Raw genomic sequence first — 57,671 nt, 5'->3', positions numbered from 1 at the left:
GCCGCTTCGGCGGCCTCGGGCAGGTCGGTGGCCAGTCCGTCGGCAACGCGTTTGGCCAGATCCTCATCCACATTGCGCAGGCGAGACAGCACCCGGCTGCGCACATGGTCCAGCCCCACCTTGGAGAGTTCGAAGACGATGGCGCTGGCCAGATGCGCCTGCTCGATGGGCGTTTGCGAGCGGTAGAACAGCCGGGCATGGCTGTAGTGATCGGCAAATAGATCGGGCCGGATGCGGATGCGCGTATCGCCCTCATTCTCGCCCAGATTGCGCGGGAAGGAGGTGAAGCCGGTGGCCGGGCATTCGCGCGGGCCGCCCGCCTCGCCGGCTTCGGCCAGACTGTTGGGCTCGTAATTGGCGCGGCCCGTGGGGACCTGCGTCTGCATCATCCCGTCGCGCTGGAAGTTGTGGAAGGGGCATTTGGGGGCGTTGACCGGGATCTGGTGGAAATTGGCCGTGCCCAGCCGCGACTTCTGCGTGTCGAGATAGGAGAACAGCCGCCCCTGCAGCAGCGGATCGGCGGTGAAGTCGATGCCGGGCACGATGTTGGCGGGGCAGAAGGCCACCTGCTCGGTTTCGGCGAAGAAATTGTCCGGATTGCGGTTGAGCGTCATGCGCCCGATGATCCGCACCGGCACCACCTCCTCGGGGATCAGCTTGGTGGCATCGAGCACATCATAGGCCTGTTCCATCGCCCAATCTTCCTCGAAGATCTGCACGCCCAGATCCCAGGCGGGGAAATCGCCGCTGTCGATGGCTTCATAGAGGTCGCGGCGATGGTAATCGGGATCGGCGCCGGCGATCTTCACCGCCTCGTCCCAGCAGGTGGACTGCATGCCCTGCACCGGCTTCCAGTGGAACTTCACCAGCTTGCTTTCGCCCGTGGCATTGACCAGCCGGAAGGTGTGAACGCCAAAGCCCTCGATAAAGCGCAGCGAACGCGGGATCGCCCGGTCGGACATCGCCCACATGATCATATGCAGGGTTTCGGGCATCAGGCCCACGAAATCCCAGAAGGTGTCATGCGCGCTGGCGGCTTGCGGGTAACCCCGGTCGGCCTCCATCTTCACGGCATGGACCAGATCGGGGAATTTCATCGCGTCCTGAATGAAGAAGACCGGGATGTTGTTGCCGACGAGATCCCAATTGCCTTCCTCGGTGTAGAACTTCACCGCGAAGCCGCGCACGTCGCGCGGGGTGTCGACGCTGCCCGCGCCGCCCGCCACGGTGGAGAAGCGGGTGAAGACCGGCGTCTGCTTGCCCTTTTCGGCGAAGAGCCCGGCGCTGGTCAGTTCGGGGATGGGGTCGGTGCATTCGAAGACGCCATGCGCGCCCGAACCGCGCGCATGGACGATGCGTTCGGGAATGCGTTCATGGTCGAAATGGAAGATCTTTTCGCGCAGCACAAAGTCTTCCAGCAGCACGGGCCCGCGCGGGCCCGCTTTCAGGCTGTTCTGATTGTCGCTGACGCGGATGCCCTGATTGGTGGTGAGATGGGCTTCGGCCTGATCGTGAGCGCCCTTGGGCGGAACGGTCTGGTGGGTTTCACCCCCCGCGCCGATCTTGGTGTCGAAGGCGGGCTGGGCAGGCTTCTTGGGCATGATGGGCATCCCTGTGATCTGGCGTAAAGAGCGCTGACGTTGCAGCAATTGCGGCATGTCCTGTCCAAGCGCCGGGGCCAGCCGGTGTTCCCCCATCAGGGCCAGCGGAGCGCTCCATGCGCCATGCCGTGATCGCCGGGGTTGAGGCGGGCGCGAGGATGGCCCATCTCCTGCCCATCCCCCGCAGCAGGATGCAGCATGACCCAGGCCTATCCCACGCCCGATGATCGCAAACGTGCCGCTGCGCAGGCCGCTGTCGCACTGATCAAGCCCGGCATGCTGGTGGGGCTGGGCACCGGCAGCACGGCGGCCCATGCGGTGGAAGCCTTGGGCCGGGCGGTGGCGGACGGACTCGATGTCCGCGCCGTGGCCACCTCGCGCGCCACGGCGACCCATGCCGCGCGGCTGGGCATTGCGGTGCTGCGGCCCCATACGGTGTCGCGGATCGATCTGTGCATCGATGGCGTGGACGAGATCGATCCATCCTTCCTTGCCATCAAGGGCGCGGGCGGGGCGATGCTGCGCGAAAAGATCGTGGCGGGCATGGCCACGCGAATGATCGCCATCGCCGATGACAGCAAGGCGGTGGCGCGGCTGGGCGGCCATCCCGTGCCGGTGGAGGTGCTGCCCCTGGCGCAGGCCTTCGTGGCGCGGGCCGTGCAGGATCTGGGCGGCGATCCCGTGCCGCGCATCGATGGAGCGGGCGCTCTGGTGAAGACCGATCAGGACAACATCATTCTAGACGCCCGCTTCACCGGCGATCAGGACTGGCGGGCGATCGCCGCGCGGATGGACGCCATCCCCGGCCTGTTGGGCCACGGCCTGTTTCTGGACGAAGTGCATACGCTGTGCCTCGGCGGCGCCGATGGCGCAGTGCTGACGGAACGACCTTAATCCTGATCCTTCGCGCCGCGTGACGGGCGGTGGTTGCGGCCCTTCGTCATCGGGTCCGGCTTGGCGGGTTTCTTCCAGCCGGGCGGCGGTGTCATGCGCTGCTGGCTGGTGCCCAGACCCATCGCGCCGGGTTGCTGGCGGGTGAGGCCCGAGGTGTCGGCCTGCCGCGCCTCATCCGCGCTGGCGCCGCCGCGCATCAGATTGATCTGGTCGCGACAGCGCTTGGCTTCCTCGAAATCGAGGGCCGCGGCGGCGGCCTCCATGCGGGCCTGCAAGGTTTCGATGGTGTCGGTCATCATGATCCAACGTTCGGGGCTGGTTGCGGTGCCGAAAGAGATCGCGCCGAGCCGTGCCTTTGTCCATCAAATAAAGGCGTTGAGCTTGCTGCATTGCGGCGAAAATGCGAGTCGAAGGCGCGAATTGGACCGTTTGGGCACACCCCGCCCTGCCTGATGCACAGTTCGTCCATCTCTTTCCCCATGGGATCGATGAACGGTTTAAGCGCCTGCCCACACCGCTTGATGCCGCATTCGGCGTCGCTTCATTCACGGTCGAGTGTTCGGCCCTCTCCGCCATGTGTCTCGCGCCTTTTGCGCGGGCTTTCGGCGGAGCCGGAGATATGCATGTCCGCCATCCACGCGCCTGGCGCGTCGACACGTCACGCCCAAAATGCGTCCAGGCACCATAAACGACGCGCGCATTTCGGCTGGTTCAAAAGCAGCGACCAGCTCAAGCTTCATGAAGTCACCCTTGTCGATCGCGCCACCCTCAACCGCGCGGCGGGCGCTGCGGCGCTGGGCAATGCGATGGAATGGTTCGATTTCGGCGTTTACGGCTATCTGGCCGTCACGCTGGGCAAGGTGTTCTTCCCCTCCAGCAGCCCGTCGATCCAGCTGATCGCCACCATGGGCGCCTTCACCGCCGCCTTTGTCGCCCGCCCGCTCGGCGGTTTTGTCTTCGGGCCGCTGGGCGACCGCTATGGCCGACACAAGATTCTGGCGCTCACCATGGTGATGATGGCGCTGGGCACCTTCGCCATCGGCCTGATCCCCTCTTATGCGCGGATCGGCGTGGCGGCGCCTGTGCTGCTGCTGGTGGCGCGGCTGGTGCAGGGCTTTTCCACCGGCGGCGAATATGGCGGCGCGGCAACCTTCGTGGCCGAATATTCCACCGACCGCCGCCGCGGCCTGATGGGCAGCTGGCTGGAATTCGGCACGCTGGGCGGCTTCATCCTTGGCGCGGCCATGGTGGCGGGGCTGCAAATGATGCTCAGCCCCGAAGACATGCTGTCCTGGGGCTGGCGCATTCCCTTTCTGATCGCCGGGCCGCTGGGTCTGCTGGGGCTCTATATGCGCCTCAAGCTGGAGGAAACCCCGGCGTTTCAGGCCTATAGCGAGGAAGCCGACAAGCGCGAGCTGGAACGCCCCCGCCTGCGCGAGCTGTTCACCACCCATTGGCCCCAGCTGGTCAAATGCATGGGCCTGGTGCTGGTCTTCAACGTCACCGACTATATGCTGCTCACCTATATGCCCAATTATCTCAGCGTCACGCTGGGCTATGCCGAGAGCAAGGGGCTGCTGCTGATCGTGCTGGTGATGCTGGTGCTGATGCCGCTCAACATTCTGGGCGGGCTCTTCAGCGACCGTCTGGGCCGCCGCCCGATGGTGATCGGCGCCTGCGCGGCGATCCTGTTGCTGGCCATTCCCTGCATGCATCTGATCGCATCGGGCAACGATGCCCTGATCTTTCTGGGGCTGATGGTGCTGGGTCTGGCGCTGGTGTGCTTCACCAGCACCATGCCCTCCACACTGCCCGCGCTGTTCTACACGCCGGTGCGTTACAGCGCGCTGTCGATCGCCTTCAACATCTCGGTGACGCTGTTCGGCGGCACCACGCCGCTGGTCACGGCATGGCTGGTGGAGCGGACCGGCGATCCGATGATGCCCGCCTATTACATGATGGGCGCAGCGCTGATCGGTCTGGTCACGATGCTGACGGTGCGGGAAACCGCCGGTCTGCCGCTGCGCGGATCGCCGCCTGCGGTGGAAACCCGCGCCGAGGCGCTGGCGCTGGTGATCGGCGACGATCCGGTGACGGTGGATGAGGAATTGCCGGACCCGGTGCTGTCTTCCCTTCCGGCCGTTGAACCGGTTCCGGAGCCCCGGCGCGATGCGCTCGCTCCGCTCTGCCCCTGATCTGAAATACCGGCCCTGCAGACAATGCGGGGCCGGTTTTCTATGAGTTTCCGGGTATCAGCATCAGATGCATATCATGGCGCGCCATGGCCAGATCGTCATGAGCCTGCGCCACGATGGCATGGCGCTCTGGCGCGGGGATGGCGCAATGGGCGATGCCATAGATCATCGCCCAGAGAGCGAGAGACAGCGGTAAGGCAAAGATCACACCGCGCATGAGCAGACCTCCATTCATGGCTGCCTTCTAACCCCCCGATCTGAACAGGGGGTGACGGGCCATATTGTTCCCGCCCGATTGTTCCTGCGTCAGGCCCGATCCTGCACATCAATCAAATCTTGACATCGATGTCAATTTCGCGGAGCCATCCGGCGACCCGTTCCCCATAAGAATAAGGATGCCTTTGATGTCGTCTCGCGCGCTGCCCGAAAACCTTGCCCGTTCCACCATGCTGACCCGCCGCGATATGGCCCGCGCGCTGGGCGTTGCCGGGGCGGCGGGGCTGGCGCTGGATGGGCCTGCTGCTTTCGCCGCCGCCGCGCCCCAGAGCTTCCCTGAGGGTTTCCGCTGGGGCTGCGCCACGGCCAGCTATCAGATCGAGGGCGCGGTGAAGGAAGACGGGCGCGGCCCCAGCATCTGGGACACCTTCAGCCACACGCCCGGCAAGATCGCCGAGGGCGCGACGGGCGATGTCGCCTGTGACAGCTATCACCGGCTGGCCGAGGATGTCGCGCTGCTCAAAGGTCTGGGCGTCTCGACCTATCGCATGTCCATCGCCTGGTCGCGCATCTTTCCGGAAGGGAAGGGCACGCTCAACCAGCGCGGGCTGGATTACTACAACCGCGTGGTCGACGCGCTGCTGGCTTCGGGGATCACCCCTTACGTCACGCTGTTCCACTGGGATCTGCCTCAGGCGCTGCCCGGCGGCTGGCAGAACCGCGACACCGCCCATGCCTATGCCGATTACGCCGCCGTGATGGCCAGGGCGCTGGGCGACCGGGTGAAGAACTTCATGACGGTGAATGAGCTGCGCTGCTTCACCGATCTGGGCCATCAGGACGGCATCCATGCGCCGGGGCTGAAGCTGCCCGCAAAGGCGGTGAATCAGGTGCGCCACCATGGCATTCTGGCGCATGGTCTGGGCGTGCAGGCGGTGCGCGCCCATGCGCCGAAAGACGTGCAGGTAGGGCTGGCCGACAACACCGTCTTCCACGTGCCCGTCATGGAAACCCCCGAGCATATCGAGGCCGCCAAGCGTGCCACGCGGGAGCGCAACGCCATGTTCCTCACCGCGATCATGGAAGGACGCTATCTCGATTCCTATCTGGCCGAGACCGGGGCGGATGCGCCCAGGGTGCAGGCGGGCGATATGGCGGCCATCGGCAGCCCGCTCGATTTTCTGGCGATCAATGTCTACGCCCCGGAATGGGCCCGCGCTGCCGACAATGCCAAGGGTTACGAGGTGATCCCGCATATCGCCTCCTCGCCGCGCATGGCCTCGCCCTGGCTGGTGGTGGGGCCGGAGGTCGCCTATTGGGGCGTGCGTCAGGTCAGCGAGATGTGGAAGCCCAAGGCGATCTACATTTCGGAAAACGGCGCATCGGCGGATGATCCGGTGCATGAAGGCCGCGTGGATGACGTGGACCGCATCATGTATCTGCGCAACTATCTGGGCCAGTTCCGCCGCGCGGCGAATGAGGGCTATCCGCTCAAGGGTTATTTCCTGTGGAGCCTGATGGACAATTTCGAATGGGCCGATGGCTACACCAAGCGCTTCGGCATCCATTACGTCGATTTCGCCACCCAGAAGCGCACCCCCAAGCTGAGCGCGGCATGGTATCGCGAGGTCATCAGGCGCAACGCTCTGGTGTAAATGCCGCGTGGGGCTGGCGGGGTCAGACCTTCGCCAGCCCCAGCGACAAGGCGCTGAGCACAACCATCGGCGCCAGCACGCCAAGCAACAGGGCGAAATGCCCGCCGCTCGCCAGAGACACCGCCAGCGCCGGGCCGACCAGCGAGGGCACGGTGTTGGAGAGATTCTGCAGCCCCATATCCCGCCCGCGATGGCGCGGCGAGGGCAGGGCCTGCACCAGCAGCGCGGCATGCATCGCCAGAAACACATGGGTGCCCACCGCGAACAGCCCATAGCCCAGCGCCGCGCCCTGCCAGCCATCCGCCAGACGCATCGCCAGCAGACCGGCGGCAGCGGCCAGCACCGCGATCTGGGCCAGCAAACGGCGGCGCGACTGCCGGCGCGCCCAATGCCCGGCCACCACCGCCAGCGGCACCGACAGCGTTGTGGCGATGGCGCTCAGCAGGCTGACCTGCTGCACCAGCGCGGGGGCGGGCATGCCATGGGTCACATCCTCGAAGTAATAGATGAGGTAATAGGAAAGGACGTTCATTGCCGTCTGCGGCAGAAAGCGCGCCATCCACAGCCAGACCTGTTGTTGGAAGGGCTGTTGCGCATGCTCTGCTTGTGGGGCGGCGGGCAGCAATCTTGCCTGCGTGGCCAGCAGCGGCAGCACCATGCCGGTGATCAGCACGGTCAGCGCCAGATAGGCCAGCGCCTCGCTGTGCTGTTCGAGTGCCACCAGCGCCGCGCTCAGCCCCATCGAGACCGGCTGGGCCACGGTGGTCAGCCCTCCGGCCAGACCTTTTTGCGCATCGGGCACTTCATCGGCCAGCATCGCCAGCAGCGGGGCCAGCACCACATTGATCGCCGCCTGCACCGCGCAGACCGCCAGCAGCAGCTCCGTCGCCCCCTGCGCGCGCCACACCCAGCCATAGGCCAGCACCGTGCCCACCAGCCCGATGCCGATCCAGCCGCGACGGCTGCGCCCTGCGGCAAGGCTGCGGTCGCTCAGCCAGCCCGCCGCGATGTTCGACAGGCTGGCCACCACCGCGCCCGCCACCAGCACGGTGGAGAGCGCCTCGATGCGGCCCTGATGCGCCATGGCCTCGATCCGCTCGGGCAGCAGAAAGCCGAGCAGCGGCATATAGCTGAGGACGCCCCCGGCATAGGCCAGCGCGAAAGCCAGCAGGAAGCGCAGCTGGCGGGGCTGGGGCGTCGCCTCGGCAGGAATCACGGCGTGGCGGCGCTCTGGCGCTGCACCAGCGCGAAGGGCAGTTGCAGACGTGGCGCTGGCTTGCCCCCATCCTTGCCCGCATCGCGGCGGTATTTGGGATCGACCAGCATGTCCACCGCGCTGGCCACCATATCGCTGACCGGCTGGCGCATGGTGGTGATCGGCGGCCATGAGAAGCGCGCGGCGGGCGCATCGTCGAAGCCGACGATGGAGAGGTCGGCGGGCGCCTCCAGCCCATGCTTGCGCGCGGCGGAGACCGCGCCCAGCGCCATGTCGTCATTGGCGCAGAACAGGGCGGTGGGCAGGGGGCCCTTGCGTGAGAGCAGCTCGTCGGCGGCGGCAAAGCCGGTCTGGAAGGTGAACATGCCGGGCAGCACCCAGTCCGGGTTCACGGTCAGGCCCGCCTCGGCCATGGCGGTCTTGAAACCGGCATAGCGGCGGGCGGCGGCGGCGTGGGTGGGGATGCCTTCCACAAAGCCGATGTCGCGGTGGCCCAGTTCGATCAGATGGCGGGTCATCTCATGGGCGGCGGCGTATTCGTCGATCTCCACCAGCGCGGAACGGTCCATGTCCTGTCCCGGCGAGATGCGCACATAGGCCATGCCCATTTCCTCGATCCGGGCCAGCAGCGGCTCGAAGGTGCAGAGCGGCGGGGGCAGGATCACCCCGTCCAGCCGCAGCCCGGCCACGCTGTCCACCACCTGCTCGGCGGCGCCCTCGATATGCGGGTCGATGGGTTCGATCACCAGGTGATAGCCCAGTTCGCGGCAGCGGCGCAGCGCGCCCAGCTGGATATCCGTGGCATAGCCCGACCAGTAGGGGTCGTAGATGAACAGGCCGATCAGATAGGAGCGCGCGCTGGAAAGCCCGCGCGCGAACATGTTGGGCTTGTAATTCAGCTCCTCGATCACCCGCAGCACGGTTTCGCGCAATTGCGGGCGCACATGTGTTTCATTGTTGAGCACGCGCGAGACCGTCTTGGGCGAGACCCCGGCGCGCTCAGCCACATCCTTGATGGTAACGATCACGATAGACCCGATGCTTTCCTATGAGCCGTTTCTGGCGCCCGCCCGTGCCCATTATAGGGCAGGCGCGGCCAGATTAGGCGCTTTGTGGCGCGGTGCAAGCGGTGTGGCAGCTTTGCATCGCTTTGCGGCGAATGTTTGACATCGATGTCGGAAACGTATGCGCCGATGTTGACATCGATGTCAAATCGAGACAGATCGCCGGTCAGACATGCCAACGGGCATGGAACAGGGAGATGATACATGGTACGGCATATGCTTGCCGCAAGCACGGCGCTTGCGGCTGTTGTGGCTTTCACGCCCGCTCTGCACGCCCAGACTGCTCCGGCCACCCAGACTGCCAATGACGGCACGCAGGTCGCCGAAATCGTGGTGACCGCCACCAAGCGCGAAACCAGCCTGTCCAAGACGCCGATCGCCATTTCGGCCTTCAGCCAGGATCTGCTCAACAAGCAGCAGGTCAAGGATGTGACCGGCCTGGCCCAGTATGTGCCCAGCCTGCACTTCGCCCAGCAGGGCGACCAGGGCGCCATCCTGCTGACCATGCGCGGCATCGGCAACGACAGCGCCTACACCGAAGTGGCCGACCCCGAAGTCGCCATCTATGTCGATGGCATCTACAGCCCGCGCGCCCAGGGCGCCTCGGCGCTGATGTACGACATGGAGCGCGTTGAAGTGCTGCGCGGCCCGCAGGGCACGCTGTTCGGCCGCAACGCCACCGTCGGCGCGGTCAGCCTCGTCACCGCCAAGCCCAAGTTCGACAAGCTTTCGGCCGAGGTCGAGGTGGTGGGCGGCGCCTACAACCGCTTCGGCATCCGCGGCATGCTGAACATCCCCGTCACCGACAATTTCGCGCTGCGCGCGGCCTTCATCACCGATCGTCATGACGGCTACATCGCCTATCAGCCCGCGCCCACCGGCCCCGGCATCAACCCCTCGGCCTATGTCACCAGCGGCAAGCGCTATTACGCCGGCGACCAGAAGTCGGCCCGCCTGAGCGCGCGCTGGGAACTGCCCAAGTTCCACTGGGATCTGACCGCCGAATACTACAAGGACGATGGTTCGCCGATCCTGTCGCTGCTGCAGACGCCGCGCCCCGGCACCTCCTTCTGGTCGGCCCAGATCGACACCGCGCCCGAGACCAACCGCTACTCGGTGGGCATCCGCTCGAACATGGGCTATGATCTGACCGATCACATCGGCCTGACCTACATCGCGGGCTGGTCGCGCGTGGGCGGCACGGCGGATTCCGACGCCGATGCCGGCGCCTTCCCGCCCACCGGCCCCACGGCCCCCGTCGATGCCTTCGGCGAGAACCGCACCGCCTTCTCGCGCTATGACTTCTGGAGCCATGAAGTTCAGCTCAAGTCGACCGGCAAGAACGCGATCGACTGGATTCTGGGCGGCTATTACAGCCATGAGGTCAACAAGATCCGCTTCGACATCGACCAGCGCAACGGCTATCGTGACGGCACCTTCAACTGGGCCGGCACCTTCATCCAGGCCGATCGCTCGATCGACTCCGCCGCCGCCTTCGGTCAGGCCATCTGGCACGCGACGGACAAGATCAACTTCACCGGCGGTCTGCGCTTCACCCATGACCAGAAGCGCGACGTCGGTGGCCGCAACGTGACCTTCAGCGGCTGCCCCTCGACGCTGACCGGCGCTCAGGCCGCTGCCTGCGCCGCGGCCATTCCCAACATTCCGGGCATCTTCAACCTTGACCTCAACGGCGCGGGCAATGCGCAGGATGTGGTCAACCAGCTGAACGCCCAGACCGCGCAGTATGGCAACCTCTGGGGCATCTCGAACAACGACACCCATGGTTCGTGGAACAAGCTGACCTGGCTGGCCCGCGCCGACGCGCAGGTGACCGACAGCACGCTGGCCTATGCCAGCGTGAGCACCGGCTTCAAGTCGGGCAACATCGAGGACGGCGGCCTGCTCGCCGGTCCCGAGACGCTGACCAACTATGAAATCGGTTCGAAGTCGCGCTTCTTCGGTGGCCGCGCCACGCTGAACCTTGCCGCCTATTACAGCAAGTTCACCGGCTATCAGGTCAATCAGGCGATCACCACGCGCGATGCCAATGGCAACATCGTGGGCAGCCAGATCGTCACCACCAACGCCAAGGGCGCCAAGTCCTACGGCTTCGAAGCGGAACTGACGGCCAACATCACCCGCAACGACCGCCTGAACCTGGCGGCCACGGTGCAGAAGACCAAGCTGGACGACCTGATCACCGTCGACAACCGCATCTACAACAACACGCCCGCCAACCTTGAGAACCTCAAGGGCAACGAGCTGCCGCATGCGCCGCGTTTCTCCGCAACCGCGACCTATGAGCATGATGTTGTGATGGACAATGGCGGCAAGCTGACGCCCCGCTTCACCCTGCACTATGAGACCCGCAGCTGGTTGAGCTACTTCAACGGCGACGTTGCCAGCCGCTATGCCGCCGCCAATCAGGCGGGCAAGGGTCTGCTGGGCACCGGCTTCGATCAGCAGAAGGCTTTCGCCAAGATCGACATGGGTCTGGCCTACACCATGCCCGGCGGCAAATATATGGTCGAGGCCTTCGTCCAGAACCTGACCGACCACCACATCCGCACCAGCGGCGGCGTGTCGGGCCCGACGAACAACCTGCCGCCGGTCTATCTGTCGAACTACGAGCCGCCGCGCACCTGGGGCGTTCGCCTGCGCGGCAGCTTCTAACCTGCTGTTTCATCCGGAGCGCGCCCAGCAACTCCGGATGACACGCACAGCCACCGCCGTTCTGATCCCCCCCGTCGGCGGTGGCTGTGCCCTTTCTCCGGCCCAGATCTGGGCCGGAGAGCTTTTTCTTCCAAAATCTTCCCATGAGGCCTGACCATGCGCCTGCCCGCGATCACTTTCGCCTCCATCGCGCTGGCCGCTTTGGCCATTGCCCTGCCTGCTGGCGCCACCCCGGTTGCCGCAAAGGCCGTTGCGACCAAACCCGCTTCCACCGCGAAGACCAACCCCATCTGGCAGGACCGCAAGCTGGACGCGCAAGCCCGCGCCACCGCTCTGCTGGCCGCCATGACTCAGGCTGAAAAGCTTCAGCTGGTCCGCACCTATTTTCCGCCCTTCACCATGGGCAAGCCGGGCATGCCGACGGACATGATCCCCTCGGCGGGCTATATGCCGGGCATCCCGCATCTGGGCATCCCGACCCTGCGTGAGAGCGACGCCAGCCTCGGCGTCGCCAACCAGGTCGAGCAGCGCAAGGGCGACGTCGCCACGGCGCTGCCCTCCAGCCTTGCCACCGCCGCCAGCTTCGACGCTGATGTCGCCTATGCCGGTGGCCGCATGGCCGGGGCCGAGGCGCGCGCAAAGACCTTCAACGTGCTGCTGGCCGGCGGCGTCAACCTGACGCGCGATCCGTGGGGTGGCCGCGATTTCGAATATCTGGGCGAAGACCCGGTGCTGGCGGGCAATCTTGCCGGGGCCAGCATCGCGGGCGTGCAGAGCAACCACATCATCTCCACCGTCAAGCATTTCGCGCTCAACGCGCAGGAGACGGGGCGGATGATCGCGGATTCGCATCTCGACTGGACCGCGCTTCACGAAAGCGATCTGCTGGCCTTCAACATCGCCATTGCGCGCGGCAAGCCCGCCTCGGTGATGTGCGCCTACAATCTGGTCAACACCGAGCATGCCTGCGAAAGCCATGAGCTGCTGACGACCGTGCTGCGCGGCGACTGGCACTATCAGGGCTTCGTCATGTCCGACTGGGGCGCGGTGCATTCGACGGTGAAGGCCGCCATGTCCGGCCTCGACCAGCAGTCGGGCGAGGAGCTGGACAAGGAAATCTACTTCGGCGAACCGCTGAAGGCTGCGCTGGCCAAGGGCGACGTGCCCGCCAGCCAGTTGGACGCCATGGCGCGCAATGTGCTGACCGGCATCTTCGCCAGCGGCCTCTATGACAATCCCACGCCGGTGACGGCGCAGCCCATCGATTACACCGCTCACGCCGATGTGGCGCAGAAGGCGGCGGAAGAGGGCATCGTGCTGCTCAAGAACGCGGGCGTGCTGCCGCTGGCGGCCAGCGTCAAGAAGATCGTGCTGATCGGCGGCCATGCCGATGTCGGCGTGCTATCGGGCGGCGGGTCGTCGCAGGTGCGTTCGGTCGGCGGTGTGCCGGTGGAAATTCCGCTGAAGGGTGGCCCGGCTGCCGGCTTTGCACGCACGACGTGGCACAATTCCTCGCCGCTGCAGGCGCTGCGCGCGCTGCTGCCCTCGGCGCAGATCACCTATGTCGATGGCAGCGATCCGGCTGCGGCGGCACAGGCTGCTGGGCAGGCCGATCTGGCGCTGGTCTTCGCCACCCAGTGGCGCACCGAGGCCGAGGATATTCTCGACCTCAAGCTGCCCGACAATCAGGATGCCCTGATCGCCGGTGTGGCGCAGGCCCAGCCCAAAACCGTGGTGGTGGTGGAAAGCGGCGGCCCGGTGCTGATGCCCTGGCTGGGCAAGGTGGGCGCGGTGCTGGCCGCCTGGTATCCGGGCCAGCGCGGCGGCGAGGCGATCGCCAATATCCTGCTGGGCAAGGTCAACCCCTCGGGCCATCTGCCGATCACCTTCCCGGCCAGCGAGGGACAAGCCCCGCGTCCCGCGCCCATCGGTCTGGAGATCGTGAAGGCGGATGACGCCGCCTCCAACGCCGGTTCGGCGGGCGGGCAGGCCAAGAGCTTCGTGGTGGATTACCGCGAGGGCGCCGATGTCGGCTATCGCTGGTACGCCAAGCAGGGCCTGAAACCCCTGTTCCCCTTCGGTTACGGCCTGAGCTACACGCAATTCGCCTTTGGTGGCTTTGCCGTGACGCAGGGCGCGAAGGGGCCGATGGTCAGCCTCGATGTCACCAACAAGGGGCAGGTGGCTGGCGCCGCCGTGCCACAGGTCTATGCCACGTTGCCGGGCGGCGGCACTGCGCGTCTGGTAGCCTATGGCCGCGTGCAGCTGGCGCCGGGCGAGACGCGCCATCTGACCCTGCCGGTCGAGATCCATGCGCTGGCCCATTGGCAGGCGGCCGCGCGCAACTGGCGCATCGAGGCGGGCGACTATCGCCTGACTCTGGGCGCTCAGGCCGGTGACGAGCAGGCCGCCAAGACCCTGCATTTGACGCAGGCCACGCTTCCCGCCGCTGTGCGGTAAAGCGCGGGCGGCGCGTAAACAGGCTCCGGGGCGGCATCCCTCCGCCGCTCCGGAGTTTTTTTTGGCCTGCGGATACATCCCCCCCAGGGGGATAGGATTCCCGTCATGATGCTGCTAGGCAGCCGGCATGACGAATCTGACCGAGCTTCTGCAACAGGGCGCCACGCATAGCTGGCTGTTCATTCCCACCGCCATCCTGCTGGGCGCGCTCCACGGGCTGGAGCCCGGCCATTCCAAGACGATGATGGCCGCCTTTATCATCGCCGTGCGCGGCACGGTGCGGCAGGCGGTGCTGCTGGGCCTGGCGGCGACGTTGTCGCATACGCTGGTGGTCTGGCTGGTGGCGCTGGGCGGCATGTGGCTGCTGGGCGGGCTGAACGCGCAAAGCACCGAGCCTTATTTCCAGCTCGCCTCAGGCCTGATGATCGCGGCGATGGCGCTGTGGATGCTGTGGCGCATCCGCCGCGAGCAGCATGGCCATCATCACCACGATCATGAGCATGATCACCATCATCACCATGGGCGCAGCCACGGCCATCACCACCATGATCACGAACATCACGATCATCATCACGCCCCGGCCATGACCGCGGATGAAGAACACGGCCTCGAACTCGTCACCGGCCATCACGCCGATGCCCATGAACGCGCCCATGCCGAGGACATTCGCCGCCGCTTCGCCAGCCGCAATGTCACCACCGGCCAGATCGTGATCTTCGGCCTGACCGGAGGCCTCGTGCCATGCCCCGGCGCGATCACCGTGCTGCTGCTGTGCCTGCAACTCAAGCGGCTGGTGCTGGGCGCGGTGCTGGTGCTGGGTTTCAGCGTCGGACTTGCGCTCACCATGGTCAGCTCGGGGGTGATCGCCGCCCTCAGCATCAAACATATCGCACGCCGCTGGGACGGCTTCGGCGATCTGGTGCGCCGCGCGCCCTATGCCTCGGGCCTGCTGATTCTGGTTGTCGGCCTCTATGTCGCGGTGCATGGCTGGCTCGATATCCCCCGCTGACGAGAGCAACCATGAGCCACGCCTCCAACCCCGATCTGCTGAACCGGCTGAAGCGTGCTCAGGGCCATCTCGCCAAGATCATCGAAATGGTCAGCGAAGGGCGCGACGGCCTGCAGATCGCGCAGCAGATGCAGGCGGTGGTCTCGGCGCTGGACAAGACCAAGACGCTGCTGGTCACCGACCATATCGAGCACCATCTGGAAGATCTGGTCGGCCCGCTGCCTCGTGCCACGCGTGACGAACTGGCCAAGCTGGGTGAGCTGGCGCGGTATCTCTAAAGGGGGTTTGAAGGAGACAATGCGAGGGCCATCGCCCTCGCGCTCCCTTTACTGTCCACGTCGCGCATCGGGTTCGGCCTTGCGCCCAGATTGCCGCGCCGCAGGCAGAAATGATGTTTTCATGCCTGCGGCGCTTTACGCTGCGCAGGTGGAGAGGCCGGGCGCTCCATTTCGGCGCCACCGCCATCTCGTCGGAAGACGTTCCGGGAGCGCGAGGGGATAATCCCCTCGCATCTTCCCTTTTTTCTTACTTCAACGCGAACTCTTCCAGGGGAAGTCCAACTGCTTCAACCCCAGCAGGTCCGGAGCTGAACGCATCGCCTCGGCGATCTGGGCGTTACAGGCGAAGCTGACGTTGAGCTGGTCGTGGCGGCCCATCTCGAACCATTCCACGATCACGCCGCTGTCACTCCCCGCCGGAGCGGTGCAGGCGGCAAGCTGACGGCCCTGCGGTCGATAGGCGGCCAGCCTGGCGGAGAAAGCGGCGGCGCGCTCCGGGGTCACGCGGGCGGTATAGCGGCGATAGCGCCAGTCGGTGTTGCTGCCCGTGAAGTGGCCGCGCTCGATCAGCACCTTGCCGCCGGGCGAGACGGAGATTTTCAGCGACTCGCAGGCGCCGCATTGCGTGCCGGGCGTGCTGGCGAAGGTGACGATGGCACTGGCGCTGCCGGGCGCGGCCTCTGCCACGGGAGCGGCGGGAGGCGGTGGCGGCGCAGGCGTGCGATCGACGGTCGGAGCGTTTTGCGGAATGGGTTCGCGCACCGGGGCAGCGGGTTCGGGCGCGGTCTTCTCGGCGTTGCGCGCAGCCCTCTTGTCCTGAGCGTCCTGAGCGCGCTGGGCCTTGGCCTCGGCTGCGGCTTGAGCCTTGCGGTCGCGCGCCTCGGCCTTGCGCGCGGCGGCGTCTGCCTTGCTGGTGTCGGGGGCAGGGGCAGGGGCGGGTTCCGGAGCCGGTGCGACCGGAGCGGGCGCAGGCGCTGGCGCCACAGCAGCGGGCGGGGGAGGAGGCGGTGTCGGCGCAGGCTCGGCCCGGCGCGGCGGCGGCGCTGGCGCCGGTTCCGGCGCGGGGGTAGGCGCAGGCCTTGTCACGGGCCGGACCGCGCTGTCGTCTTGTCCCCGCGCGCGTTCGGCGCCCTCGCGGAAATGGGCGCAGCCGCCGGTGACGGAAAGAGCCATCAGGCACAGGGCCAGGCTCATCGAGCGATGGGGGGGCGTAAAGCGTTTCACGAACCCTGCTATGCCCGGCCCCGCGCCGCCGTGCAATCGCCAGAGCAGTGCCAAATCGCTGATATGCGTCTTTCTCCGGCACCCGAAGGTTCCATCCGTCCGCCGCGCTTTCCGTGCAGTACAACGAGCCGTTCAGGTTATAATTCGGATTTTCCGTTCGGCAGGCGATGGCGGCGATAGCGCCGTTTCCGCCCGGGAAACGGGGGTTTCATCGATCGGCCGGCGCCAACTTTTCCAAGTTTTTCAGCTGGAATCGTGGTTGAAGCATAAATGTCACAGTTGCGCGCCGCTTGATGTCAGGGGGGAACCGCTGCCCTCCGATAGGCTTCATCCCCATGACGGTCCCGATGGCCCGGCTCACCAATTCAGTGATGAAGTGGTGCTTTTGGAGCAAGGCATGAAACAGGTTTGAGGTTTGGCGGATGCGCCTGCCGGAAAGACTGGTCGCTGACAGGACCGCTCTCTTTCCACCCCGACAAGACACCAGATGATCTGGGTAATTCGCAGGATGCCGGACTCGGTCCGGCGTTATTGGAGTTGTGCATATGAAAAAATTCGCTCTTCTGGCGGCTGCATGCGTCAGCCTCGTGCCCGCTGCCGCTTTCGCGCAGGACAGCGCCCCCGCTTCTGCTTCGGAGACGCCCCCGGCCGCTGCGCCCGATGACAGCGGCCCCAAGTCGCCCGACGGCTCCAAGGCTTTCGGCATCGAGCCCTATGTCGGCGTGCTGGGCGGTTATGAAAGCTTTGATCATCGCAGCCAGTTCGGTGCCTCGCCCAACCATGGCACGCTCAATGGCGCGCTGATCAGCGGCGTGGTGGGTGTCAACGTGCCGCTTGGGCCGGTCTTCGTCGGCGTGGAAGGCAATGGCACCAAGGGCTTCAACGACATCAACTGGGAATATGGCGTGAAGGGCCGCATCGGCGCGCGTGCCGGTGACAGCGGGCTGATCTATGTCTCGGGCGGTTATGAGTGGATCAACCCCCACAACAACCGTGGTTTCGCCGATCACAGCAATTGGGTCTATGGCGTGGGTGTCGAAGTCGGCCCCAAGGACATCGGCCTGAAAGGTGCCACCGGCCGCGCCGGGCCGCGCCTGCGCCTTCAGCTTGATACGGTGGACTTCCACAGCCTGCGCCCGATGGGCGGTGTGATCTTCCACTTCTGATCCCCCCAACTGAAAGGCGGTCCGGTTCTGCTGCCGGGCCGCCTCTCTTTTTGGGGGCTACAGGCTGGACGCCTTGAAGGTGTCGCACTGGCCCGGATCGCCGGTCTCCAGCCCCTTGCGCAGCCAGCGCATCCGCTGCTCCGAGGAACCATGGGTGAAGGCCGCCTCCACCGGGGTGCGCCCCGCCGCCTTCAGCAGCACATCGTCGCCGATCTGATGCGCGGCGTTGAGCCCGCTTTCCATATCGCCCGCCTCCATCCGGTCCTTGTTGCGCGCGGCCCAGACGCCCGCATAGCAATCGGCCTGCAGCTCCAGCCGCACCGAGAGCGGATTGGCCTGATCGGGATTGGCCTGCTGCAGGCGGTTCACCTTGCTTGAGGTGCCCAGCAACTGCTGCACATGGTGGCCATATTCATGGGCGATCACGTAATCGCGCGCGAACTGGCCACCTGCGCCCAGCTTCTGCTCCATCTCGCGGTAGAAATCGGTATCGAGATAGATGCCCTGATCCGCCGGGCAGTAAAACGGCCCCATCGCGCTCTGCGCCGCGCCGCAGCCCGAGGAGCCGCGCTGCGCATAGAACACCAGCCTTGGCTTGTCGAAGCTGTGGTTGCGCGCGGTGAACAGCGTGCGCCATGTCTTGTTGAGCGAGGAGAGCGCATTGCAGCTTTCCTTGCTGAAGGCGTCCACCGTGCAGCTGCTGGCGGCGTCCTTCCCGCTTTCCACCGGAGCGCGCTGCGGGGCGGGGGCGTAGGCTTGCTGTCCCCCCTGTTGTCCGGCGCCGCTCACCAGCCCCAGCACGCTGAGCGGATTGATCCCCAGCGCCCAGGCGCCCACCATCAGCAGGGCAATCGTGCCAAGGCCAAGGCCTCCGCCGCCCAATTGGAAGCCCTGTCCGGAAAAGCCTCCGAAGCCGCCAAAGCCGCCGCCCTTGCCGCGCTGATCCTCGACATCCACATCGTTCGGGTCGAAATCGTCGAGGCGCATGTGTTCAGATCCTGCAATCGGGAGGAAGGATGGTTTTGGGAAGAAGGGGAGGGATAGGCAAGTAAGAAGGAAAGAAAATGCGAGGGGATTATCCCCTCGCGCTCCCATGACGTCTCCCGACGAAACCGCAGCGGTTCGCTATCGTTCCGTCCATCCTGTCCGTCAGGTCTTGCGGTGGTGTCTGCGGCCCCGGACATCGCGCAGGGTTGTCCCTTGCGGCACCGGGCGGCCCATGAATTTGGGCAGGGCAATCCGCTGCGACAGATAGATGCCATTATGGCCCGAACACAGGCAGGCCACAAAGCACGCCACCGCGATTGGCACCATATGTGTCGCGCCGAACAGCTCCAGCCCCATGATCGTGCAGGCCAGCGGCGTGTTGGCCGCTCCCGCGAACACCGCCACAAAGCCCAACCCCGCGAACAGATCCACCGGCGCCCCCATCGCCACGCCCAGAGCATTGCCAAGCGCCGCGCCGATGAAGAACAGCGGCGTCACCTCGCCGCCCTTGTAACCGCATGACAATGTGACCACCGTGAAGAGCATCTTGAACGCCCAATCCCACGGGTTGGCGGGGGCGGCAAAGAAGCCGGCAATCGTCGGCATGGCCGGATCGGGCGACCACACGCCCAGCCCCAGAAAGGCTCTTGTGCCCACGGCATAGGTCAGGCCGATCACCGCCAGCCCACCCACGATGCTGCGCAGCGCGGGATGCGGAATCACCTTCTTCAGCCAGCCGCCCAAGGCATGATTGGCCTCGGCGAAAGCCAGCCCGGCCAGCCCGAAAGCAACCCCGGCCAGCCCCGCCTTGCCCACCAGCAGTGGATCGAGCGGCGCCGCGCCATTGGGCCATGCCATAAAGGGAATGCGATAGGCGGTGTGCTGAATGCCCCACAGCCCGCAGGCCCAATCGCCCACCAGCGCCGCGATCATGCACGGGATCAGCGCGGCCATTTCGATCCGCCCCACCGCCAGCACCTCCAGCGCGAAGACGGCGCCCGCCAGCGGCGTGCCGAACACGGCGCCGAACCCCGCCGCGATGCCCGCCATCAGCATCAGCCGCAGCCCCCGCGCATTCAGCCGCGCCAGCCGCGCCGCCGTGCTGGCCAGCGACCCGCCCAACTGCACTGCCGTGCCTTCACGCCCCGCCGAGCCGCCGAACAGATGGGTGATCACCGTGCCCGCGAAGATCAGCGGCGCCATGCGCAGAGGCACGCCTGTGCCGGGCTCATGGATCTGATCGATCAGCAGATTGTTCCCTGCCTCCACGCTCTGGCCCAGCCAGCGATAGAGCAGGCTGACCGCCGCGCCGCCCAAAGGAAGCAAAAACAGCAACCACGGATGCGCAAAACGCATGTGGGTGACGGCGTCGAGGCTCCACAGAAAAGCGGCGCACAGCGATCCGACCGCCGCCGCCATGGCGACGAGCACCAGCAGCAGGCGCAAGGCTTGCAGGGCGCGATGCAGGCCAATCCGGGCCAGAGCGTGGAACAGCTGGTGAAAGGTCGCGCGCATGAGTCCTCCTTGTTGCCGAACGGCGAAAGGTAGGAATCATCAGCTCGCCAAAGGGTGGTTCGACGAGCGGTTCGGCGTCATGCCCGGCGGAAATCCATCGCCGTGGAGCGGCACATGCCTCACCAGTCGTTCGGCGTCAAGGTTGCAGGCCGGGCGAAAGGATGCGCTTTTTATGTTGCGGCGCAATAAATGCTTGTCGGACTCGGGGGCATCGACTAAGGGGCGATCCCGCTCGGAAATCAATGTCAATTGGTATTTTGTGCAGAGTTGCAATTTTTCATGCAACAGCAACAAATGGGCAGCGCCGCTTGCGCGAAAGATCGCCGACATTTCAAATCGCATGAGCGGTGGAAAGTGACATTTTCAGGACGAAATGTCTAAAATTGACACACAAATGACCCAGCGATGGAAATTTTATTTCAACTTTGTGAAATAACGCAAGGCATGCGAGTGTGACTGCCCTGTCAGGCACTGTGTTAATCGCGCAACATGAACGGGATCAACCAACTGACAGTGATGTAAGTCGCTGGCGTAAGCCTATTAGAGTAAGCCATAAAGCTGTCACGGACCTGAACGGACTCGGATTTCGATCCGGCATGCTGGGCACATGCCAAAGATCGTGATCATTCAACGATGTGCGGGAAGGGTTAACAGGGGGCGGGAAGAGACTTGGGACTCTATCCACTTCATGAGGTGACAATGAATACTCGCATGAATCATGCGCTTAAGACGGGCGTCGCTACGCTCGTTCTGGGCACTGCGCTGATCGCCACTTCGGCTTTCGCACAAAACGCTGCTCCGGCGGCACAGGGCGCTTCGGCTGACAAGCCCGCTGAGGACACCGGCCCGACCATCGTGGTCACCGGCTCCATCACCAAGAACCCCGCGGCCGCCACGGCATCGCCGCTGGTGGTGCTTTCGGCCGAGACCCTGACCTCGCGCGGCATCAACACCGTCTCGGGCGCTCTGCAGAGCATCGCCGCCAACAACGCCGGCACGCTGCCGAGCAGCTGGTCGAGCCATGGCTTCGCCACCGGCGCCAGCGCTCCGTCGCTGCGTGGTCTGAACAACGGCTACACGCTGACCACCTTCGATGGTCTGCGCAGCGCCCTGTTCCCGATGGCTGACGACGGCGTGCGCAACTTCGTCGACCTCAACACCATTCCGGACTCGATCGTCGATCGCGTGGACGTGCTGCAGGACGGCGCCTCCTCGACCTATGGCGCTGACGCCGTGGCCGGTGTGGTCAACGTGATCGTCAAGAAGCAGATCGTCGGTCTGCACGTCAACGCTTCGGGCGGCATCGCCCAGCGCGGCTATGGCGCCGAAGGCCGCTTCGACGCGACCTGGGGCAAGGGCCGCCTGGAAGAAGACGGCTACAACTTCTACGTCAACGGCGAGTATCAGCATAACGCCGCCGTTTACATGAACCAGCGCGGCGGCAAGTGGGGCACTGCCGATCAGAGCAACATCTGCGACGCGGTCGGTTCGTGCCTGAAGAATGGCGTCATCAACGGCATTCAGGGCAATGGCGCCTACACCGCTTTCGACGCGGCCAAGAGCGCGACCACGGTCGGCTTCGCTCGCGCCTATGACATCAGCGGCACGACCGCAGCCACGGCCGCGAACAGCGCCAGCCGCTGGTCGCAGATTTCGCCCGCGACCGGTTGCCAGGGCCTGACCGCCAAGGCGCTGACCCCCACCCAGCAGGGCACCATCAGCCCCAGCACGGTGTGCCAGCAGGATCTCACCAAGCAATACGGCATGTATTCGCCCGAGATCACCCGTATCGGCGCCAACGCGCGTCTGACGGCGAACCTGACCGACCGTATCCAGGTCTATGGCATGTTCAACTTCGCTGAAGCCAAGACCTTCAGCTCGGGCAATCCGCGTAACTTCAGCTCCAAGACCGCATCGGGCACCACCGATCTGGGCACGCTGCTGCTGCCGGTTTATGTCTGCCCCACCGGCGTGGGCAACAAGAACCCCTCGCTGACGGGTTGCAATGCCGGCAACGGCACGCTCAACCCCAACAACCCCTATGCCGCCAACGGCCAGTATGCTCAGGTTTCGGGTCTCTATGACCGCCCGATCGAGAGCTACACCGACGCCAAGACCTACCGCTTCTCGGGCGGTATCTCGGGCGACTTCGGCAAGGGCTGGAACTTCGACCTCGAAGGCACCACCTCGTGGGTCAACATGGACCTGACGCAGCTCAACTACATCAACGCCCAGCACCTGTTGAACCTGATCGCGACAGGCGGCTACAACTTCGGTGACCAGAGCCAGAACACCCAGGCCGCGCGCGACTATCTGGCGCCCGCCGTCCACACGGTGAACCGCTCGAAGCTGACGCAGTTCCAGGGCACCATCAACCGCGACTTCTTCAAGCTGCCCGGCGGCGACCTGAACATCGCCGTGGGTGCGGCCTATCGCTTCGAAAGCCTGAACCAGCCCAGCGCCAACCCCGATGACGCCTATTATGGCATCAACGCGGTCAGCACCGCCGGTTCGCGTCGCGTCTATTCGGGCTTCTACGAAGTCACCGCGCCGATCCTCTCGAGCCTGAAGCTGAAGGCCGACGGTCGCTATGACAGCTATTCGAGCGGTCAGAGCAACTTCTCGCCCAAGTTCGAGGCGCAGTTCCAGCCGATCAAGGAGCTGAAGTTCCGCGGCACCTTCTCGAAGGGCTTCCGCATCCCGAGCTTCAACCAGTCGAACGGTCTGCCCACCACGGGTTATTCGACCAAGACGATCACCTGCTCGAACCCGATCTACACCGCCTTCTGCGCGGCGCATGCCAGCGCTCCCACCTACTTCAACGGTGTGGGCACGGATCCCAACGACCCGACCAAGGGCACGGGCACCTATTCGCTGGGCGTGACCGCGGTGGGCAACCCCAATCTGCGTCCCGAGAAGTCGACCTCCTTCACGGTGGGCACGGTCTTCACGCCGAACCGTCACCTGACCCTGACGGCCGACTTCTGGCACACCAAGATCACCGACATCATCGTGTCGGTGAGCGACCCGACGCCGGCGCTGACCCAGTATTTCACCAACAATGGCGTGGTGAACATTCCGGGCATCTCGGTCACCCAGAACAGTGCTGACGCGCAGAACCCCAATGCTCTGCCGCTGATCCGCACCATCGTGGCCTCCTACACCAACGCCGACTCCGAAGTCGCTTCGGGCATCGACGTGAGTGCTTCGGCGCGTTACGATCTGGGCCATGGCGTGCGCTTCACCAGCCAGTTCAACGGTTCGTGGCTGACGAAGCTGGCGCTGACCTCGGGCGGGACCGAGTTCCGTTACGACGGCACGCTGGGTCCGTGTGAAACCACCTCCTGCTCGGGTGCTCCGCACTTCCGCGCGGTGTGGGCGAACACCTTCGACTTCGGCCCTGAGCAGAAGTACAGCCTGACGCTGACCGGCAACTACACCAGCGGCTATTCGGAGACCGCCACCGACGACGGTGACACCTACAAGGTCTGCGAAGTGGGCGCCGGTGACGTGGTGGGTTACAGCGGCACCAACAACCCGGTGATCTGCAACACGCACCCCACCTTCACGATCGATCTGCACACGCAGGCCAAGGTCAACAAGAACTTCCTCATCTATATGGATGTGAAGAATCTGCTCGACTCTGGTCCGGTCTACGATCCGGCTGCTGGTTATCAGCTGTATCAGTTCAACCCGGCCTGGGGTGACTCGAACTACATCGGTCGCTTCTTCCGCGTCGGCGCGAAGATCGACTTCTAAATCTCGGCCCACAAGGCTTGAGCTTTTGACAAAGGGAGGGGCGGTCCGATGGGCCGCCCCTCTTTTATGCGTCTGGCAGGGGCTTGTTGATGTGTGTGGGGTAGGGATGGCGCCCATGCAGGACGATCACGCCAGACGCATCTGGGCCACCATGCCTCCGGGCCTCAAACGCCTGTCGCGCCCGCCGGTGCGGGTTCTGGGCGTCACCCTGTTCCACGCGCGTGTGCCCGATGCCACGGCTCTGGCCTTTCTGATGGGCCATTACTGGGATGCCGAGAATGAGGTCTGGCGCTGGGATGGCCGGCTCAAGCCGGACACGTTCGACAGGCTGCGCGGCGGCCATCTGCCGATGGCGGGCCGCATCGCCGAGATGGTGAGGAGCAGGGCGCTGCCCTGATGGCATTAATGTCGGCAGGCACAAAAAAGCCCCCGGGGATGACCCGGGGGCTTTTTCTGAAACCTGCCCCGCGCCTGCCTGAGCCAACGCGAGGGAAGGGGGATCAGCCGTTGACACGGCTCCGGCTGGCGAAGACGCCGAATGCCGCGATGATCGCATAGCACAGGGCGGGCAGGGCCAGCGCCATCGGCAGGCTGTGGGTGACATCGGCGAACTTGCCGGTCAGCGGCGGGATGATCGCGCCGCCCACGATGGCCACGTTGATGATGCCCGAACCGTCGGCGGCGGCTTCGCCAAGGCCTTCGCAGGCGAGGCTGAAGATCGTAGGGAACATGATCGAGTTCATCAGGCCGATCAGCAGCAGGCTCCACGCCGCGACCGGGCCGCTGGTGTTGGCCGAGATCACGATCAGCAGGATCGAACCCACCGCGTTGCAGGCCAGCACCTTGGCGGGGCTCACCATGCGCAGCACGGCCGAGCCGGCGAAACGGCCCACCAGCGCGCCGCCCCAGTACCAGGGGATGTAGGTGGCCGCCGCTGCGGCGGTCACGCCCAATACGGTGGGCAGCTGGAAATAGTTGACGATCAGCGAGCCGACCGAGACTTCCGCGCCCACATAGAGGAAGATGCAGGCCGCGCCGAAAGCGAAGCGCGGCTGGCCCAGCAGCTTGAGCCCGTCAAGGAAGCTGCTGTGGGCGTGATGCTCGTTCTTCAGGGCGTTGCGGTTGCCCCAGACCACCAGCGCCACCACCGCCAGCGCGATGGCAAGGCCGATGTAGGTGTGCACCACCGTCTGCGTCTCGGCGATGCGATAGAGGTCGAGCGCCTCGCCGCTCAGATCCTCGGCCTTTACCTTGGCCAGCTGGCCCAGGATCAGCGCGCCGCCCACCAGCGGAAACAGCACCGTGCCCAGCGAGTTGAAGGCCTGCGCGAAGGTCAGGCGGCTCGATGCCGTTTTGGCCGGGCCCAGCAGCGAGATCAGCGGGTTGGTGACGATCTGCACCATCACCACGCCGCCCGCCAGCACGAAGAGCGCGGCCAGAAACAGGCCATAGGTGGCATGCTGCGAGGCCGGGATGAACAGCAGGCAGCCCGCCGTCATGGTCAGCAGGCCGACCACCGCGCCGCGCATATAGCCGATGCGCTTGACCAGCGCCGCGCCGGGCAGGCCGATGATGGCATAGGCGGCGAAGAAGGCCGTCTGCACGAACATCGCCTGCATGTAATCGAGCGTGAAGAGTTCCTTCAGCTTGGGGATGATCACATCGTTGAGGCTGGTGATGCCGCCGAAGATGAAGAACAGGCCCATCACGAACAGGCGCAGCTGAGGCGCATTGACGTTGCCGCTGTCCTCATCGCTGACGGAAGGATCGGTGCTGGACGATGCATTGGGCATCAGGGCCACGGGGTTACTCCTCTCTGCCCGGCGGGCGCGGGGCCACCGGGGATCATGCTGCTCGCCATGGTCTCGTCCATGGTCGGTTTCGCCGATCACATCGCCCGTTTGCCGGAGGATGGCCAGAGCTTTCTTGGCTAAGGTGCCCTTATTGCGTCAGGAATAGGTCTGCAGGTAGCGCAATCAGGCGGCGACACCGGCCTGTGGCGCGGCCTGATCCGACGTGTTGGCGGCCAACGACCGTGGCGCGCTGGTCAAGGGCTTGGGATAGCCGAAGAGATAGCCCTGGCCCTCGTCGCAGCCTTCGCGGCGCAGCAGTTCGAGCTGCTCTTCGGTTTCCACACCCTCGCACAGCACGGGGATGTCCAGGCTGCGGCCCAGCGCCAGCACGGTGCGCATGATCGCGGCGCCCTGCGGGCTGGCGGCGGCGCTGTGCAGCAGCGACTTGTCGATCTTCAGCTTGTCGAAGGGGAAGGCGTGCAGCGTTTCGAGCGAGGCATAGCCCGTGCCGAAATCATCCATGGCGATGGCGATGCCCAGCGCCTTGATCTGGCGCAGCACATGCAGCGCGCGGGTCTTGTCCGCGATGATGGCGCTTTCGGTGATTTCCAGCTCCAGCCGGTGGGCGGGCAGGCCGGTGTCGATCAGGATCTGGGCGATGCGCTGCGCCAGATCGGGCTGCTGCAGTTGCACGGGCGAGACATTGACCGCCACCTTGATGTCGCTGGCCCAGCGCGCGGCGTCGCGCGCGGCGCGGCGCAGCACCCATTCGCCGATGGCGAAGATGGCGCCGGTTTCCTCGGCCACGGGGATGAACTCCAGCGGCGGCACCATGCCGCGCAGCGGATGGCGCCAGCGCACCAGCGCCTCATAGCCGGTCAGCGCGCCGGTCCCGATGGCATGCTGGGGCTGGTAGAACAGGCAAAGCTCATCATGCGCCAGCGCATTGTGCAGATCGCCCGCGATGCGGCGGCGGGTGCGGGCATGCTCGTCCATGCCCTGTTCGTAATAGCAGATCGCCTCGCCACGGCTGGTCTTGGCGCGCTGCATCGCCAGATCGGCATTGTTGAGCAGCGCTTCGCGGTCACGCCCGTCCTCGGGGAAGATGGCGACGCCAAAGCTGGCGCGCAAAGGCATATCCGATTCACTGTCGCGGAAACAGGCGGAGAGCCGCTCGACGAAATCGGCCAGTTCGGCCTCGCTGGCGTAGAGGCGCGCGGCGGCGAAATCGTCACCGCCCAGCCGCGCGACGATCTCGCCCTCGCGGCAGGCGGCGGACAGGCGCCGCGCGGCCTCGATGATGGCGCGGTCCCCGGCGGCATGGCCAAGCCGGTCGTTGATTTCCTTGAAGCGGTCCAGATCCAGCGCCACCACCGCGACATGCCGGCCATGGCGCGCGGCATGCGGCATCTCGCGCGCGCACCATTCGTTGAAACGGGCGCGGTTGGGCAGGCCGGTCAGCGGATCATGCGCGGCCAGATGGGCGATGCGCGCCATCTGGCGGCGGCGCTCGGTCACATCCTCGAAGGTGACGACGCGCCCGCCATCCTCCAGCGCCCGGCTGGTGATGCCGACATGAAAATCCGCGTGGCATTCCACCATGATGCGCTGGCCGTCGGCGGTGTGCAGCGCCTGTTCCAGCAGAGATCGGATGGCGCCGCGCTCGACCACGCGCTGGCCTTCCATCAGCTGTTCGATGATCGGGCCGCAGCCGGTGCCGGGCAGCAGCATGCCCTGCGGAATGCCCCACATGGCGCAGAGCCGCGAATTGGCCAGCACCAGCCGGTGATCGCTGTCGAACAGGGCCAGTCCCTGATGCATGTTGTCCAGCGCGGTGTTGAGCTGGGCGCGCATCGCGGCATGGCCGTCCTGCTCCTCCTTCAGCCGTGTCATGTCGCGGGTGATCTTGGCGAAGCCCAGCGGCGCGCCATCCTTGTCGAGAATGCGCTCCAGCGTGACATGGGCCCAGAACTGGCTGCCATCCTTGCGGCAGCGCCAGCCTTCACCGGTGAACTTGCCCTGCGTGGTGGCCAGGCTCAAGGCGCGTTCGGGCAGGCCCGCCGCGCGGTCCTGCAGCGTGTAGAAGGCGGAGAGCGGCAGGCCGATCGCCTCGGCGCCTGTATAGCCCTTCAGCCGCTGCGCGCCGGGGTTCCAATAGGCCACGCGCCCCTCATTGGTGAGCATGTAGAGCGCGCAATCGGAAATGCCCTCGACCAGAATCGAGAGGGCGCGCTCGCTGTTGTGGATCGCGGCGGTGGCCCGCCGGCTCAGCAGCAGCGCCACCATCGCCGCCAGCAGCACCAGACAGGTGGCCAGCACCACCAGCGTGGCGATCGTTTCGGGCATCAGCAGCAGGCGCTCATGCGCGGTCATTCGCTGGGGGACCAGCGTGAAGGCGGCCATGCCGGTGAAATGCGTGCCTGTCACCGCCAGGCTGAGCAGCAGGCAGGCCTGCCACAATCGGTCCTGCCCCAGCGCCAGACGCAGCGCTGGATAGAGCAGCCCCACCACCATCAACACCGAGCCGCCGACCATCACCGGCCGCCACACCAGCCGCGCGGGCAGATCCAGCGCGCTGGCGCCGATATAATGCATCGCCGCGATGGCGAGGCCGGTGACGCAGGCCGCCACCGCAAGGCCGCTGCGCGAGGGAAAGCGCAGCGCCAGCGTCAGCCCCAGGGTCACGCCGGCCACCGCCACCACCAGCGAGGCTACCGTCAGCCCCGGTCGATAGGCCATGTCCAGCCCCGGCGTGTAGCCCAGCATGGCCACGAAATGCACCGCCCAGACGCCGAAGCCGGTCGAAACGCCGGCCGCCAGCGCCCATAATTCGCTGCCATGCTGATGGGCATGGCGCAGCAGCGTCAGCCCGCCCGTGGCGGTCAACAGGCAGATGATGATCGCCAGCAGGACGAGCGAAGGTTGATGCTGATCGACAAGGCAGAGATAGACAGAGGGCATCAAGGGTTCCGAAGGACCGAATCACCGCCACACACGGGCCGGTCCGCTAGGGAACCCTGCCGTCAGGAAGGTTAACAATTGGGAAAGCATGTTGGCCCTGAACGGTGAAAATGTAGGGGATGCTGCTGCTGGCAAGGCTGTGCTTCGCCCTTGATCCGGCGCGGTGCGGGCGTCTAATCACGCCGCCGCGTTTGAGAAAGAGCCCCTGATGACCGCCCTGCAGCCGCTGATCGATTGCATAGTATCGGATATGCGCAAGATGGAGGACAAGGGCCGCGTTGCGGATTACATCCCCCCGCTGGCGCAGGTCTCGCCCGACAAGTTCGGCATGGCGGTGGTGCTGGCCGATGGGCAGATGCTGACCGGTGGCGATGCCGAGGAGCCATTCTCGATCCAGAGCATCTCCAAGGTCTTCACCCTGACCCTTGCGCTGGGCACGGCGGGCGACCAGCTGTGGCGGCGCGTGGGGCGTGAACCGTCCGGCAGCGCTTTCAACTCGATCGTCCAGCTGGAGAACGAGAAAGGCGTGCCGCGCAACCCCTTCATCAACGCCGGGGCCATCGTGGTGTCCGACATGATCCTGGCCCGCCATGAGCCGCGCGAGGCCATCGGGCAGGTGCTGCGTCTGGTGCGCGATCTGGCGGGAGAGGACAGCGTCGCCATCGATGAGCATGTCGCCCGCGCCGAACTCGACACCGGCTTTCGCAATGAGGCGCTGGCCAATTACACCAAGGCCTTCGGCAATCTGCACAATGATGTCGATCGCGTGCTGGGCGTCTATTCGCACTGCTGCTCCATCGCCATGAGCTGCCGCCAGCTGGCGCTGGCCGGGCGATATCTGATGCTGGGCGGACGCAATCCGGAAACGGGACGTCAGGTGCTGTCTGCGCATCGCACGCGGCGCATCAATGCGCTGATGATGACCTGCGGGCATTACGACAATTCCGGCGAGTTCGCGTTCCGGGTTGGCCTGCCGGGAAAGTCCGGGGTCGGGGGCGGGATTCTGGTGGTGGCACCGGGGGTGGCCTCCATCGCGGTGTGGGCGCCGGGGTTGAATGCTCAGGGGAACTCCTTGCTCGGGTCTCTGGCGCTGGAGAGGTTGGCTGCCGGGGCCGGGTGGTCGGTGTTTGAAGGGGGTTGAAGAAGGTTGAAAGCAGGGGGTGTTACACCCCCTGCACCCCCGGAACGTCTCCCGACGAAACTGCATGTGTGATTGCGCCGTAACGCTTAACCTCTCCGCCTCGCAGGGAATGATTGCCTCCGGCGTTAGGACGTTTGCGCATGGTGGCCCCGTTGCACTTCCTCTGTGTCGGGAGACGTCATGGGGGTGCAGGGGGCGATGGCCCCCTGCTTATTCTCTTCCTGGAACAAACAAAAAAAGGCCACCCCCGGACTGGCGGGGATGGCCTTGAGTTGCGAGACGGCCCTGACGCAAGTCGATGGGCCGTGCCGGGTTCAGCTCTTGAAATCAGATATGTTGTCGCATCGTTGATGCGAAAAACCGGTTCCCACTTTTTCGCACGATGCTTCAGGCATGCGCGAAGGTCCGCACCATCTCCTCGCGCCCGCTGACCGAGGCGGCCAGCCCCGCGCGGCGGCGGCGGCCCAGCCATTCGCCAAGCATCTCGGCGCTGGTGTGGTCGAGCCCGGCGAGGGAATCGAGATCGAGGTGGACGGGCTTGTCGGCGGGCACATCCTCCAGCGCGCGGGTCAGGCGCGGCAGGGTGAGGAAGGTGGCCGCGCCGGAAAGGCGGACCAGGCGCGCTTCGCCTTCGGAGGCGGTGCCATGCTCGATCCCCAGCTTGAGGCGCGAGAGATGCGGCACAACCTCGATCAGCGAGAGGCCAAGGCCCACCAGCACGCCGGTCAGCAGGTCGGTGGTGACCACCAGCGCGAAGGTCGCGGCCCAGATCCCGGCGGGCACGGGGCCGTAGTTCTCGAAGAGATGGCGCACATGCTTGAGGCTGATCAGGCGCCAGCCCGTCACCACAAGGATGCCGCCCAGCGCGGCCATCGGCACCTCGCGCAGCACCCAGGGCAGCAGCGCGACAAGGGCCAGAATCCACACGCCATGCAGGATTGCCGAGGCGCGGGTCTGGGCCCCGGCCTGCACATTGGCGGAGGAACGCACGATCACGCCGGTCATCGGCAGGGCGCCGACCAGACCGCAGAGCAGGTTGCCCACGCCCTGCGCGCGCAGCTCCTTGTTGTAATCGGTGCGCACGCCGTCATGCATGCGGTCCACCGCGGCGGCGGAGAGCAGCGTTTCGGCGCTGGCGATGAAGGCGATGGCGATGGCCGCCGTGGCGATCGCGGGGTTGGCGAGGATCGGCGCGAAGAAGCCCGCGCCGGGCATGGCGAAGGCCGCCGAAATCGATTCCGGCACGCTGATGCGCGCGACCTCGAGCCCCAGCGAAGCGGCGACCGCCGTGGCGGCGACCACGCCCAGCAGCGCGCCGGGCACCAGCTTCAGCGAAGCGGGGCGCAGCTTTTCCCAGCCCAGCATCACCGCGATGGTCAGCAGGCCAAGGCCAAGGGCGATCTCGGTGGAGTGGGCGTCGGAAAAGTTGAGGCCCAGCACGCGGCCCGGCATGGCCGAGAGGTTGGCAAGCCCGTTTGACATCGGCTTGGCGTCGAACAGGATGTGGAACTGGCCCGCCACGATCAGCGCGCCGATGCCTGCCAGCATGCCATGCACCACGGCGGGCGACACCGCGCGGAACAGCCCGCCCAGACGCGCCACGCCGGCCACGAACTGGATCACGCCGGCCACCACCAGCATCGGCCCGAGCGCCGAAAGCCCATGGTCACGCACGAATTCGAAGATGATGACGGCCAGACCCGCCGCAGGCCCGCTGACCTGCAACGGCGAACCGGCCAGCATGCCGACGACGATGCCGCCGATGATGCCGGTGACGAGGCCCTTTTCGGGCGGCACGCCAGAGGCGATGGCGATGCCCATGCACAAAGGCATGGCCACCAGAAACACCACGATGGATGCGGTGAGGTCACGCACCGAAAGGCCCGGCACTTTCATGCCGGGCTTCTGGGTTGCGGATGAAGCGGGGTCGCCGCTCATTCGGCGGCTTCCGCCAATTGGGCGTCGGTCGCGATGCGGCGGGCGGCATGCAGAGCCACGGGCAGCGGCTGATCCTCGCGCAGCGGCACGAACTGGCCGGTGTCGCCGTCCAGCCCCAGCACCTGGCCGGCGTGGATGTCCACGAACCAGCCATGCAGCGCCATCTCGCCCTTGGCGATGGCCGAGGCCACCGAGGGATGGGTGCGCAGATGGGCGATCTGGGCGATGATGTTCTCAAGGCTGACGGCGCGCACGCGGGCCTTGTCATGCAGATGCGGCGAGGTGTTGCTGACGATATGCTCCGCCGCCGCGCCATGGCGCAGCCAGGCGGCGACATTGGGCATCGCCTCCAGACCGACGGGGTTGGAAAGCGCCTTCATCGCGCCGCAGTCCGAATGGCCGCAGACGATGATGTCACGCACGCCCAGCGCCACCACGGCATATTCTACCGTGGAGGAGACGCCGCCATTCATGGTGGAATAGGGCGGCACGATGTTGCCCGCGTTGCGGCAGACGAACAGATCGCCGGGCTGGGCCTGCAGGATCTGCTCGGGCACGATGCGCGAGTCCGCGCAGGAAATCATCAGCGCCTTGGGCTCCTGCCCCTCGCTGGTGAGTTTGGCGAACAGCTCTCCGCTGGCGGGGAAGGTGGTTTTTTCGAAGCTGAACACGCGGCCGATGAGGTCGTTCATGGTAGCACCTCTTATGTATTATCTATGGGGCGGCCCGAATGAGAGGGGAAATGGGGTACTCCCACCCGAGCCTTGTCCATGAATTTAGGGTGCGTGTTTTGCCCGCGATCCGCTGATGTGTAAGGAAGTGTTGCTGCGGTGCGGCAGAGATCTATAATGTTGAAAAACAATATAAATTAAAGAGAAAATGCGAGGGTCATCGCCCTCACGCTCCCTTTGATTGGCGGCGTGGGTGTCCTGTCGCCGGCGTTTGTTACGTGTTCGCGGGGCTGATGGCGCTTCAGCAGATGTGGACTGGAGTCTCATGGATCGAGACATCGATGGGGCAAGACGCCACCACATCTCCATCCGCCTGCACGGGCAGCGGATCGTCCGACTGCAGCGACAGCTGCGTGCAGGAAAAGGCGATCACGTTCTTGTCGCGAGCCACATCCGCGCCACCCAGCAGGCGCCAGTAAAAGCGGAGGAATTCGCGTCGGCCAGCCCGGCGCAGCGCGACAACATGCAGCTGGCCATCATCGCCCTTGGCCTGAGGCGCAAAGCTCCACGGCCCGGCATAGTAGCGCCCTTTGGCGATATAGACCGCTTCGCAGTCCCATGAGCGGCCATCGGCGCGCAGGGTGATCCGGTGCCTTGGCCATTTGTGCAACAGCCGCGCGACGGCGGCCACATAAGCAAAGCGGCCAAGCTGCTGCTTGAGAACGGAGGATGCCACGGAGGCAACCGCCAGACTGTCCGGCCCCACGCTGGCGCAGGCGAAAAACAGATTGTCGCCCGCCTTGACGGGGCTGTGCCGCCGCGTGGTGCCATGGACCAGCGCCTGCGCCAGACGTGCGGGGCGCCGGCCAAGCTTGCCTTCCCGCGCCAGCAGATTGACCGTTCCGGCGGGATAGATGGCGACGGGAAGCTCACGGTTGGCGCGCACCACGGCTTCCGCCACATGCCGCACCGTGCCGTCGCCCCCGGCGATGCAGATATGGGTGGCGGCAGGGTCGATGACTGGCGGCGTATCCACGCTGGGGGTGAGGTGGACGCGTGCGCCTGTGTCGCGGAAGGCCTGTTGCAGGCGGTCGATGGTCGCGTCGCTGTAGCTTCCGGCCTGCGGATTGTAGAAAAGCTGGACGGTTTTATGGATGCTCATGACCTGGTCCATCGGATATCGGGGGCAATCCGCAATCCGTTCTCGAATTGGCTCGCCAGCCTGGCCAACACCTAGGGCCTCACCGTTCCGGGTGACGTCGAGAGGGCGTGTCCGCAGCCAAAAGGCGGTTAATAAGGAGAGATCCATCTCCTGATCCTCCTTACAGGAGGGCTCTGCGGCATGTATCGCGGACGTGTATGCCAGGCAAGCGCGAAGACAGGAGCTTGCCTTCTATCCGCGCAGGTGTGGCTTCCGGGCCATTGCGCCCGGCACCTGACCCCGAACCAATAGCGCAAGGCCGACACGAAAGGGATTGCAAAGAGGGATGACCCTTTGCCCGCCGGAGGCCTGCTTTAACCCCCTAGCAAGCCCCACCCGCCAAGGTCACCGTCGCCACCAGCCCACCGCCCTCACGGTTGGTCAGCGCCACGCTCGCACCTTCACCGCTCAATGACTTTTCGACGATGGCCAGCCCCAGGCCCATGCCCGGCGTATCGCGCGAGCGGGCGTGGTCGAGCCGCACAAAGGGCTGGATCACATGGGCCAGCTCTTCCTCGGGAATGCCGGGGCCGCGATCGGCGATCACCACCGTCACGCGGTTCTGCACCACGGACAGCGCAACCTCGGCATTGCCGCCGTAATGCAGGGCATTGCTCACCAGATTGGACAGGGCCCGCCGCAAAGGCACCGCGCGGCCCATCACCACCAGCGTGTCGGGCCCGGTGTAGCTGGCGTTGCTGCCCTGATCCTGCGCGTTGTCCACCAGAGTCTGCACCATGGCGGCGATATCGATGCGGCGGGGCGGCTCCGCGCTGCGCGGTTCCACGAAGGTCTGGAGTGAGGAAAGCAGATCGCGCATCTCGCCGATGTCGCCCTGCATCGCCTCACGCGCGGCGGGGTCCAGCGGGGCTTCGTCGAGGCGCAAATGCAGGCGCGCCAGCGGCGTGCGCAGATCGTGGCCGATGGCCAGCATGGTCTGGGTGCCGGTGGCCAGCAGGCTGTCGATGCGGCTCTGCATGGCGTTGAAGGCGTGGATCAGATTGCGCACCTCGGCGGGCCCGGCGGGCTCCAGCGCGGAGGATTGCGAGGTGCCGACGCGGCGCGTGGCCAGCACAAGGCGGCGCAGCGGATGGAGGATCGCCTGCATCATCACCAGCGCCAGCCCCACCAGCACCAGCGAGGGCAGCACCAGCGAAATCAGCCGCCCGGCTTTCAGCGGCCATGCCCTGCGGCTGTGGTTGTGAAAGCTGACCAGCGATCCGTCGCTCAAGGTCAGCGACCCCCCGATATCCTCCGAGAAGGTGGAGAGATGCAACTGCAGATTACGATGGGCCAGAGAGGGCTGGGCGGAGAGAATCTGGCCTTGCAAGGCGGCCAGTGTCAGCGCCGCGAGTGGTCGCTCGCGCCCGGGAGACCAGGTGATCTTCAGCGTATCGCTGCTCAGTTCACCAGCCACGCGCGGGCGGGAGATCAGCGGCTCGGTTTCCAGCACCTGATCGGCCACCACCAGCCTTTCGGCAAGGCGGGCGGCATCCTCCTGATGCAGGGCGAAATCGCTGGCTTTCTCGAAGATCAGCGCGTTGGCGGCGAAATCCACCATCATCACCAGCACCAAAAGCGCCAGCAGGCGCCCGAACAGGCCGATATGGCCCGCCCATTGGCGCAAGCGATGGATCAAGAACGCGTGACCGGCAGGTTGAACATGTAACCCACGCCGCGCACCGTCACGAGCGGAGCCGTGCCGCCCGTATCGGTCAGCTTGCGGCGCAGGCGGCTGACCAGCACGTCGATCGAGCGATCCGAGGAATCGCCGATGCGGGTGCGCGACAGTTCGATCAGCCGCTGGCGGCCAATCACGCGTTGCGGCTGGCTGACGAAGGTGCAGAGCAGGTCGAACTCCGCCCCGGTCAGATCGACGATGGTGCCATCCGGCGCGGTCAGTTCGTGGCGGGCCATGGAGAGGCGCCAGCCATCGAACTCCACATCGCGGCGGCCCAGATCGCGCTCGCCGCTGGTGTTTTCACCGCCATTGCCGCCGCCACGGCGCAGCACCGCGCCGATGCGCGCGATCAGCTCACGCGTGCCGAAAGGCTTGGCCAGATAGTCGTCCGCGCCCAGTTCAAGGCCCAGCACGCGGTCTTCCTCGCTGCCGCGCGCGGAGACGAAGATGATCGGCACTTCGCTGGTCTTGCGGATGCGGCGGAACAGCTCGATGCCATTGGTGCCGGGCAGCATGATGTCCAGCACCAGCAGATCGGCGGGGGCGGCTTCCAGTGCCACCCACATTTCCGCGCCGCTGCAGGCCGTGCGCACGTCATAGCCATGCGCCTTGAGGGCACGCGCCGTCAGCACGCGCAGCGCGGTGTCATCCTCGACCAGCAGGATCGAGGGCGCCGAGCCGGGAATGGCGTCAGGGGCGGCGATATCAGGCATCAGGGCACGAAGTGTCACGCTTGCGCTCGCTTTTCAAGGGAAAGAGATAATAGCCGGACGGCGGCGATGCCGCACCTGGCGTCAGGGCACGACGCTTGTGAAGGAGGCAGTGCGGCATCAGCCGCCGCCCGGCAGGACATCAGCCGACCTTGGGAAGGCTGCTGCCCTGGGACGCGGTTGCGGTGTCGGCCTCGGCGCTTTCCTGCGCGGGCTGGGCCTTGGCCCGGGCCACGGCGGGCTTCATCTGAGCCGCAGGCGCGGCGCGGAAGCACCCACGGTTGCGGCTGGGATCGGGATGGCAAGCGATGGTGCGCTCGACGTTTGCGTTATCCGCTTTGGCCACCATCACCGGAGCGGTGCCCATCGCGCGCTGCTGCGCCACGACATGGCTGTTGGTGACGCAGCCCATCACCTTGCCCGGCTGCGGATGGCAACCAATGGCCTGAAGGGGCTGATCGATGGGGGCGGAGGCGCTCAGCGCCATCGTCGCGAAGAGTGTGAACAACATGGGGTGAACTCCATTTCCGTGATGACTACGGAGATAGAGCCTGCGCTTTGCCCTTGATCGTCCCGTGTGTGACGAAGTGTTGCTGAGGGAAAAGGGACGAAGAAAGATGCGAGGGGGTTACCCCCTCGCGCTCCCATGACGTCTTCCGGCGACAAGGCAGGGGGGAGGCGAATGCGGTGCCCAGGCTCTCCACCTGCACGCGCCAAGGCGCCGCAGGCAATCATTTTTCCCGCCTGCGGCGCAGCGAGGTTGGCTGTGGCTGAACCCGTGGCGCCACGCTGACAAAACCCGGGAGCGCGAGGGTGTAACACCCTCGCATTTTCTCTTTTCTTCCTACTTCAAGCCCATTTTCGCCGCCTTGACCGTATTGGCCAGCAGGCAAGCGATCGTCATCGGCCCCACACCGCCGGGCACGGGCGTCACCGCGCGGGCGTGCTCCAGCTCGTGAGTCGCGCAATCGCCGACGATTTTGGTCGTGCCGTCGTGATCGGTGATGCGGGTGATGCCCACGTCGATCACCACCGCGCCGGGCTTCACCCAATAGCCGCGCACGAGGTGCGGCGCGCCGGCTGCCGCCACGATGATGTCCGCCTTGCGGGCGACATCGGGCAGATCCTTGGTTTCGATATGGGTGACGGTGACGGTGGCTTCGCGCTCAAGCAGCAGCATGGAGACCGGCTTGCCCACGATGTTCGACTTGCCGATGACGCAGGCGTTGAGGCCGCGATAGTCATCGATCACGCTGTCGAGTAACATCATGATGCCCAGCGGGGTGCAGGGCACCAGCCCGCCGGTGCCGGTGGAGAGGCGGCCGACGTTCACCGGGTGGAAGCCGTCGACATCCTTGTCCGGGCTGATGCGGTCGAGGATGGGGGCGGCGTCGAGGCCCTTGGGAAGCGGCAGCTGGACGAGGATGCCGTGGATGCTCGCGTCGGCGTTCAGGCTGTCGATCAGGGCGAGCAGATCGGCCTGGGTGGTGTCGGCGGGCAGGCGATGCTCGATCGAGTTGATGCCCGCCTTGCGGCACTGGCTGATCTTGCGGCCGACATAGACCTCGCTGGCGGGATCGCTGCCCACCAGCACCACGGCGAGGCCCGGTGGGTTGCCGGTGGCCTCGATGATGTCGGCGACGCCCTTGCGGGTGTCTTCCATCAGCCTTGCGGCGAGGGCCTTGCCGTCGATGATCTGTGCCATGGTGTCCGTTCCCCTGAAAGCTGAGGGGCCTTTAGAGCATCGCGCGAAAAAGTGGGAACCGGTTTTTCGCAAAAGTGATGTGACACCAGAGATGCGGGGATCAGGCCGGGCGCAACCGCACTTGCGCGGAGGGCAGGGCCAGCGCTGCCAGCGCCGCGATCAGCCCCAGCACGCCCGCTCCGGCAAAGGCGGGGCCGTAGGAGCCCCATTCCTGCCGCACCAGCCCCGCGCCCAGCGCCGCGCAGGCTGCGCCCAGCTGGTGCCCGGCGACCACCCAGCCGAAGATGATCGGCGCCTCGCGCTCGCCGAAGGCGCGGTTGGCTATGGCGAGGGTGGGGGGCACGGTGGCGATCCAGTCGAGCCCGTAGAACACCGCGAAGACGCCAAGGCCGATAGGGCCGAAGTCTAGGAAGGGCAGCACGATCAGCGAGAGGCCGCGCAGGCCGTAATAGACGAAGAGCAACCGGCGCGGATCGAAACGGTCGGTCAGCCAGCCCGAGGCGGTGGTGCCGAACAGGTCGAAGATGCCCATGGTGGAGAGCAGGCCGGCGGCGGCGACGGGCGCAATGCCATGGTCGCCGCAATAGGCGATCAGATGCGTGCCGACGAGGCCATTGGTGGTCGCCCCGCAGACGAAGAAGGTGCCGAACAGCAGCCAGAAGGTGCCGGACTTGCTGGCGCGGGCCAGCGCTTCCAGCGCGAGCATCGCACTGGCCTGTCGTGGCGGTGGCGGGGGCGTGCCGGGGGCCTCGCCAAAGCGGGCAATGCCGCGTGAGGCCGGGCTTTCGGGCAGCAGAAGCATCACCAGCGGGATCATCGCAAGGCTGGCAAGGCCCACCGTGTCCACCACCGGCTGCCATGCGCCGTCACGCGTCAGCCATGCCAGAAAGGGCAGGAACACCAGCGAGCCCGTCGCGGTGGAGGCCGAGAACAGCCCCATCACCAGACCCTGCCTTTTGGCAAACCAGCGGTTGGTGACGGTGGCGCCCAGCACATTGGCGACGGCTCCGCTGCCAAGGCCCGAGATCACGCCCCATGTCAGCAGATAGTGCCAGCTCTGGCTCATCGCGTGGCTGGCCAGTGTGCCAGCCGCCATCAGCGCCAGCCCGCCCATCATGGTGCGCCTGATGCCGATGGAGAGCATCAGCGCGGCGGCAAAGGGCCCGACCAGCCCATAAAGAAAAATGCCGATGGCCGAGGTGAGCGACACCGTCGCCCGGTCCCAGCCGAAATGCAGCCCCAGCGGCACCATCATCACGCCGGGCGCCGAGCGCAGCCCCGCCGACACCAGCAGGGCAAGGAAGGTGATGGCGGTGACCTGTATTGCCAGCGCTTTGGTGCGGGTGGCGGTCTGCGTGATGGGCATGGTCAGAGGGTTCCTGAAACGAGCTGGGTGGCGAGGCGATCGGCGCTGGCTTGCATCTGGTCCCATTCGCCCGGTTGCATGGCGCTGAGGATGCGGGTCTGCAGCGCTTCCCATGCGGGGCCTGCCTCCGCGACGCGTTGTTGGCCTGCCGGGGTGAGGGTGGCGGTGCGGCTGCGCGGAGATGGGCTTTCCAGCAGCAGCAGGCCTTCGCGCTCCAGCGGGGGCAGGGCGCGGTAGAGGCTGGTGCGGTCCATCACCAGACCCTCGGCAAGGCGGGGCAGGGGGATGGTGCCCGCGCGCTGGATGTCGCGCAGGATGGCGAATTGCTGCACGGTGATGCCGAAGGGCGCCAGCGCCTCGTCATAGGCGCGGGTGAGGGCGCGGGTGGCGCGGCGCATGGTGGTGCAGACGCAGAGTCTTTGATGCATATGCATCATCTATGGGGGTTGGGCGCCTGGGTCAAGCGCCAGGGATCAGGCAGGGGTGGCGAAAAAGGGGCAAGCGGCGTATGGGGCGGCGATGCTACGCCTCTCCGACATCATCCTGCCGCTCGACCACGCCCCCGAGGATCTGGAGCGCGCCGTCTGCGCGAAGCTGGGCATCGCGCCTGCCGCGCTGCACCGCGTGCATATGGTCCGCCGCGGCAATGACGCGCGCAAGAAAAGCGCGATCAAGCTGGTCTATGTGCTGGATGTCGAGGTGGAGGACGAAGCGCGCATCCTGACCGGTTTCGCCGAGGACCAGCATGTGCGGGCCACGCCCGACACGTCCTACCACTTCCCGGTGATGGCGCCTGCCGATTACAGCGGCCCGCGCCCGGTGGTGATCGGCGCGGGGCCTTGCGGTCTGCTGGCGGCGCTGATTCTGGCGCAGATGGGTCTGAAGCCCATCATCGTGGAACGCGGCAAGGCCGTGCGCGAGCGCACCAAGGACACCTGGGGCCTGTGGCGCAAGGGCGTGCTGGACCCGGAATCCAACGTGCAATATGGCGAGGGCGGCGCAGGCACCTTCTCCGACGGCAAGCTCTACAGCCGCATCAAGGATCCGCGCCATCTGGGCCGCAAGGTGCTGGTGGAGTTCGTGAAGGCCGGCGCCCCCGACGATATCCTCTACGAGGCGCATCCCCATATCGGCACCTTCCGCCTCGTCACCATGGTGATGAGCATGCGCGACACCATTGAGAAGCTGGGCGGCGAATATCGCTTCAGCACCCGCGTCTCGGGCTTCGATGTGCAGGGCGAGGGCGAAGATCGCCAGCTGCGCGGTCTGCATCTGGCCGATGGCGGCTATATCGAAACCAGCCATGTCATCATGGCCGTGGGCCACTCCGCCCGGGACACCTTCGAGGTGCTGCATGAGGCGGGCGTCACCATGGAGGCCAAGCCTTTCGCCATCGGCGTGCGCATCGAGCATCCGCAAAGCTGGGTCGACAAGGCGCGTTTTGGCGCCTGCGCCGGGAACGAAATTCTGGGCGCGGCGGCCTATTCGCTGTCTCACCAATGTTCCAACGGGCGGACGGTTTACAGCTTCTGCATGTGTCCGGGCGGACGCGTGGTGGCCGCCACCAGCGAGGAGGGCCGCGTCGTCACCAACGGCATGAGCCAGTATTCGCGCGCGGAGTTCAACGCCAACTCGGGATTGGTCGTGACGATCGATCCGGGCAAGGACTATCCGGGCGGGCCTCTGGCGGGCATCGCCTTCCAGCGCCACTGGGAGGATCTGGCCTATATCGCCGGGGGCAGCAATTATCAGGCGCCGGGCCAGAAGGTGAGTGATCTGCTGGCCGGGCGGGCGTCCTCCGGCGATTTCGGCGCGGTGATCCCCAGCTACAAGCCGGGCGTCCACCTCACCGACCTGCGCGAATGTCTGCCCGATTATGTGATCGATTCGATCCGCGAGGCGCTGCCGGTGTTTGGCCGTCAGGTGGCGGGGTATGACCATCCCGATGTGATTATGACCGGCGTGGAGACGCGCACATCTTCTCCTTTGCGCATTACGCGTGGGAAGGATCTGCAATCCCTGAACACGCGCGGGCTTTATCCTGCGGGTGAAGGGGCCGGTTATGCTGGCGGGATTTTGTCGGCGGCGGTGGACGGGATTCGGGTGGCGGAAGCTCTGGCTGCCGAGTTGGTGAAGTAAGAAGGAAAAAGCGAGGGTGTTATACCCTCGCGCTCCCATAACGTCTTCCGGCTCATGGGCAGTGGCGCCGTATCGTTGCGCCCCAACTCTCCATCTGCGCCACCTAAGGCGCCGCAGGCATTGGAAATCCCGCCTGCGGCGCAGCGACGTTGCTCCATGGCTGAACCCGATGCGCCACGTAGACAGTAACGGGAGCGCGAGGGCGATGGCCCTCGCATCTTCTCTTGCCCTTCTGCCGAAAACCTCTGGAAAACCCGCCTTCCGCCCCTAGGCCGGACACAGCCCAGCCGATAGACCCGCAACCGTGAGTGCATCGGTCATCATCGGCGAACAGCAGAGCGGCAAGCCCCTGCAAATCGACATCGAGGAACTCTTGGCGACCCGTTTGCTGGTTCAAGGCAACTCGGGCTCGGGCAAGAGCCATTTGCTGCGTCGGTTGCTGGAGGAAAGCGCCGCGCTGGTCCAGCAGGTGGTGATCGACCCCGAGGGCGATTTCGTCACGCTGGCCGAGCCGTTCGGGCATATCGTGGTCGATGGCGCGGCTTACTCGAACAATGATCTGATCCGGCTGGCAAACCGCGTGCGCCAGCACCGCGCCAGCGTGATTCTGGCGCTGGACGGGCTGGAGATCGAGGCGCAGATGCGCTGCGCCGCCACCTTCATCAACACGCTCTTCGATGCCCCGCGCGATCAGTGGTATCCCGCGCTGGTGGTGGTGGATGAGGCGCAGATGTTCGCCCCCGCCGCCGCTGGCGATGTGACCGACGAGGTGCGCCGCCTGTCGCTTTCGGCGATGACGAACCTGATGTGCCGTGGGCGCAAGCGCGGGCTGGCGGGGATCATCGCCACGCAGCGCCTTGCCAAGCTGGCCAAGAACGTGGCGGCAGAGGCTTCCAACTTCCTGATGGGCCGCACCTTTCTCGACATCGATATGGCGCGCGCCGCCGATCTGCTGGGCATGGACCGCCGCCAGGCCGAGACCATCCGCGATCTGGAGCGTGGGCAGTTTCTGGCGCTGGGCCCGGCGATCACGCGGCGGCCTGTCGCGGTACGCATCGGCGGGGTGCAGACCACCAGCCGCGCGGTCTCCACGGGGCTTTTGCCGCCGCCGACCGCCACGGGGCAGGATCTGCACGATCTGCTTCATGCCGCGCCGACGCTGGAGGAGCTGACCGCCGTGGACGGCCCGTCGCCGCGCCCGGCGATGCCCGATGCTGGCGATTTGATGGAGCAGATCGGTTCCTATGTGATGGCCGTGGCGCCGGGCACCGATCAGGAGCCCGAAGACCCGCTGGCAGGGGGCGACAATCTGTTCGCCGCCGCCTCGGTCTCCGCGCCGCCGGCGATCGCGCCCGATGAGATCAACGCCATGATCGCCTCCATCATGGAAGACATGGCCAGTGAGCCCGGTGCGACCTATCAGCAGCTTGCTTCGCTCTATCAGGACTTTACGCTGCGTTGCCGGATGAAGCGCATCGGCCATCACGCGGGCGATGTGGCGCAGTTCCGCCGCCGTTTCGCGATGGCTGTCGCGGGCATCTACGCCCCGCAGGAAGAACGCTGGGCCGAGCTGATGGGGCTGGCCCGCGCCGTCTCCGACGAATGGCTGGCGCCATTTCTGGTCCTCGCCCGCGCGGCGATGGAGGGCGAGGCCTGCCCCGACGACAATGAGCTGGCGCGGGTCTATGGCACCTCGTCCTCAGGTCGCATCCGCCGCCTGCTGGAGCATCTGGAGAAGGAAGGCCATATCGTCGTGAAGACCGATTACGGCGGTCGGCGGTCTGTGGGGATTCCCGAACTGGGCGTGTTTACCGCCGCGGTTTGAAGGTTTCAGGAAGTTTAGAAGAGAAAAGCGAGGGGATTATCCCCTCGCGCTCCTATAACGTCTTCCGACGATAGGGCGGTGGCGCCCAAATGTCGCGCCTGGTCTCTCCACCTGTACAACGCGGCTTTTTAAGGCTGAATATTCAGCTGTTCGTTTGGGCGTGTCTTGGGTCGCAATGCCTTGCACTGCTGACACGCTGGAATCCGGATTTCGAAAAATCTTCGCGGCAGTGGATTTTAGATCAGATGGAGGAATCTGGTCTCGAAGAAGAGGTGGCTCTATTCCGGTGGGATCTGAGCGCAACAGGCATCGTTTGAGGATACAGTCTGTTCAGACTTCAATGCGGCGATGTTGCCCTAAGGCTGAACCCGAAGCGCCAACGCTGACAATTCATGGGAGCGCGAGGGTGTAACACCCTCGCACCTTCCCTTTACTTCTTAAACATCAACGCCCGCGACGGACGGTACGATCCCGGCGCTCATCCCCCGAGGCATCGCTCAGCGGATCGAAACGCGGGCCCGACGAAGGGCGCTGTGCAGTCGAACGCGGGTCGTTCTGGCGGCGCTCGGCGCGGGCGCGATCGCTGTCGCGCTGCTGGCCGGAGCGCTGGCCGTCACGCGCGATGCGGTCCTGCGCGCCGGGCTCCTTGCGGCGGTTGTTGTGGCGGTTGTGCTCCTGCTGGCCGCCACGGCCACCATCGCGGCCCCCATCACGACCTTGGCCCTGCGGGCGACCCGCGCCACCACGACCGCGACCATCGCCGCGACCGGCACTGGCGCCCCGGTCGGGACGCTCGGGCTGGCCGTTGCCGCGCTTGGCGGGGGCGGGCAGGCGGGCGGCCTCGATCAGGAAGTTCTCGGGCAGGGGCTTCATCGGCACCTTCACGCCGGTCAGGCGCTCGATGGCCTTGAGATAGGGCTTTTCGTCATCGGCCACGAAGGAGAGGGCGATGCCGTTCGCCCCGGCGCGGCCGGTGCGGCCGATGCGGTGCACATACTGCTCGGCCACATTGGGGATGTCGAAGTTGAAGACGTGCGAAACGCCGGTCACGTCGATGCCGCGCGCGGCGATGTCGGTGGCGACCAGCACCTTGACCTTGCCATCGCGGAAGCCCTTCAGGGCAGCGGTGCGCTGGGCCTGCGACTTGTCGCCATGGATGGCGGCGGCCTCGACCCCGGCGGGGGTGAGGAAGCGCACGATGCGGTCGGCGCCATGCTTGGTGCGCGAGAAGACCAGCGTGCGGTCGATCTCGCCGCTGGCCAGGCCTTCGCGCAGCTTGATGGTCAGCAGGGCCTGCTTTTCAGCCTGCGACACGAAGGTGGCGAACTGCTCGACACGCTCGGCGGTGGTGGACTGCGGGGCCACTTCCACCTTCACGGGGTTGTTGATGAACTGGCGGCCCAGCGCTTCGATGTCCTGCGGCATGGTGGCGCTGAAGAACAGGCTCTGGCGCTGCGCGGGCAGCAGGCGGGCGACGCGCTTCAGGGCATGAATGAAGCCGAGGTCCATCATCTGGTCGGCTTCGTCGAGCACGAAGATCTCCACGTCGCGCAGGGTCAGCGCGCGCTGGTCGATCAGGTCGAGCAGGCGGCCCGGCGTGGCGACCAGAATGTCGGTGCCGCCGACCAGGGCGCGGGCCTGCTTGGGCGCGGGCACGCCGCCGAAGATGCACTGGATGCTCAGCGGCAGGTGCTTGGCGTAGAACTTCATGTTGTCCGCGATCTGGGCGGCCAGTTCGCGGGTGGGGCTCAGCACCAGCATGCGGCACGAGGCGGCGCGGCGCGGCTTGGGGTCCATCGCCAGGCGGTGCAGCGAGGGCAGCGAGAAAGCGGCGGTCTTGCCGGTGCCGGTCTGGGCCAGGCCCAGCAGGTCGCGGCCCTCGATCAGCGAGGGGATCGACTGGCGCTGGATGGGGGTGGGGTCGGTGTAACCTTTTTCGGCCAGTGCGCGCAGAATGGGCTCGGCCAGGTTAAGGTCGGAAAAATAGGACATGGATGTCTTTCATGAAGCGCCATGCGGCGCGCGCACGCGCGACGCACGGGAAGGTGAGGAATGGTTCCTGCAACCTTGCGTGACGAGGTGGCGCTGTGGCGATGATGTGACCGAGCGGCTTCTGCCCGGCAGGGAGGCTGACGGCGCTGCGATGGCCCATAAAAAGGGTTCCCATCGGCGCTGACTTCACGCGGCCTGATCCTGCTGGGCGAGGCCTGCGGCTGGGGGAAAGCCCTCGTTCGCCGGTCACGCTTGGGGCGGCCCTTAGACCGTTTTGTTGTGGATAGCAAGAAAATTACGTGGAGAATGTCTTGCGTTGCAGGCGCTGCTTTAAATGAGCTTCCAGGTCACCGGCACTGTCAGAATCGTGGCGCCGCCCGGAGGCGCGGGCAGGCGACCAGCGCGCGTCGGCATGGCCAGCGCTTCGCGGTCAAGCAGCGGCGAGCCCGAACCGGCGGCCAGTTCGGTGCGCTGCACGCTGCCATCGGCGCTGACATAGACCTTGACCCTCGCGGTGCCTTCCTCGCCGCGCATCTGGGCGGTGGTGGGATAGGTCTGTTTGGAGCTGATGATGCGCGCGGCCTGACGGCTCCAGTCGCTCTGCGCCATGGCCGGGGAGGCGGTCAGCATGCCAGCCAGCATGGCGCCAGCAAACAGGGCGGGGGCCAGCAGGCGGTGAGCGGAGCGGCGAACAGTCTTCATCATCGGCCTCATGGTGCTGGATGCATCGTGTGTCGAATCGAATGCGGAGGTTTTGCAATCGTCAGCATTCTAGGAAAAAGCATCAAAAGGAGCGTTGACGCGGCTCCGTAGGAAATACCTAGATGCTTTTGCGGGGCGCGTGGGGGGTCAGAACGCCGACCAATCCTCATCCGCCAGCTTGAGCGCGGCATTGCCCCGCGCGCTGGGCAAGGCGTGCAAACGCGCATGGGATGGCGCGATGATCACCTCGGCCTGCCGCCGCCCTGTCAGGCGGAAGGTGCTGAGCTGGTCGACCAGCCGCTCGGTTTCGGTCGAGAGATTGACGGTGCTGGCCGAGCTTTGTTCGACCATCGCGGCATTCTGCTGGGTGAACTCATCCATCTCGCTGACCATGGTGCTGATGCCCGCCATGGCATTGGCCTGCTTGCTGGCGGATTGGGCGATTTCCTCGACCAGTTCGGAAATGGCCGAAACCTCGCCCACGATCTGGCGCAAGGCGCCGCCGCTGGAGGCGACCAGCGCCACCCCGTCGCCGATCTGGCCATTGGAGGTGGTGATCAGCGCCTTGATGTCCTTGGCGGCATCGGCGCTGCGCTGGGCCAGCGCGCGCACCTCGGTGGCGACCACGGCGAAGCCGCGCCCGGCATCCCCGGCGCGCGCCGCTTCCACCCCGGCGTTGAGCGCCAGCAGGTTGGTCTGGAAGGCGATGCCGTCGATCACGCCGATGATCTCGGCCATCTGGCGGCTGGAGTCCTCGATGGCGCGCATGGCGGCGATGGCGTCATTGGCCTGGCTTTCCATGCCGCCTGCGGTCTGGCGGGTGGTGGCCAGACGGGTGGAGGTCTGCCGCGCATTGTCGGCGGTGAGCTTCACCATGCCGGTCAACTCGCCCAGCGTGCGCGCGGCGTCGGCCAGCGAACTGGCCTGATGATCGGTGCGGCGCGACAGATCGCTGCCCGCCACGGCGATGTCCTGCGTGCCGCGGCTGATCGTGTCGCAGCCCTCGACGATCTCGCTCAGCACATCGGAGAGGCGCTGGGCCGCCTCGTTGAAATTGACATGGAGTTCGCCCAGCGCGCCATGGCCGTTTTCCGGCACGCGATGGGTCAGATTGCCCTCGGCCAGCGCGGCAAGGCCGCTGCCGATGGCATCGATGGTGATCTGCGTGTTGCGGGCATGCTCCAGCTCGGCCTGGGCGCGGGCCTTGTCATGCGCGACAAGCTGCTTGAAGGAATCCAGCGCGCGGGCCAGCGCGCCCACCTCATCCTGCCGATGCGTGGCGGGCACGCGCACATCCATATCGCCATCGACCAGCCGCGTGACCGCCTCGGCCAGGCGGCGCACGGGGCGGGCTATGGTCTGCATCAGCATCGCCAGCAGCGCCAGCGCCAGCGCCACGGTGACGCTTAGCGCGATCAGCGTGGTGCGGCGGGCGGCGTCATGGATCTGGCTCGATTCCGCGGATACCTTGTTCGCGCCCGCCGTGTTGACGTCCACCAGTGCCATGATCGAATCCTCGACCGTGTAGAAGCTCTGCTGCACATCGCCCTCGAACAGATCGCGCACGGCGGTATCGTCCTGATCGCCATAGTGGGCGTCCAGCGCCAGCATCTTCTCGTTCAGCGCCTTATAGGCCAGCCAATTGTGATAGACGCGGTGAAAGGCCTCATGCTGCGGGGGCGTGTTGATCAGCTTTTCGTAATGGATCATCAGCCCGTCGATGGCCATGCCCGCGTTGCGCACCAGCTTGGCGGCGCGGGGCTTGTCCTTGATGGGGGCGGCGATCATCTCGCTCTGGCGGATGCGGTATTGCGAGATGAAGGCGTGAATCTGGCCGACCTCCTGCGTGGCGGGCAGCCAGCGGGCGCGCATTTCCAGCGAGAGGGCGTTGACCTCGCCGATCTTCATCACTGAAAACACACCGAAGCTGGCCATTGCCACCAGCAGGATGGCGAAAGCGGTCAGCAGCCGGGTCGAAATCCCAAAGCGCGACAACGTTAATCTCCCCAGTTCGCCAGACAGGATCGGCGCCCGCGCTGGGGGTAAAGCAGAATGACTCAGGAGCGGTGCCCGCGCGCCTAGGGGCAAGTACGGGAATGGCGGTTGCGGCTGGTGAAGGTTTGCCTGATGGCAGGGCGCAGGCTATCGCGGACACCATGAACCAGACCACTGCTTCCACCACCGCCCCCGCGCTGACGATTCGCCCCGCCCGCCCGGAGGATGCAACGGCGCTCAGCGCGCTGAAACTGGCCTGCTTTCGCGAGACCTTCGGGGCGGAGGGTTTCGCCATCCCCTATCCCGCCGCCGATCTCGCCCGCTTCGAGGTGGAGGCCTATGGCGAGCCGACCGTGGCGCGCGAACTGGCCAACCCGGCGCATATGAGCTGGGTGGCGGACGATGGCGAGGGGAACTTGCTGGCCTATGCCCATGCCGGTCCCTCCAAGCTGCCGCATGCCGATGTGCGTGAGGGCGACCTTGAACTGTACCAGCTCTATCTGCGCCGCGCGGCGCAAGGGGGCGGGCTTGGCAAGCAGTTGCTCGATATCGCTCTGGGCTGGATGGAGGCGCAGCGCCCCGGCGCGCTCTGGCTGGGGGTGTGGCAGGGCAATGATCGTGCGCGCCATGTCTATGCCGGGCGCGGCTTCGAGGTGGTCGGCGAGTATCGCTTTGCGGTAGGTGATTGGTTCGACGAGGAATTTATCATGCGCCGTGCAATCCCGGCAGCATAACACCGGGAAAGGCGTGAAATTACTATGAAATTTTTAGTGCCTGAATGACACAAATGCCCCATTTTGTCTCGATCCGCGCCACAATGCATTTGACGAAAGTGCGATTTTCACCAAAGCTGAACGCAGTTGATCACCAGCAAGGTGAGCGACAATAACAACATCGGGGCCGCCAGCTTCTGGCAGGATTTCTGGACTAACATTCCAGCTATTGGCTCTGATCGGTGCCGAAAGGCCGGGGGCATTGCGGCGTGATCGAATGGGGGGCCATGCGATCCGCCGTATCTGCACTTTCTCCCGGGCGGAACAGGGGGGCTTGTTCTCCGCAGCCGATCATCGCAGCCGTGGTTGGAATAAGGGGCCCGGGTCGGAAGATCCGGGCCCTTATTTCGTTTTGGGGTTTTGAAGGGGTTTAAGAAGAGAAAAGCGAGGGCCATCGCCCTCGCGCTCCCTTTACGTCTTCCGACGACAGGGCAGTGGCGCCCAAATGGTGCGCCCAGCCTCTCCACCTGCGCGGCCTGAAGCGCCAACGCCGGCACATCATGGGAGCGCGAGGGGGCAACCCCCTCGCACCTATCCCTTCTTCATCCCTTAAAACCCGCGAGCAATCCCCTCACGCCGGGGATCCGCACCGCCGATATAGCGGATGCCTGCCGCGCCCTTGGGCTGATAGACGATCGCCTGAAGCCCGGAGTTCTCGCCCCGCTGCGTGTCGAGCACTTCCCCGCGCGCGGCCAGAGCGGCGGTGATGTCGGCGGGGAAGGTGTCGGCGGAGTATTTGTTGCCGTTGGCCACCAGATTGGGCAGCGAAACGGCGTCCTGCGGGCTCATCTTCCAGTCGAGGATGCCGACCAGCGCCTTCACCACATAGCCCACGATCGCGCCGCCGCCCGGCGAGCCGGTGGCCGCCGCGAAGTGGCCGGTCGCCTTGTCCAGCACGATGGTGGGCGCCATCGAGGAGCGCGGGCGCTTGCCCGGCGCCACGGCATTGGCCGAGGGAGTGCCGTCGGCATTGTCGGGCGTGTAGGACGAGTCCGTCAGCTGATTGTTCATGAAGAAGCCGCCCACGAAGTGCCCGTTGCCGAAGATGCTTTCCACCGTGGTGGTCATGGACAGCGCGTTGCCGTCGGCATCGACGATCACGATATGGCTGGTGCCGCCCGGCTCCAGCGTGTGATCGGGGCCGACCCTGGGGGCGCCTGCGGGGATGCCGTAGGTGACGGGCTGAGCCTTTTCACCGATCAGCGCGGCGCGCTTGGCCAGATAATCGGGCGCCAGCAGGCCAGCGGTGGGCACGGGCACGAAGGCGGGGTCGCCCTCATATTTGTCGCGGTCGGCATAGGCGAGGCGGCTGGCCTGCGAGAGCAGATACCAGCCCTTTTCGTCCTTGGCGCTGCGCTTGTTGATGTCGGTATGCTCAAGGATGCCCATCGCCTCCTGCACCGGCAGACCGCCCGAGGGGGCCTGAGGGGTGCAGATGATATAGGCGCGGTAGGGGCGGCAGAGCGCCTCTGTCTTGCGGGGCTTGTAGGCGGCCATATCGGCCAGCGTCATCGGCGAGGGATAGGGGCCGGTGTGGATGCGCTGCAGGATCGCCTCGGCCAGCGGGCCCGAGAGCAGGCCTGCCGAACGGTTGGCGGCGATCAGATCGAGGCTTTTCGCGTAATCCTTGTTGATCAGGCGGTCACCGGCCTTCATCTGCGTGCCGTCGGCATTGCGGAAATAGGCCTGCGCATCGGTCATATGCGCCTGAGGCGCGCGGCTGGTGATCATGCTGGCCAGACGCGGCGAGACGATAAAGCCTTCGGTGGCCAGTTGCTGCGCCGGGCCGAAGAGCAGTTTCCACGGCAGCTTGCCATGTTCCTTCTGCGCCATATCGAGCATGGCGATGGCGCCGGGCACGCCGCTCGACTGGCCGCCCGTCACCGCTTCGGCGTAGGACATGGGCGTGCCATCGGGATGCATGAACTGCTTGGGGTTGGCGCCTGCGGGCGCCGTCTCGCGCCCGTCATAGGCGGAAACCTTGCGGGTCTTGGCGTCGTAGAAGACCATGAAGGAGCCGCCGCCCAGACCCGAGCTTTGCGGCTCGACCAGACCCAGCACCGCCTGGATCGCCACGGCGGCATCCACCGCGCTGCCACCGGCCTTGAGCACGCGCATGCCCGCCTGCACGGCCAGCGGGTTGGCGGCTGCCACCATGGCATGGGCTGAGGCGCCCGACTGGACGCGGGCGGCGGGTTTGGTCGGAGTCGCGGTCTTGGCGGGCAGGGGGCGGGCCAGCGCGGGCAGCGGCGTAGCGGCAACCATGGCGCCAAGCGTCAGGGCAGAGATCGCGCGGGCCAGCAGGGGACGGCGCAGACCGGATTGGGGGGAATGAGGCAAGATATGAGGCTCCCTGTGGGGGGACGAAAGCGGCGCTGGCGGATGGGGAGCGCCGGGCGCCAGCAAGCCCGGACCGGGGTTTCATAGCAGGGATCAGGGGCAAGGCACCCCGTTATTTGTCCCTGCATCAGGCCTCGCCGCCCATGCGGGATGGGCGCGTCCTGAACTTCGGATGCGGCGCAAGGTTCTGCGGGCTGGAGAGGGCCTGTCGCTCGTGTGCCTCACTCTGGCGCGCAGGCGCGCTTTTTTGCGGCGAGCGGCAAGATGATTGCGGCAATTTATGCTAAAGATCCTGTTTACCGTAAAATCGGAAAAATTATTAACCTCGTTGCCTTTATTCTGGGGCCATGGAGACACCCGTTCAATCCCGCCGGGCCAGCAGGATGCCTGTGACGCTTGCCGCAAAATGCCGCACGATGGGCGGGATGCGGGATGACGCCTATCTCTGCGACATTTCGACCCATGGTTGTCGGATGGTGACGCGCTCGCTCTATCTCTCGGTGGGCATGCGTGTGACGATCAAGCCCGATGGCATGGAAGGCCTCAGCGGCGTCGTCCGTTGGCTGGGCGAGGATGGCGCGGGCATCGAATTCGACAGCCCGCTCTACGCGCCAGTGGTCGAAAATCTGGGCCTCCGCCACGCAAGGCACTGAGCGTTAACGCGATTATGCCTGTCGTTCAGCCGCGCTGAACGGTTTCCAGCCTTTCTTCTGTGACCGGGTAGCCGATGCCTTCGGGGATGGTCAGCCATGATGTGCCCTCGCGCTTCACGATGGCGGGGGTGATGGTGTCGAGCGGGCTGGCCAGCGCATGGATGCGGGCCTCATCGAAGCTGGAGAAGCGGGCCAGCCGCTCCAGATTGCGCCGCGTGGGGAAGATCACCGAAAGCGACCCAGCGTCCGCCTGAGCCAGCGCTCCGGCAGGTGAAAGCCACAGCAGGCGCTGGCTTTCATGCGCCTCATGCGATACCTCCACCGCGCCAGTGCCCAGATCGGCAAGGTAAAAGCGCGTGTCGAACGGGCGGGCAAAGCGCGGGCACCAGCGGGCAAAAGGCGTGAGGGCCGCTACGTCGATATGCCAGCCCATCTCCTTGAGCACCGGATGAAGGGCATTGTGCCGGCCCAGCAAGGCGCGCGCCCTTGTGGCCTGCGCCGCATCGATGGGCTGGCCATCGTGACGCGTCAGGCCGATGGCGAGGCCGGTTTCCTCCAGCGTCTCACGGATCGCGGCGATGCGGGCGGTGAGATCGGGCAAGCCGTCCCAGCCTTCGGGCGCGGGCAGGGTTTCGGCCAGCGCCGCATCCGCTGGATCGACCGCCCCGCCGGGAAACACGCAGGCCCCCGCCGCGAAGCGCATCTCCGCGGCACGCACCTGCATCAGCACCTGAGGCGATCCACCCTCCGGAGCGTGGCGGAAGATGATCAACGTGGCGGCGGGGCGGGGTGGTTCGTTCTCGGTCATGGGACCAGTTTGCGCGATGCGGCGCGGTTGGCAAGAGTGTGCGCAATGCCGGGCACCTGTCGGAAAACTTTCCACCCTTGCGGCATGGTTTCGGCAAGACCTGTCGGAATTTTTAACAGTCCGGTCGGGATGTGGAAGCTGTGTTTTAGTTGTAACTCACGGAAATGCAGGGTTTTCGTAAATTGGCACGGGGTGTGCATTGCTAGTATCACCCAAACGGTCTCGAAGCGGACAATGCCGATCAGTCTCCCGGCAAAGTCCTTACCCTCTTCGATCCCGTGTTCCCGTAGGCGGGGCCTTACCCGGTCTCCTCGGCCCCGCCGGTCTACCCGACCCATGAAAGGGCGAATCCGGACGATTAGTCTCCTTCCGGATTCGCCCTTTTCTGTTTCAAGGGTGGAAGAAGGGACGATGCGAGGGGGTTACACCCTCGCGCTCCCATTCCGTCTTCCGACGATCGGGCAGGGCGCCGCATCGTTGCGCGTTGGCTCTCGATCTGCGCAACAGAAAGGCGCCGCAGGCAGAAAGCCCCGGCGCCTTTGGAATGTTAAAGCCTGCGGCGCTGCGACCTTGCTGTAATGCTGAACTCGAAGCGCGACGTAGACATTGACGGGAGCGCGAGGGCGATGGCCCTCGCATTCCTCTCTTCAACCCCTTCACGAAACCAAAAAAGCCCCCCGGGACAACACCGGGAGGCTTTTTCGTAACCTTCAATTGAAAAGGCTCAGGCCTTGGCGACCAGGCCCTTTTCCTCGACCAGCGTCTGCAGTTCGCCGGCCTCATACATTTCCATCATGATGTCGCTGCCGCCCAGGAACTCGCCCTTGACGTAGAGCTGGGGGATGGTCGGCCACTCCGAGAAGTCCTTGATGCCCGAGCGGATTTCCGGGTCCTGCAACACGTCCACCGTATGATAGGGCGCGCCGATCCGGTCGAGGATCGCAATCGCGCGGCTGGAGAAGCCGCACTGCGGGAAGAGCGGCGTGCCCTTCATGAACAGGACGATGTCATTGCCGTTGACGATGTCGGCGATGCGGGCGTTGGTGTCGGACATGGCGGCTTCGCTTTCGAATTTGGGGGTAAACTGCTTGTGGGGGATCAGGTGGGGACGCCGGTCTTGATCTGCAAGGCGTGAAGTTCGCCGCCCATGCGGCCGCCCAGCGACTCCATCACCATCTTGTGCTGGATGACGCGCGGCTTGCCCGCAAAAGCGGCCGAGATCACCTCGGCGGCGTAGTGGTCGCCATCGCCCGCCAGATCGGTGATGGTCACCTGAGCGTCGGGCAGGGCGGCGCGGATCAGCGTTTCGATATCCTGGGCCAGCATCGGCATTGTCTGTAATTCCTCGAAAAGGTTCAGGCGGGGCCCATCAGCGAGCGGCGGGCCTCGGCCTCTTTTTCATGCATGGCGTTGCGGACCTCTGTGTCCTCGGCCTCGACACCGGCGCGCAGCAGGTCGCCCAGCAGTTTGCGGACCACATCCTCGTCGTCCGCTTCCTCGAAGTCGGCATGGACGACGCTGCGGGCGTAAGTGTCGGCCTCTTCCGGCGAAAGGCCCATGCGGACAGCCGCCCACTGGCCCAGCAGCCGGTTGCGCCTCGCATGGATGCGAAAGGCCATTTCCGCCTCTTGAGCACCCTGAGCGTGCTCACGGTCGGCAAAGCTGTTCATGCGTTGCGAATCCTTCGCAGTAAAAGCGGTAATCCCGGCAGATAGGATTGTAACAGACGGGATGCAATCCCGCTATGCGCGTGGTGCATTGGGGGTGTCTTTGGTTTGGCGCAAGGAAGATCAGACAGGGGCAGGAAAGAAAATGCGAGGGGGTTCTCCCCTCGCGCTCCCATGACGTCTTCCGACGAAAGGGTAGGGGTTCCCGATCGGCGCGCCGAAGCTCTCCACCTGCGCAACGAAAAGGCGCCGCAGGCAGAAAGCCCCGGCGCCTTGCACTGGTCTGGAACGATAAAGCGTCCGGCGCCGCGACCATGCTTCAAGGCCGAACCCTGTGCGCAACGCAGACACTAAAGGGAGCGCGAGGGTGTAACACCCTCGCATTCACCCCTTCTTAATGCTCCACCACCGCCAGAAACGGCAGCGAACCCTTGGCCTTGGCCTCATACCCGCCGATGGCAGCGTCACGCGCCAGAGTCAGGCCGACCTCATCCAGCCCGTTGATCAGGCAGTGCTTGCGGAAGGGGTCGATCTCGAAGGAGAAGCGGTCCTGGAAGGGGGTGGTGACGGTTTGCGTCTCCAGATCGACGGTGATCTCGTCGGTCCTGGCCACCTCCATCAGGCGGTCGATGGCTTCCTGCGGCAGCACCACGGTCAGGATGCCGTTCTTGAAGGCGTTGCCCGAGAAGATGTCCGAAAAGCTCGGCGCGATCACGCAGGTGATCCCCAGATCGAGCAGCGCCCATGCGGCATGCTCACGCGAGGAGCCGCAGCCGAAGTTGTCACCCGCGATCAGCGTGGGCGAACCGGCATAGGTGGGGTTGTCGAAGATGTTGCCCGGCTCGGCGCGGATCGCCTGAAAGGCGCCCTTGCCCAGCCCCGACCGGGTGATGGTCTTGAGGAAGGCGGCGGGGATGATGATGTCGGTATCGACATTTTTCAGTCCGAAGGGGATGGCCCGTCCGGTCACCTGCGAAATCGGCGTCATGGATATGCTTTCGGTCTTCCGGCGCCTTAGTCCGTTTCGGGGGCGTCTTCGGGGTGGATGGGGGCGGCAGGCTTGCTCTTGCCGCGCGACGAGTAGAGCAGGACAGCGGCCAGAGCTGCCGATCCGAGCGCGGCCCCGGCGAGCGCGGCGGCGCCGGCCCAGCTTGCCTTTTCGGCTTGCGTGTCGTTCTGCTTGGTCATCGGTCCTCCTTTGATCCCCTGCGCATGGGCAGGCAAGTTTGAGTGTTGAGCCACTCTTTGTGCCACGGCCTACCTTTACACGGTATGGACGGACGGGGATCGAAGGCTCTTTTCGCCGCAGGGGCAAGTAGGCAGATGGTCCAAGCGGTGGAAAGTTTCGTCAAGACGAACCAGTCCTAACCTGTGATGGCGGCGCCGCGGCGGGCGCCGCCATCATGGTGTCAGGCTTCGCTCAGATCCCGCACATCGGTCAGATGGCCGGTGACGGCGGCGGCGGCGGCCATGGCGGGGCTGACCAGATGGGTACGCGCGCCCGGGCCCTGGCGGCCCATGAAGTTGCGGTTGCTGGTGCTGGCGCAGCGCTCGCCCGCAGGCACCTTGTCCGGGTTCATGCCCAGGCATGCCGAGCAGCCGGGCTCACGCCATTCCAGACCCGCGTCGGTGAAGATCTTGTCGAGACCTTCCTCCTCTGCCTGAGCTTTCACCAGGCCCGAGCCGGGGACGACGATGGCCCATTTCACGCCTTCGGCCTTGCGGCGGCCCTTCAGGATGGCGGCGGCGGCGCGCAGATCCTCGATGCGGCTGTTGGTGCAGCTGCCGATGAAGACGTTCTGGATCTCGATGTCGACCATGCGCTGGCCGGGCGTCAGGCCCATGTAATCGAGCGATTTGCGCGCGGCTTCCTGCTTGGAGGCATCGGCGAAATCTTCCGGTGCCGGAACGCTGCCGCTGATCGAGATCGTGTCCTCCGGGCTGGTGCCCCAGGTGACGGTCGGCGCGATGTCGGCGGCATTGATGACGATGGTCTTGTCATAGATGGCGCCCGCGTCGCTCGTCAGGCTGTGCCACCAGTCGACGGCCTTGTCCCATGCCTCGCCCTTGGGCGCGTAGGGGCGGCCCTTGACGTAGGCGATGGTCTTTTCATCGGGCGCGATCAGGCCGGCGCGGGCGCCATGCTCGATGGCCATGTTGCTGACCGTCAGGCGGCCCTCGATCGACAGATCGCGGATCACCGAGCCGGTGTATTCGATCACATAGCCCGTGCCGCCGCTGGCGCCCAAAGTGCCGCAGATATGCAGCACGACATCCTTGGCGGTAACGCCCGGAGCCAGCGTGCCGTCGACGCGCACTTCCATCGTCTTCGAACGCTTGAGCAGCAGGGTCTGCGTGGCCAGCACATGCTCGACCTCGCTGGTGCCGATGCCGAAGGCCAGCGCGCCCAGACCGCCGTGGCAGGCCGTATGGCTGTCACCGCAGACGATGGTGGCGCCGGGCAGCGAAAAGCCCTGCTCGGGCCCCACGACATGGACGATGCCCTGCTCGGCATCGGTGGCGCCGATCAGGCGCACGCCGAACTCGGGCGCATTGCGCTCCAGCGCGGCGAGCTGCTGCGCGCTCTCGGGATCGGTGATCGGCAGGCGGTGGCCCGCGCCATCGAGTCGCGCCGTGGTGGGCAGATTGTGATCGGGCACCGCGAGCGTAAGGTCGGGGCGACGCACCTTGCGGCCCGAGACACGAAGTGCCTCAAAAGCCTGCGGACTCGTCACCTCATGAACGAGGTGACGGTCGATGTAGATCAGGCTGGTGCCATCATCCCGGGTTTCCACCACATGGGCGTCCCAGATCTTTTCGTACAGCGTGCGCGGATGTTTGGTCATAATGCTTCGCCACCTAGGCATCCGGGCGCTTGAATGCAAGGTTTGCGCGAAAGAGTCCGCTGGTCGGAACCATAAGGGACCGGCACCCTGCCCAATCGGTGGCAAGGCAGAGTGCCGGTCCACGATGTCGGTGCCCGGGCCCGAAGGCCCGGACACCGCCCCACGAGCCTGAATCGGTGGCCTGCGGGGGAGCAGAACCGTCAGGATGGGTATGCCTGCTAGACTCCCGAAAAGAGGATTGGTTTCATGGGCTTTTCAGGAAAACGCCAAAGTGGGGCTTTGCTGCAACACCTTGGCGGCCTATGCTCTTTTCGATGAGCCAGCCCGCCGTTCTTGCCCTTTTGATCGTGATCGTCAGCTTTCTGGCCATGGAAGCGATCGCATGGAGCGCGCATAAATACATCATGCACGGTTTCGGCTGGGCGTGGCACCGCGATCACCACGAACCCCACGATGGCTTCCTAGAACGCAACGATCTCTACGCCGTCTTCGGCGCGGCGATCAGCATCGGGGCGTTCAGTCTGGGCAGCCCGCTGGTGATGGGCGTGGGGGCATGGTGGCCCGGCACATGGATTGGGCTGGGCGTGCTGGCTTACGGCGTGGTCTACACGCTGATCCACGACGGTTTGGTCCATCAGCGCTGGTTCCGCTACGTGCCGCGCGGGGGGTATGCGAAGCGTCTGGTGCAGGCGCATAAGCTGCATCACGCGACGGTGGGCAAGGAAGGCGGGGTGTCCTTCGGTTTCGTGATCGCCCGCGATCCCGCGGTTCTGAAGCGGGAACTGGCCGAGCAGAGGAAGGCCGGGGTTGCCGTGATCAGGGACGCTGAAGGGGTTTAAAGGAAAATGC

At 65.5% G+C, this 57,671-nt stretch carries 47 protein-coding genes and 1 riboswitch (1 of these 48 running past the window's edge); of the genes, 17 read left to right on the top strand and 30 right to left on the bottom strand.

What is annotated here, in order from left to right; genetic code table 11:
* A protein-coding gene (locus SR3_RS16465; protein ID WP_068088544.1) for a catalase crosses the window boundary here: on the bottom strand, positions 1 to 1,601 show its 5' portion. It extends 502 nt beyond the left edge of the window; 1,601 of the gene's 2,103 nt are visible here — the first part of the coding sequence; it begins with the start codon at positions 1,599 to 1,601; its stop codon lies beyond the left edge, outside the window.
* 198 nt (positions 1,602 to 1,799) lie between these two features.
* Here SR3_RS16465 and rpiA point away from each other — a divergent pair, with 198 nt between their 5' ends.
* Entirely contained in the window at positions 1,800 to 2,495 is a 696-nt protein-coding gene (rpiA, locus tag SR3_RS16460; protein ID WP_068088472.1) for a ribose-5-phosphate isomerase RpiA, read from the top strand.
* Here the strand turns inward: rpiA and SR3_RS16455 are convergent.
* Positions 2,492 to 2,791, bottom strand: coding sequence for a UvrB/UvrC motif-containing protein (locus tag SR3_RS16455; RefSeq protein ID WP_068088541.1), 300 nt, complete (start codon positions 2,789 to 2,791; stop codon positions 2,492 to 2,494). The genes rpiA and SR3_RS16455 overlap by 4 nt on opposite strands.
* Before the next feature lie 327 nt (positions 2,792 to 3,118).
* Between SR3_RS16455 and proP the strand changes: the two genes are divergently transcribed.
* Positions 3,119 to 4,690, top strand: coding sequence for a glycine betaine/L-proline transporter ProP (proP, locus tag SR3_RS16450; protein ID WP_068088469.1), 1,572 nt, complete (start codon positions 3,119 to 3,121; stop codon positions 4,688 to 4,690).
* A 40-nt stretch (positions 4,691 to 4,730) separates the two neighbouring features.
* Here the strand turns inward: proP and SR3_RS31380 are convergent, their stop codons facing one another.
* Positions 4,731 to 4,907, bottom strand: coding sequence for a hypothetical protein (locus SR3_RS31380; RefSeq protein WP_157098906.1), 177 nt, complete (start codon positions 4,905 to 4,907; stop codon positions 4,731 to 4,733).
* A gap of 232 nt (positions 4,908 to 5,139) precedes the next feature.
* Between SR3_RS31380 and SR3_RS16445 the strand changes: the two genes are divergently transcribed.
* Complete coding sequence (locus SR3_RS16445; RefSeq protein ID WP_407668168.1) at positions 5,140 to 6,561, top strand: GH1 family beta-glucosidase; 1,422 nt, start codon at positions 5,140 to 5,142, stop codon at positions 6,559 to 6,561.
* 22 nt (positions 6,562 to 6,583) lie between these two features.
* On the opposite strand, the gene SR3_RS16440 is transcribed toward SR3_RS16445, so the two are convergent.
* Positions 6,584 to 7,777 (bottom strand): MFS transporter, encoded by a 1,194-nt coding sequence (locus SR3_RS16440; protein ID WP_068088466.1) that lies wholly within the window; start codon positions 7,775 to 7,777, stop codon positions 6,584 to 6,586.
* On the bottom strand, positions 7,774 to 8,805 hold the full coding sequence (locus tag SR3_RS16435) for a LacI family DNA-binding transcriptional regulator (protein WP_307562036.1): 1,032 nt from the start codon (positions 8,803 to 8,805) through the stop codon (positions 7,774 to 7,776). The genes SR3_RS16440 and SR3_RS16435 overlap by 4 nt, the downstream gene beginning before the upstream one ends.
* A gap of 240 nt (positions 8,806 to 9,045) precedes the next feature.
* Here SR3_RS16435 and SR3_RS16430 point away from each other — a divergent pair, with 240 nt between their 5' ends.
* The 4 genes from SR3_RS16430 (at position 9,046) to SR3_RS16415 (ending at position 15,264) form a co-directional block, all read left to right on the top strand.
* A complete protein-coding gene (locus SR3_RS16430) occupies positions 9,046 to 11,517 on the top strand; it encodes a TonB-dependent receptor (protein ID WP_068088460.1) in 2,472 nt (823 codons plus the stop codon).
* Positions 11,518 to 11,673: 156 nt separating this feature from the next.
* Positions 11,674 to 13,977, top strand: a complete 2,304-nt coding sequence (locus tag SR3_RS16425) for a beta-glucosidase (RefSeq protein ID WP_068088457.1) — start codon at positions 11,674 to 11,676, stop codon at positions 13,975 to 13,977.
* A 127-nt stretch (positions 13,978 to 14,104) separates the two neighbouring features.
* Entirely contained in the window at positions 14,105 to 14,986 is an 882-nt protein-coding gene (locus SR3_RS16420; protein WP_068088454.1) for a nickel/cobalt efflux transporter, read from the top strand.
* Positions 14,987 to 14,997: 11 nt separating this feature from the next.
* Positions 14,998 to 15,264, top strand: coding sequence for a metal-sensing transcriptional repressor (locus tag SR3_RS16415; RefSeq protein ID WP_068088451.1), 267 nt, complete (start codon positions 14,998 to 15,000; stop codon positions 15,262 to 15,264).
* A gap of 252 nt (positions 15,265 to 15,516) precedes the next feature.
* Here SR3_RS16415 and SR3_RS31375 read toward each other — a convergent pair whose 3' ends face one another.
* Positions 15,517 to 16,488, bottom strand: coding sequence for a hypothetical protein (locus SR3_RS31375; protein ID WP_157098905.1), 972 nt, complete (start codon positions 16,486 to 16,488; stop codon positions 15,517 to 15,519).
* Positions 16,489 to 17,033: 545 nt separating this feature from the next.
* Between SR3_RS31375 and SR3_RS16400 the strand changes: the two genes are divergently transcribed.
* Positions 17,034 to 17,654, top strand: coding sequence for an outer membrane protein (locus tag SR3_RS16400; RefSeq protein WP_068088442.1), 621 nt, complete (start codon positions 17,034 to 17,036; stop codon positions 17,652 to 17,654).
* Positions 17,655 to 17,711: 57 nt separating this feature from the next.
* On the opposite strand, the gene ypfJ is transcribed toward SR3_RS16400, so the two are convergent.
* The gene (ypfJ, locus tag SR3_RS16395) at positions 17,712 to 18,641 is read right to left on the bottom strand and encodes a KPN_02809 family neutral zinc metallopeptidase (protein WP_068088439.1); all 930 of its coding nucleotides are present in this window, start codon (positions 18,639 to 18,641) and stop codon (positions 17,712 to 17,714) included.
* Between the two features lie 162 nt (positions 18,642 to 18,803).
* Positions 18,804 to 20,156 (bottom strand): voltage-gated chloride channel family protein, encoded by a 1,353-nt coding sequence (locus SR3_RS16390; protein ID WP_068088436.1) that lies wholly within the window; start codon positions 20,154 to 20,156, stop codon positions 18,804 to 18,806.
* A 23-nt stretch (positions 20,157 to 20,179) separates the two neighbouring features.
* Positions 20,180 to 20,267, bottom strand: a riboswitch (Fluoride riboswitch).
* A gap of 600 nt (positions 20,268 to 20,867) precedes the next feature.
* On the opposite strand from SR3_RS16390, the gene SR3_RS16385 reads away from it, so the two are divergent.
* A complete protein-coding gene (locus SR3_RS16385) occupies positions 20,868 to 23,915 on the top strand; it encodes a TonB-dependent receptor plug domain-containing protein (protein WP_068088433.1) in 3,048 nt (1,015 codons plus the stop codon).
* A gap of 115 nt (positions 23,916 to 24,030) precedes the next feature.
* Positions 24,031 to 24,312 (top strand): hypothetical protein, encoded by a 282-nt coding sequence (locus SR3_RS16380; RefSeq protein WP_157098903.1) that lies wholly within the window; start codon positions 24,031 to 24,033, stop codon positions 24,310 to 24,312.
* Positions 24,313 to 24,415: 103 nt separating this feature from the next.
* Here the strand turns inward: SR3_RS16380 and SR3_RS16375 are convergent, their stop codons facing one another.
* Positions 24,416 to 25,717, bottom strand: coding sequence for a sugar MFS transporter (locus tag SR3_RS16375; protein WP_068088427.1), 1,302 nt, complete (start codon positions 25,715 to 25,717; stop codon positions 24,416 to 24,418).
* Between the two features lie 174 nt (positions 25,718 to 25,891).
* Entirely contained in the window at positions 25,892 to 28,669 is a 2,778-nt protein-coding gene (locus SR3_RS16370) for a bifunctional diguanylate cyclase/phosphodiesterase (protein ID WP_068088424.1), read from the bottom strand.
* Between the two features lie 208 nt (positions 28,670 to 28,877).
* Here SR3_RS16370 and SR3_RS16365 point away from each other — a divergent pair, with 208 nt between their 5' ends.
* The gene (locus tag SR3_RS16365; RefSeq protein ID WP_068088421.1) at positions 28,878 to 29,810 is read left to right on the top strand and encodes a glutaminase; all 933 of its coding nucleotides are present in this window, start codon (positions 28,878 to 28,880) and stop codon (positions 29,808 to 29,810) included.
* A gap of 387 nt (positions 29,811 to 30,197) precedes the next feature.
* On the opposite strand, the gene SR3_RS16360 is transcribed toward SR3_RS16365, so the two are convergent.
* The 9 genes from SR3_RS16360 to SR3_RS16320 form a co-directional block, all read right to left on the bottom strand.
* Positions 30,198 to 31,706, bottom strand: a complete 1,509-nt coding sequence (locus tag SR3_RS16360) for a SulP family inorganic anion transporter (protein ID WP_068088418.1) — start codon at positions 31,704 to 31,706, stop codon at positions 30,198 to 30,200.
* A gap of 38 nt (positions 31,707 to 31,744) precedes the next feature.
* Positions 31,745 to 32,440 carry a carbonic anhydrase gene (locus SR3_RS16355; protein ID WP_068088415.1) on the bottom strand — a complete coding sequence of 232 codons (696 nt, stop codon included), beginning with the start codon at positions 32,438 to 32,440 and terminating at the stop codon, positions 31,745 to 31,747.
* Positions 32,441 to 32,720: 280 nt separating this feature from the next.
* A complete protein-coding gene (locus SR3_RS16350) occupies positions 32,721 to 33,581 on the bottom strand; it encodes a diacylglycerol/lipid kinase family protein (RefSeq protein ID WP_068088413.1) in 861 nt (286 codons plus the stop codon).
* Between the two features lie 361 nt (positions 33,582 to 33,942).
* Complete coding sequence (locus SR3_RS16345; protein WP_068088410.1) at positions 33,943 to 35,259, bottom strand: ATP-binding protein; 1,317 nt, start codon at positions 35,257 to 35,259, stop codon at positions 33,943 to 33,945.
* Complete coding sequence (locus SR3_RS16340) at positions 35,256 to 36,014, bottom strand: response regulator transcription factor (RefSeq protein WP_068088407.1); 759 nt, start codon at positions 36,012 to 36,014, stop codon at positions 35,256 to 35,258. The genes SR3_RS16345 and SR3_RS16340 overlap by 4 nt, the downstream gene beginning before the upstream one ends.
* 139 nt (positions 36,015 to 36,153) lie before the next feature.
* Positions 36,154 to 36,522, bottom strand: coding sequence for a hypothetical protein (locus SR3_RS16335; protein ID WP_068088404.1), 369 nt, complete (start codon positions 36,520 to 36,522; stop codon positions 36,154 to 36,156).
* Between the two features lie 333 nt (positions 36,523 to 36,855).
* Positions 36,856 to 37,716: a bifunctional methylenetetrahydrofolate dehydrogenase/methenyltetrahydrofolate cyclohydrolase FolD gene (gene folD / locus SR3_RS16330; protein ID WP_068088401.1), complete on the bottom strand. Its 861-nt coding sequence runs from the start codon at positions 37,714 to 37,716 to the stop codon at positions 36,856 to 36,858.
* A gap of 100 nt (positions 37,717 to 37,816) precedes the next feature.
* The gene (locus SR3_RS16325; RefSeq protein WP_068088397.1) at positions 37,817 to 39,082 is read right to left on the bottom strand and encodes an MFS transporter; all 1,266 of its coding nucleotides are present in this window, start codon (positions 39,080 to 39,082) and stop codon (positions 37,817 to 37,819) included.
* Positions 39,083 to 39,084: 2 nt separating this feature from the next.
* Complete coding sequence (locus tag SR3_RS16320) at positions 39,085 to 39,510, bottom strand: MarR family winged helix-turn-helix transcriptional regulator (RefSeq protein WP_068088394.1); 426 nt, start codon at positions 39,508 to 39,510, stop codon at positions 39,085 to 39,087.
* Between the two features lie 91 nt (positions 39,511 to 39,601).
* Between SR3_RS16320 and SR3_RS16315 the strand changes: the two genes are divergently transcribed.
* The 3 genes from SR3_RS16315 to SR3_RS31365 all read left to right on the top strand — a co-directional run bounded on the left by SR3_RS16315 (position 39,602) and on the right by SR3_RS31365 (position 43,363).
* Positions 39,602 to 41,221 (top strand): NAD(P)/FAD-dependent oxidoreductase, encoded by a 1,620-nt coding sequence (locus tag SR3_RS16315; RefSeq protein WP_068088391.1) that lies wholly within the window; start codon positions 39,602 to 39,604, stop codon positions 41,219 to 41,221.
* Between the two features lie 304 nt (positions 41,222 to 41,525).
* Positions 41,526 to 43,046: an ATP-binding protein gene (locus tag SR3_RS16310; protein ID WP_068088388.1), complete on the top strand. Its 1,521-nt coding sequence runs from the start codon at positions 41,526 to 41,528 to the stop codon at positions 43,044 to 43,046.
* Positions 43,047 to 43,135: 89 nt separating this feature from the next.
* A complete protein-coding gene (locus SR3_RS31365) occupies positions 43,136 to 43,363 on the top strand; it encodes a hypothetical protein (protein ID WP_157098902.1) in 228 nt (75 codons plus the stop codon).
* Between the two features lie 127 nt (positions 43,364 to 43,490).
* Here SR3_RS31365 and SR3_RS16305 read toward each other — a convergent pair whose 3' ends face one another.
* The 3 genes from SR3_RS16305 to SR3_RS16290 all read right to left on the bottom strand — a co-directional run bounded on the left by SR3_RS16305 (position 43,491) and on the right by SR3_RS16290 (position 47,735).
* On the bottom strand, positions 43,491 to 45,038 hold the full coding sequence (locus SR3_RS16305) for a DEAD/DEAH box helicase (RefSeq protein ID WP_084455636.1): 1,548 nt from the start codon (positions 45,036 to 45,038) through the stop codon (positions 43,491 to 43,493).
* Between the two features lie 330 nt (positions 45,039 to 45,368).
* Positions 45,369 to 45,743, bottom strand: coding sequence for an energy transducer TonB (locus tag SR3_RS16295; protein ID WP_245653954.1), 375 nt, complete (start codon positions 45,741 to 45,743; stop codon positions 45,369 to 45,371).
* Between the two features lie 144 nt (positions 45,744 to 45,887).
* Positions 45,888 to 47,735 carry a methyl-accepting chemotaxis protein gene (locus SR3_RS16290; RefSeq protein ID WP_068088382.1) on the bottom strand — a complete coding sequence of 616 codons (1,848 nt, stop codon included), beginning with the start codon at positions 47,733 to 47,735 and terminating at the stop codon, positions 45,888 to 45,890.
* Between the two features lie 161 nt (positions 47,736 to 47,896).
* On the opposite strand from SR3_RS16290, the gene SR3_RS16285 reads away from it, so the two are divergent.
* Positions 47,897 to 48,469, top strand: coding sequence for a GNAT family N-acetyltransferase (locus tag SR3_RS16285; protein WP_068088531.1), 573 nt, complete (start codon positions 47,897 to 47,899; stop codon positions 48,467 to 48,469).
* 588 nt (positions 48,470 to 49,057) lie between these two features.
* On the opposite strand, the gene SR3_RS16280 is transcribed toward SR3_RS16285, so the two are convergent.
* On the bottom strand, positions 49,058 to 50,848 hold the full coding sequence (locus tag SR3_RS16280) for a gamma-glutamyltransferase family protein (protein WP_245653953.1): 1,791 nt from the start codon (positions 50,846 to 50,848) through the stop codon (positions 49,058 to 49,060).
* A 347-nt stretch (positions 50,849 to 51,195) separates the two neighbouring features.
* Here SR3_RS16280 and SR3_RS16275 point away from each other — a divergent pair, with 347 nt between their 5' ends.
* Complete coding sequence (locus tag SR3_RS16275) at positions 51,196 to 51,501, top strand: PilZ domain-containing protein (protein ID WP_157098901.1); 306 nt, start codon at positions 51,196 to 51,198, stop codon at positions 51,499 to 51,501.
* Positions 51,502 to 51,526: 25 nt separating this feature from the next.
* On the opposite strand, the gene SR3_RS16270 is transcribed toward SR3_RS16275, so the two are convergent.
* The 7 genes from SR3_RS16270 to leuC form a co-directional block, all read right to left on the bottom strand.
* Positions 51,527 to 52,309 carry an NUDIX hydrolase gene (locus tag SR3_RS16270; protein ID WP_068088379.1) on the bottom strand — a complete coding sequence of 261 codons (783 nt, stop codon included), beginning with the start codon at positions 52,307 to 52,309 and terminating at the stop codon, positions 51,527 to 51,529.
* A 724-nt stretch (positions 52,310 to 53,033) separates the two neighbouring features.
* Positions 53,034 to 53,363, bottom strand: coding sequence for a Grx4 family monothiol glutaredoxin (gene grxD / locus SR3_RS16265; protein WP_068088377.1), 330 nt, complete (start codon positions 53,361 to 53,363; stop codon positions 53,034 to 53,036).
* A gap of 44 nt (positions 53,364 to 53,407) precedes the next feature.
* The gene (locus tag SR3_RS16260) at positions 53,408 to 53,641 is read right to left on the bottom strand and encodes a BolA/IbaG family iron-sulfur metabolism protein (RefSeq protein ID WP_068088374.1); all 234 of its coding nucleotides are present in this window, start codon (positions 53,639 to 53,641) and stop codon (positions 53,408 to 53,410) included.
* A gap of 23 nt (positions 53,642 to 53,664) precedes the next feature.
* The gene (locus SR3_RS16255) at positions 53,665 to 53,979 is read right to left on the bottom strand and encodes a DUF1476 domain-containing protein (RefSeq protein ID WP_068088371.1); all 315 of its coding nucleotides are present in this window, start codon (positions 53,977 to 53,979) and stop codon (positions 53,665 to 53,667) included.
* A gap of 391 nt (positions 53,980 to 54,370) precedes the next feature.
* Positions 54,371 to 54,964, bottom strand: coding sequence for a 3-isopropylmalate dehydratase small subunit (leuD, locus tag SR3_RS16250; RefSeq protein ID WP_068088369.1), 594 nt, complete (start codon positions 54,962 to 54,964; stop codon positions 54,371 to 54,373).
* A 26-nt stretch (positions 54,965 to 54,990) separates the two neighbouring features.
* Complete coding sequence (locus tag SR3_RS31870) at positions 54,991 to 55,164, bottom strand: hypothetical protein (protein ID WP_169805649.1); 174 nt, start codon at positions 55,162 to 55,164, stop codon at positions 54,991 to 54,993.
* A 221-nt stretch (positions 55,165 to 55,385) separates the two neighbouring features.
* Entirely contained in the window at positions 55,386 to 56,822 is a 1,437-nt protein-coding gene (gene leuC / locus SR3_RS16245) for a 3-isopropylmalate dehydratase large subunit (protein WP_068088367.1), read from the bottom strand.
* A 314-nt stretch (positions 56,823 to 57,136) separates the two neighbouring features.
* Between leuC and SR3_RS16240 the strand changes: the two genes are divergently transcribed.
* Positions 57,137 to 57,661 carry a sterol desaturase family protein gene (locus tag SR3_RS16240; RefSeq protein ID WP_068088522.1) on the top strand — a complete coding sequence of 175 codons (525 nt, stop codon included), beginning with the start codon at positions 57,137 to 57,139 and terminating at the stop codon, positions 57,659 to 57,661.
* Positions 57,662 to 57,671: the final 10 nt, after the last annotated feature.

The sequence above is a fragment of the Novosphingobium rosa NBRC 15208 genome, from assembly GCF_001598555.1.
Classification (GTDB): domain Bacteria; phylum Pseudomonadota; class Alphaproteobacteria; order Sphingomonadales; family Sphingomonadaceae; genus Novosphingobium; species Novosphingobium rosa.
The sequence above is the reverse complement of the archived record's forward strand: the minus strand, read 5'-3'. Positions and strand labels throughout refer to the sequence as shown.

Bases quoted from the DNA above. Each gene is read 5' to 3' on its own strand.
- rpiA (WP_068088472.1), top strand. From the start codon at position 1,800: ATGACCCAGGCCTATCCCACGCCCGATGATCGCAAACGTGCCGCTGCG.
- SR3_RS16455 (WP_068088541.1), bottom strand. From the start codon at position 2,791: ATGACCGACACCATCGAAACCTTGCAGGCCCGCATGGAGGCCGCCGCC.
- proP (WP_068088469.1), top strand. From the start codon at position 3,119: ATGTCCGCCATCCACGCGCCTGGCGCGTCGACACGTCACGCCCAAAAT.
- SR3_RS31380 (WP_157098906.1), bottom strand. From the start codon at position 4,907: ATGCGCGGTGTGATCTTTGCCTTACCGCTGTCTCTCGCTCTCTGGGCG.
- SR3_RS16430 (WP_068088460.1), top strand. From the start codon at position 9,046: ATGGTACGGCATATGCTTGCCGCAAGCACGGCGCTTGCGGCTGTTGTG.
- SR3_RS16425 (WP_068088457.1), top strand. From the start codon at position 11,674: ATGCGCCTGCCCGCGATCACTTTCGCCTCCATCGCGCTGGCCGCTTTG.
- SR3_RS16420 (WP_068088454.1), top strand. From the start codon at position 14,105: ATGACGAATCTGACCGAGCTTCTGCAACAGGGCGCCACGCATAGCTGG.
- SR3_RS16415 (WP_068088451.1), top strand. From the start codon at position 14,998: ATGAGCCACGCCTCCAACCCCGATCTGCTGAACCGGCTGAAGCGTGCT.
- SR3_RS16400 (WP_068088442.1), top strand. From the start codon at position 17,034: ATGAAAAAATTCGCTCTTCTGGCGGCTGCATGCGTCAGCCTCGTGCCC.
- ypfJ (WP_068088439.1), bottom strand. From the start codon at position 18,641: ATGCGCCTCGACGATTTCGACCCGAACGATGTGGATGTCGAGGATCAG.
- SR3_RS16390 (WP_068088436.1), bottom strand. From the start codon at position 20,156: ATGCGCGCGACCTTTCACCAGCTGTTCCACGCTCTGGCCCGGATTGGC.
- SR3_RS16385 (WP_068088433.1), top strand. From the start codon at position 20,868: ATGAATCATGCGCTTAAGACGGGCGTCGCTACGCTCGTTCTGGGCACT.
- SR3_RS16380 (WP_157098903.1), top strand. From the start codon at position 24,031: ATGCAGGACGATCACGCCAGACGCATCTGGGCCACCATGCCTCCGGGC.
- SR3_RS16370 (WP_068088424.1), bottom strand. From the start codon at position 28,669: ATGCCCTCTGTCTATCTCTGCCTTGTCGATCAGCATCAACCTTCGCTC.
- SR3_RS16365 (WP_068088421.1), top strand. From the start codon at position 28,878: ATGACCGCCCTGCAGCCGCTGATCGATTGCATAGTATCGGATATGCGC.
- SR3_RS16360 (WP_068088418.1), bottom strand. From the start codon at position 31,706: ATGAAAGTGCCGGGCCTTTCGGTGCGTGACCTCACCGCATCCATCGTG.
- SR3_RS16355 (WP_068088415.1), bottom strand. From the start codon at position 32,440: ATGAACGACCTCATCGGCCGCGTGTTCAGCTTCGAAAAAACCACCTTC.
- SR3_RS16350 (WP_068088413.1), bottom strand. From the start codon at position 33,581: ATGAGCATCCATAAAACCGTCCAGCTTTTCTACAATCCGCAGGCCGGA.
- SR3_RS16340 (WP_068088407.1), bottom strand. From the start codon at position 36,014: ATGCCTGATATCGCCGCCCCTGACGCCATTCCCGGCTCGGCGCCCTCG.
- SR3_RS16335 (WP_068088404.1), bottom strand. From the start codon at position 36,522: ATGTTGTTCACACTCTTCGCGACGATGGCGCTGAGCGCCTCCGCCCCC.
- folD (WP_068088401.1), bottom strand. From the start codon at position 37,716: ATGGCACAGATCATCGACGGCAAGGCCCTCGCCGCAAGGCTGATGGAA.
- SR3_RS16325 (WP_068088397.1), bottom strand. From the start codon at position 39,082: ATGCCCATCACGCAGACCGCCACCCGCACCAAAGCGCTGGCAATACAG.
- SR3_RS16320 (WP_068088394.1), bottom strand. From the start codon at position 39,510: ATGCATCAAAGACTCTGCGTCTGCACCACCATGCGCCGCGCCACCCGC.
- SR3_RS16315 (WP_068088391.1), top strand. From the start codon at position 39,602: ATGCTACGCCTCTCCGACATCATCCTGCCGCTCGACCACGCCCCCGAG.
- SR3_RS31365 (WP_157098902.1), top strand. From the start codon at position 43,136: ATGTCGCGCCTGGTCTCTCCACCTGTACAACGCGGCTTTTTAAGGCTG.
- SR3_RS16305 (WP_084455636.1), bottom strand. From the start codon at position 45,038: ATGTCCTATTTTTCCGACCTTAACCTGGCCGAGCCCATTCTGCGCGCA.
- SR3_RS16295 (WP_245653954.1), bottom strand. From the start codon at position 45,743: ATGATGAAGACTGTTCGCCGCTCCGCTCACCGCCTGCTGGCCCCCGCC.
- SR3_RS16285 (WP_068088531.1), top strand. From the start codon at position 47,897: ATGAACCAGACCACTGCTTCCACCACCGCCCCCGCGCTGACGATTCGC.
- SR3_RS16275 (WP_157098901.1), top strand. From the start codon at position 51,196: ATGGAGACACCCGTTCAATCCCGCCGGGCCAGCAGGATGCCTGTGACG.
- SR3_RS16270 (WP_068088379.1), bottom strand. From the start codon at position 52,309: ATGACCGAGAACGAACCACCCCGCCCCGCCGCCACGTTGATCATCTTC.
- grxD (WP_068088377.1), bottom strand. From the start codon at position 53,363: ATGTCCGACACCAACGCCCGCATCGCCGACATCGTCAACGGCAATGAC.
- SR3_RS16260 (WP_068088374.1), bottom strand. From the start codon at position 53,641: ATGCCGATGCTGGCCCAGGATATCGAAACGCTGATCCGCGCCGCCCTG.
- SR3_RS16255 (WP_068088371.1), bottom strand. From the start codon at position 53,979: ATGAACAGCTTTGCCGACCGTGAGCACGCTCAGGGTGCTCAAGAGGCG.
- leuD (WP_068088369.1), bottom strand. From the start codon at position 54,964: ATGACGCCGATTTCGCAGGTGACCGGACGGGCCATCCCCTTCGGACTG.
- SR3_RS31870 (WP_169805649.1), bottom strand. From the start codon at position 55,164: ATGACCAAGCAGAACGACACGCAAGCCGAAAAGGCAAGCTGGGCCGGC.
- leuC (WP_068088367.1), bottom strand. From the start codon at position 56,822: ATGACCAAACATCCGCGCACGCTGTACGAAAAGATCTGGGACGCCCAT.
- SR3_RS16240 (WP_068088522.1), top strand. From the start codon at position 57,137: ATGAGCCAGCCCGCCGTTCTTGCCCTTTTGATCGTGATCGTCAGCTTT.